Annotated in this window: 52 protein-coding genes (1 of these 52 only partly in view); 29 read left to right on the plus strand and 23 right to left on the minus strand. The window is 65.1% G+C overall.

From position 1 onward, the window contains the following. From DNJ95_RS03810 to DNJ95_RS03820, 3 genes are all read left to right on the plus strand, one after another. The coding region (locus DNJ95_RS03810) for a methyl-accepting chemotaxis protein (RefSeq protein ID WP_131183395.1) at window positions 1-1,867 on the plus strand (1,867 nt) is incomplete at its 5' end. Window positions 1,868-1,895: 28 nt separating this feature from the next. Beyond that, window positions 1,896-3,374, plus strand: a complete 1,479-nt coding sequence (locus DNJ95_RS03815; protein ID WP_131183396.1) for an aldehyde dehydrogenase family protein — start codon at window positions 1,896-1,898, stop codon at window positions 3,372-3,374. 245 nt (window positions 3,375-3,619) lie between these two features. Continuing rightward, window positions 3,620-4,141, plus strand: coding sequence for an HAD family hydrolase (locus DNJ95_RS03820; RefSeq protein ID WP_131183397.1), 522 nt, complete (start codon window positions 3,620-3,622; stop codon window positions 4,139-4,141). Between the two features lie 72 nt (window positions 4,142-4,213). Here the strand turns inward: DNJ95_RS03820 and DNJ95_RS03825 are convergent, their stop codons facing one another. From DNJ95_RS03825 to glnT, 12 genes are all read right to left on the minus strand, one after another. Then, window positions 4,214-5,890: an MFS transporter gene (locus DNJ95_RS03825; RefSeq protein ID WP_242671913.1), complete on the minus strand. Its 1,677-nt coding sequence runs from the start codon at window positions 5,888-5,890 to the stop codon at window positions 4,214-4,216. 415 nt (window positions 5,891-6,305) lie between these two features. After that, window positions 6,306-6,995 carry a type 1 glutamine amidotransferase gene (locus tag DNJ95_RS03830; RefSeq protein ID WP_131183398.1) on the minus strand — a complete coding sequence of 230 codons (690 nt, stop codon included), beginning with the start codon at window positions 6,993-6,995 and terminating at the stop codon, window positions 6,306-6,308. A 10-nt stretch (window positions 6,996-7,005) separates the two neighbouring features. Continuing rightward, window positions 7,006-7,347 carry a DMT family transporter gene (locus DNJ95_RS03835; RefSeq protein ID WP_131183399.1) on the minus strand — a complete coding sequence of 114 codons (342 nt, stop codon included), beginning with the start codon at window positions 7,345-7,347 and terminating at the stop codon, window positions 7,006-7,008. A gap of 183 nt (window positions 7,348-7,530) precedes the next feature. Then, window positions 7,531-8,661, minus strand: a complete 1,131-nt coding sequence (locus DNJ95_RS03840) for an aminomethyl transferase family protein (RefSeq protein ID WP_131183400.1) — start codon at window positions 8,659-8,661, stop codon at window positions 7,531-7,533. Window positions 8,662-8,757: 96 nt separating this feature from the next. Continuing rightward, the gene (locus DNJ95_RS03845; RefSeq protein ID WP_131183401.1) at window positions 8,758-9,786 is read right to left on the minus strand and encodes a heme-dependent oxidative N-demethylase family protein; all 1,029 of its coding nucleotides are present in this window, start codon (window positions 9,784-9,786) and stop codon (window positions 8,758-8,760) included. 12 nt (window positions 9,787-9,798) lie between these two features. Further along, on the minus strand, window positions 9,799-10,743 hold the full coding sequence (locus DNJ95_RS03850; protein WP_131183402.1) for a PDR/VanB family oxidoreductase: 945 nt from the start codon (window positions 10,741-10,743) through the stop codon (window positions 9,799-9,801). Continuing rightward, entirely contained in the window at window positions 10,740-11,282 is a 543-nt protein-coding gene (locus DNJ95_RS03855; protein WP_131183403.1) for a dimethylamine monooxygenase subunit DmmA family protein, read from the minus strand. The genes DNJ95_RS03850 and DNJ95_RS03855 overlap by 4 nt, the downstream gene beginning before the upstream one ends. A gap of 809 nt (window positions 11,283-12,091) precedes the next feature. Next, window positions 12,092-13,411, minus strand: a complete 1,320-nt coding sequence (locus tag DNJ95_RS03860) for an ammonium transporter (protein ID WP_131183404.1) — start codon at window positions 13,409-13,411, stop codon at window positions 12,092-12,094. 323 nt (window positions 13,412-13,734) lie between these two features. Beyond that, entirely contained in the window at window positions 13,735-15,057 is a 1,323-nt protein-coding gene (locus DNJ95_RS03865) for an FMN-binding glutamate synthase family protein (protein WP_131183405.1), read from the minus strand. A gap of 103 nt (window positions 15,058-15,160) precedes the next feature. Continuing rightward, complete coding sequence (locus tag DNJ95_RS03870) at window positions 15,161-15,844, minus strand: GltB/FmdC/FwdC-like GXGXG domain-containing protein (RefSeq protein ID WP_131183406.1); 684 nt, start codon at window positions 15,842-15,844, stop codon at window positions 15,161-15,163. Beyond that, window positions 15,841-16,761 carry a class II glutamine amidotransferase gene (locus DNJ95_RS03875; protein WP_131183407.1) on the minus strand — a complete coding sequence of 307 codons (921 nt, stop codon included), beginning with the start codon at window positions 16,759-16,761 and terminating at the stop codon, window positions 15,841-15,843. Before DNJ95_RS03875 ends, DNJ95_RS03870 begins: the two co-directional genes overlap by 4 nt. A gap of 123 nt (window positions 16,762-16,884) precedes the next feature. Beyond that, window positions 16,885-18,219: a type III glutamate--ammonia ligase gene (gene glnT, locus DNJ95_RS03880; protein WP_131183408.1), complete on the minus strand. Its 1,335-nt coding sequence runs from the start codon at window positions 18,217-18,219 to the stop codon at window positions 16,885-16,887. 249 nt (window positions 18,220-18,468) lie between these two features. Between glnT and DNJ95_RS03885 the strand changes: the two genes are divergently transcribed. Continuing rightward, on the plus strand, window positions 18,469-19,068 hold the full coding sequence (locus tag DNJ95_RS03885; RefSeq protein WP_131183409.1) for a helix-turn-helix domain-containing protein: 600 nt from the start codon (window positions 18,469-18,471) through the stop codon (window positions 19,066-19,068). Window positions 19,069-19,077: 9 nt separating this feature from the next. On the opposite strand, the gene DNJ95_RS03890 is transcribed toward DNJ95_RS03885, so the two are convergent. Beyond that, window positions 19,078-19,911, minus strand: coding sequence for an IclR family transcriptional regulator (locus DNJ95_RS03890; protein WP_165491585.1), 834 nt, complete (start codon window positions 19,909-19,911; stop codon window positions 19,078-19,080). Window positions 19,912-20,019: 108 nt separating this feature from the next. Between DNJ95_RS03890 and DNJ95_RS03895 the strand changes: the two genes are divergently transcribed. Further along, window positions 20,020-21,315, plus strand: coding sequence for an NAD(P)/FAD-dependent oxidoreductase (locus DNJ95_RS03895; protein ID WP_131183411.1), 1,296 nt, complete (start codon window positions 20,020-20,022; stop codon window positions 21,313-21,315). Window positions 21,316-21,336: 21 nt separating this feature from the next. On the opposite strand, the gene DNJ95_RS03900 is transcribed toward DNJ95_RS03895, so the two are convergent. Further along, the gene (locus DNJ95_RS03900; RefSeq protein WP_131183412.1) at window positions 21,337-21,972 is read right to left on the minus strand and encodes a LysE family translocator; all 636 of its coding nucleotides are present in this window, start codon (window positions 21,970-21,972) and stop codon (window positions 21,337-21,339) included. A gap of 186 nt (window positions 21,973-22,158) precedes the next feature. Here DNJ95_RS03900 and DNJ95_RS03905 point away from each other — a divergent pair, with 186 nt between their 5' ends. Beyond that, window positions 22,159-22,671, plus strand: coding sequence for a ClbS/DfsB family four-helix bundle protein (locus DNJ95_RS03905; protein WP_131183413.1), 513 nt, complete (start codon window positions 22,159-22,161; stop codon window positions 22,669-22,671). 5 nt (window positions 22,672-22,676) lie between these two features. Here the strand turns inward: DNJ95_RS03905 and DNJ95_RS03910 are convergent, their stop codons facing one another. Next, the gene (locus DNJ95_RS03910) at window positions 22,677-24,287 is read right to left on the minus strand and encodes an ATP-binding cassette domain-containing protein (protein WP_131183414.1); all 1,611 of its coding nucleotides are present in this window, start codon (window positions 24,285-24,287) and stop codon (window positions 22,677-22,679) included. A 796-nt stretch (window positions 24,288-25,083) separates the two neighbouring features. Between DNJ95_RS03910 and purU the strand changes: the two genes are divergently transcribed. The 9 genes from purU (at window position 25,084) to DNJ95_RS03955 (ending at window position 35,013) form a co-directional block, all read left to right on the plus strand. After that, window positions 25,084-25,950 (plus strand): formyltetrahydrofolate deformylase, encoded by an 867-nt coding sequence (purU, locus tag DNJ95_RS03915; RefSeq protein ID WP_131183415.1) that lies wholly within the window; start codon window positions 25,084-25,086, stop codon window positions 25,948-25,950. Further along, window positions 25,947-26,819 carry a bifunctional methylenetetrahydrofolate dehydrogenase/methenyltetrahydrofolate cyclohydrolase FolD gene (folD, locus tag DNJ95_RS03920; protein WP_131183416.1) on the plus strand — a complete coding sequence of 291 codons (873 nt, stop codon included), beginning with the start codon at window positions 25,947-25,949 and terminating at the stop codon, window positions 26,817-26,819. Before purU ends, folD begins: the two co-directional genes overlap by 4 nt. Continuing rightward, window positions 26,819-28,060, plus strand: a complete 1,242-nt coding sequence (locus DNJ95_RS03925; protein ID WP_131183417.1) for an FAD-dependent oxidoreductase — start codon at window positions 26,819-26,821, stop codon at window positions 28,058-28,060. Before folD ends, DNJ95_RS03925 begins: the two co-directional genes overlap by 1 nt. 115 nt (window positions 28,061-28,175) lie before the next feature. Beyond that, the gene (locus tag DNJ95_RS03930) at window positions 28,176-28,484 is read left to right on the plus strand and encodes a sarcosine oxidase subunit delta (RefSeq protein WP_131183418.1); all 309 of its coding nucleotides are present in this window, start codon (window positions 28,176-28,178) and stop codon (window positions 28,482-28,484) included. Next, complete coding sequence (locus tag DNJ95_RS03935) at window positions 28,481-31,393, plus strand: 2Fe-2S iron-sulfur cluster-binding protein (RefSeq protein ID WP_131183419.1); 2,913 nt, start codon at window positions 28,481-28,483, stop codon at window positions 31,391-31,393. The genes DNJ95_RS03930 and DNJ95_RS03935 overlap by 4 nt, the downstream gene beginning before the upstream one ends. A gap of 2 nt (window positions 31,394-31,395) precedes the next feature. Further along, window positions 31,396-32,073, plus strand: coding sequence for a sarcosine oxidase subunit gamma (locus tag DNJ95_RS03940; RefSeq protein WP_131183420.1), 678 nt, complete (start codon window positions 31,396-31,398; stop codon window positions 32,071-32,073). An 87-nt stretch (window positions 32,074-32,160) separates the two neighbouring features. Continuing rightward, window positions 32,161-32,952, plus strand: coding sequence for an IclR family transcriptional regulator (locus tag DNJ95_RS03945; protein ID WP_131183421.1), 792 nt, complete (start codon window positions 32,161-32,163; stop codon window positions 32,950-32,952). Continuing rightward, on the plus strand, window positions 32,949-33,398 hold the full coding sequence (locus tag DNJ95_RS03950) for a GNAT family N-acetyltransferase (RefSeq protein WP_131183422.1): 450 nt from the start codon (window positions 32,949-32,951) through the stop codon (window positions 33,396-33,398). Before DNJ95_RS03945 ends, DNJ95_RS03950 begins: the two co-directional genes overlap by 4 nt. Before the next feature lie 337 nt (window positions 33,399-33,735). Further along, on the plus strand, window positions 33,736-35,013 hold the full coding sequence (locus tag DNJ95_RS03955; RefSeq protein ID WP_131183423.1) for a bifunctional O-acetylhomoserine aminocarboxypropyltransferase/cysteine synthase: 1,278 nt from the start codon (window positions 33,736-33,738) through the stop codon (window positions 35,011-35,013). Window positions 35,014-35,283: 270 nt separating this feature from the next. Here DNJ95_RS03955 and DNJ95_RS03960 read toward each other — a convergent pair whose 3' ends face one another. Further along, window positions 35,284-36,984 carry a putative bifunctional diguanylate cyclase/phosphodiesterase gene (locus DNJ95_RS03960; RefSeq protein ID WP_131183424.1) on the minus strand — a complete coding sequence of 567 codons (1,701 nt, stop codon included), beginning with the start codon at window positions 36,982-36,984 and terminating at the stop codon, window positions 35,284-35,286. Window positions 36,985-37,006: 22 nt separating this feature from the next. After that, a complete protein-coding gene (locus tag DNJ95_RS03965) occupies window positions 37,007-38,563 on the minus strand; it encodes a methyl-accepting chemotaxis protein (RefSeq protein WP_131183425.1) in 1,557 nt (518 codons plus the stop codon). 166 nt (window positions 38,564-38,729) lie between these two features. Here DNJ95_RS03965 and DNJ95_RS03970 point away from each other — a divergent pair, with 166 nt between their 5' ends. Further along, on the plus strand, window positions 38,730-39,113 hold the full coding sequence (locus DNJ95_RS03970; RefSeq protein WP_131183426.1) for an XRE family transcriptional regulator: 384 nt from the start codon (window positions 38,730-38,732) through the stop codon (window positions 39,111-39,113). 168 nt (window positions 39,114-39,281) lie between these two features. Here the strand turns inward: DNJ95_RS03970 and DNJ95_RS03975 are convergent, their stop codons facing one another. From DNJ95_RS03975 to DNJ95_RS03985, 3 genes are all read right to left on the minus strand, one after another. Further along, entirely contained in the window at window positions 39,282-39,680 is a 399-nt protein-coding gene (locus DNJ95_RS03975; protein ID WP_131183427.1) for an NINE protein, read from the minus strand. A gap of 168 nt (window positions 39,681-39,848) precedes the next feature. Beyond that, window positions 39,849-40,988, minus strand: coding sequence for a PilT/PilU family type 4a pilus ATPase (locus DNJ95_RS03980; protein WP_131183428.1), 1,140 nt, complete (start codon window positions 40,986-40,988; stop codon window positions 39,849-39,851). A 516-nt stretch (window positions 40,989-41,504) separates the two neighbouring features. After that, window positions 41,505-42,539: a type IV pilus twitching motility protein PilT gene (locus DNJ95_RS03985; RefSeq protein ID WP_131183429.1), complete on the minus strand. Its 1,035-nt coding sequence runs from the start codon at window positions 42,537-42,539 to the stop codon at window positions 41,505-41,507. Between the two features lie 66 nt (window positions 42,540-42,605). Between DNJ95_RS03985 and DNJ95_RS03990 the strand changes: the two genes are divergently transcribed. From DNJ95_RS03990 to DNJ95_RS04035, 10 genes are all read left to right on the plus strand, one after another. Next, window positions 42,606-43,316, plus strand: a complete 711-nt coding sequence (locus DNJ95_RS03990) for a YggS family pyridoxal phosphate-dependent enzyme (protein WP_131183430.1) — start codon at window positions 42,606-42,608, stop codon at window positions 43,314-43,316. Continuing rightward, complete coding sequence (gene proC / locus DNJ95_RS03995) at window positions 43,313-44,134, plus strand: pyrroline-5-carboxylate reductase (protein ID WP_131183431.1); 822 nt, start codon at window positions 43,313-43,315, stop codon at window positions 44,132-44,134. Before DNJ95_RS03990 ends, proC begins: the two co-directional genes overlap by 4 nt. Before the next feature lie 9 nt (window positions 44,135-44,143). Continuing rightward, on the plus strand, window positions 44,144-44,737 hold the full coding sequence (locus DNJ95_RS04000) for a YggT family protein (RefSeq protein WP_131183432.1): 594 nt from the start codon (window positions 44,144-44,146) through the stop codon (window positions 44,735-44,737). A 2-nt stretch (window positions 44,738-44,739) separates the two neighbouring features. Beyond that, window positions 44,740-45,036 carry a DUF167 domain-containing protein gene (locus DNJ95_RS04005; protein ID WP_131183433.1) on the plus strand — a complete coding sequence of 99 codons (297 nt, stop codon included), beginning with the start codon at window positions 44,740-44,742 and terminating at the stop codon, window positions 45,034-45,036. Window positions 45,037-45,768: 732 nt separating this feature from the next. Further along, window positions 45,769-46,908 (plus strand): homoserine O-succinyltransferase MetX, encoded by a 1,140-nt coding sequence (gene metX, locus DNJ95_RS04010; protein WP_131183434.1) that lies wholly within the window; start codon window positions 45,769-45,771, stop codon window positions 46,906-46,908. Window positions 46,909-46,934: 26 nt separating this feature from the next. Continuing rightward, window positions 46,935-47,555 carry a methionine biosynthesis protein MetW gene (gene metW / locus DNJ95_RS04015; protein WP_131183435.1) on the plus strand — a complete coding sequence of 207 codons (621 nt, stop codon included), beginning with the start codon at window positions 46,935-46,937 and terminating at the stop codon, window positions 47,553-47,555. Window positions 47,556-47,575: 20 nt separating this feature from the next. Further along, on the plus strand, window positions 47,576-48,010 hold the full coding sequence (locus DNJ95_RS04020) for a DUF4426 domain-containing protein (RefSeq protein ID WP_131183436.1): 435 nt from the start codon (window positions 47,576-47,578) through the stop codon (window positions 48,008-48,010). 17 nt (window positions 48,011-48,027) lie between these two features. Beyond that, on the plus strand, window positions 48,028-48,618 hold the full coding sequence (rdgB, locus tag DNJ95_RS04025; protein WP_131183546.1) for an RdgB/HAM1 family non-canonical purine NTP pyrophosphatase: 591 nt from the start codon (window positions 48,028-48,030) through the stop codon (window positions 48,616-48,618). After that, entirely contained in the window at window positions 48,615-49,829 is a 1,215-nt protein-coding gene (hemW, locus tag DNJ95_RS04030) for a radical SAM family heme chaperone HemW (protein WP_131183437.1), read from the plus strand. The genes rdgB and hemW overlap by 4 nt, the downstream gene beginning before the upstream one ends. Window positions 49,830-49,837: 8 nt before the next feature. Further along, window positions 49,838-50,161, plus strand: a complete 324-nt coding sequence (locus DNJ95_RS04035) for a DUF3392 domain-containing protein (protein WP_131183438.1) — start codon at window positions 49,838-49,840, stop codon at window positions 50,159-50,161. 116 nt (window positions 50,162-50,277) lie between these two features. On the opposite strand, the gene DNJ95_RS04040 is transcribed toward DNJ95_RS04035, so the two are convergent. Continuing rightward, complete coding sequence (locus DNJ95_RS04040; RefSeq protein WP_131183439.1) at window positions 50,278-52,695, minus strand: TonB-dependent siderophore receptor; 2,418 nt, start codon at window positions 52,693-52,695, stop codon at window positions 50,278-50,280. Window positions 52,696-52,918: 223 nt separating this feature from the next. Here DNJ95_RS04040 and DNJ95_RS04045 point away from each other — a divergent pair, with 223 nt between their 5' ends. Further along, window positions 52,919-53,890, plus strand: coding sequence for a DUF4351 domain-containing protein (locus DNJ95_RS04045; RefSeq protein WP_131183440.1), 972 nt, complete (start codon window positions 52,919-52,921; stop codon window positions 53,888-53,890). Window positions 53,891-53,899: 9 nt separating this feature from the next. On the opposite strand, the gene DNJ95_RS04050 is transcribed toward DNJ95_RS04045, so the two are convergent. Together DNJ95_RS04050 and DNJ95_RS04055 are read right to left on the minus strand one after the other, a co-directional pair. Next, window positions 53,900-54,865, minus strand: a complete 966-nt coding sequence (locus DNJ95_RS04050) for a FecR domain-containing protein (RefSeq protein WP_131183441.1) — start codon at window positions 54,863-54,865, stop codon at window positions 53,900-53,902. After that, a complete protein-coding gene (locus DNJ95_RS04055; RefSeq protein ID WP_131183442.1) occupies window positions 54,855-55,358 on the minus strand; it encodes a sigma-70 family RNA polymerase sigma factor in 504 nt (167 codons plus the stop codon). Before DNJ95_RS04055 ends, DNJ95_RS04050 begins: the two co-directional genes overlap by 11 nt. A gap of 158 nt (window positions 55,359-55,516) precedes the next feature. Here DNJ95_RS04055 and rpe point away from each other — a divergent pair, with 158 nt between their 5' ends. Next, window positions 55,517-56,191, plus strand: coding sequence for a ribulose-phosphate 3-epimerase (gene rpe, locus DNJ95_RS04060; RefSeq protein WP_131183443.1), 675 nt, complete (start codon window positions 55,517-55,519; stop codon window positions 56,189-56,191). Next, window positions 56,188-56,286, plus strand: the 5' end (the start) of a protein-coding gene (locus tag DNJ95_RS04065) for a phosphoglycolate phosphatase (protein ID WP_131183444.1). 603 nt of this gene lie beyond the right edge of the window; 99 of the gene's 702 nt are visible here — the first part of the coding sequence; the start codon lies at window positions 56,188-56,190; its stop codon lies beyond the right edge, outside the window. The genes rpe and DNJ95_RS04065 overlap by 4 nt, the downstream gene beginning before the upstream one ends.

The following is a 56,286-nucleotide window of genomic DNA, read 5'->3' on the forward strand; positions in this document are numbered from 1 at the left end:
CACCCATCCCGCCCTGCCTCTGCCCAGCCACGCAGGGCGTTTCGATAAGGAGTCCGGCATGGCATGGCTATCGCCCAAGCCTCCGCGCCTGAGCGCCTGGCAGCAGGCCTTGCTGGCCGGGGATCCCGCCGAAGCCCTGCGCCTGGGCGAAGAAATGCCCGTGGCCCTGCGCGAATGCCTGGAACAGGGCCTCAGGCCCGCGCCACCACCGACTGAACGGATTCCCCTACGCCTGCTGTTCGAACGCCTGGAAGCGCTGCAACGGCATGCCCGGCAGGCCATCGACCTGACCGAGAACGGCCTGGCGGAAATCGCCGCACGCAGCGGCGAACAGCTCACCTTCCTCGACCATACCCGTGGTTTCCTGGATGACAGCAGCCGCAGCGCCGACGGCCTGCGCAGCGAGACCCAGGAGGAATTGGACGGCACCCGGCGCTTCTTCTCCGAACAATTCGACGGCCTGCTGCAGGTCATCGAAGAACGCGCCAAAGCCTCGCACAACGTGATCCAGGCGATCGACGACATCGGTCGCACGGTACAACTGCTGTCGATCAACGCCGCCATCGAAGCGGCCCATGCCGGCGATGCCGGGCGCGGTTTCTCGGTGGTCGCCACGGAAATCCGCGACCTCTCCCTGCGTACCCAGGCCAACGCCAGGCAGGCCTTCGAACAGATCGACATGAGCCATATCAGCCAACGCCTGAACGCGCTGCTGGAGGCCGCCGCCAGCCGCCTGGAACAGCTCAGCGCCCGGGTCGACGGCTCGCTCTCGACCCTCGGCGACCTGCTCGGCCAGATGAGTGCGCGCCTGGATGAAATAGAAGGCAACAACCGTATCATCGCCGCCGGCGTGCGTCTCGGGCAGAGCGCCGACCAGCAGTTGCGCGCCCATGGCAACTGGAGCAGCGCGCTGCTCAGCGACCTGGACTCGATCTATGCCAAGCCGGATGCAGAGGCTCGCAGCCACGACCTGCAACGCCTGCTGCATGAAGAACGCCTGCACGCCGACCCCGGCTACGATCGACTGGCGGACATCCGCGCACGCGGTGAACTGCGCATCGCCATCGAGCCGGCATTCAAGGGGCTGTCGTTCCGCACCGCGCCCGGCAAGCCGCTGCAAGGCCTGGATGCGGAACTGGCGCGCGCCTTCGCCCGCTCGCTGGGTGTCGAATGCCGTTTTATCGAACACCCCTGGGACCGCTGCCTGCAGTTGCTGGAAAGCGGCGCCCAGCGCCGCGACAACGAGGCCGACCTGGTCTGGAGCGCCATGCCGCCGATGCCCGGCTACGACCAGGTGGCCTTCTCCACACCCTATGTGTTCCTGCCCTACGTACTCGCCAAGCGCAGCGGCGACTTGCGTATCCAGTCCGCGCAAGACCTGCGCGGCAAGGTGCTCGGCTGCATCAACGACCCCGCGGCGATTTCCACCCTGGAGGAGCGCGGCCTGCGCTGGCAGGCCAACCGCGGCAAACCGGGCGGGAGCATCGAACTGGCCAACCTGCTGACCTACAGCGACCAGAGCCTGATCCACGACTGCCTGGCCGACGGCACCGTCGACGCCTTCGCCGTCGACCTGCCGATCTACCACTGGGCCTGCAACGGCGACGGCAGCCCCTGGCGCGGCAAACTGGAAATCCTCCCCGGCAACCTCAGCCCGCAGTTGTGGTTCTACTCGGTGGCGGTGGCCAACCAGGCCTGCAACGCCAGCCTGCTGGCGGCGTTGAACGCCTTTATCGGTAACTACCGCAACCAGCCGGCCTATCGCGAGCTGGTGCAGCGCTGGCTCGGCAAGGTCTACGATGACGCCCACTGGCAGTTCGCCACCGGCGTGCACGATGCCGACAGCCTGGCCGTGAACGAACCCTGAACACCCCTCGACGACCAAGGAGTCCGGCATGCTCGAACGCCCCAGCCTGTATATCGATGGCCAATGGTGCGCGCCGGTTGGCGGCGGCGCCTTCGAGGTATTCGACCCCAGTGACGCAAGCCTGCTGGCCCGGGTTGCCGCCGCCGGCGCCGATGATGTCGCACTGGCGGTGCAGGCGGCGCGGCGCGCCTTCGACAGCGGTCCCTGGCCGCGCCTGCCCGGCCACGAGCGCGCCGCCGTGCTGCGGCGCATCGCCGAAGGCATTCGCGCACGCCAGGAGGAACTGGCGATCCTCGAAGTCCGCGACAACGGCAAGCCGCTGCCGGAAGCGCAATGGGACATCGCCGACGCCGCCGGCTGCTTCGACTTCTATGCCGGGCTGGCCGAACGCCTGGATGGCGAAGAGCGCGAGGTGCCCCTCGGCGACGAGCGCTTCCGCGCCAGCGTGGTACGCGAACCGGTCGGCGTGGCGGCGGCGGTGATCCCCTGGAACTATCCACTGCTGATGGCCGCCTGGAAGGTCGCGCCAGCCCTGGCCGCCGGCTGCTGCATGTTGCTCAAGCCGTCGGAGCTGACACCACTGACCGCCCTCGAACTGGCGCGCATCGCCGACGCGGCGGGGCTGCCCGCGGGTGTACTCAACGTCCTGCCCGGCCTCGGCAGCGAAGCCGGCGCCGCCCTGGTCGAACACCCCGGCGTGGACAAGGTAGCCTTCACCGGCAGCGTCCCCACCGGTAGCCGGATCATGCGGGCCGCCGCCCGCGACGTGAAGAACATCAGCCTGGAACTGGGCGGCAAGTCGCCATTCCTGGTATTCGCCGACAGCGACCTGGACGCGGCGGTGGAATGGATCATGTTCGGCATCTTCTGGAACCAGGGCCAGGTCTGCTCCGCCACCTCGCGGGTGCTGGTGCAACGCTCGCTCTACCCCAGCCTGCTGGAACGGCTGGCCGAGCAGGCACGAAGGATTCGCATCGGCAACGGCCTGGAGGATGGCGTGCTGCTCGGCCCGCTGGTCAGTGCCGCACAGCACGCCAGGGTCAGCGCTGCCATCGCCCAGGGCATCGCCGACGGCGCGCGCCTGCTGTGCGGCGGCGAACCACCGGCGGATCGCCCAGCCGGCTGGTTCATGCAACCCACGGTATTCGCCGATGTACCGCTGCAAAGCGCCTTGTGGCGCGAGGAAATCTTCGGCCCGGTGGTCTGCGTCAACCCCTTCGACGACGAAACCGAAGCCGTGCGCCTGGCCAACGACAGCGAATTCGGCCTGGCCGCCGCCGTGATGTCCGCCGACCTCGAGCGCTGTGAACGGATCGCCCGCAAGCTGCAGGCCGGCATCGTCTGGATCAACTGTTCGCAACCCACCTTCAGCGAACTGCCCTGGGGCGGCGTCAAGCGCAGCGGCATCGGCCGCGAACTGGGCGAATGGGGCCTGGACAACTACCTGGAAACCAAGCAGATCACCCGTTACGAAAGCACCGAGGCATGGGGCTGGTATATGAAGTGAAGAGCGGCCACCGGGTACCTGTCTTTCCAGTAATCGCTACCGGCCTTGCAAGCCCGGGGCGCTTGGGCAAGGATCAGGTATCCCGGCGATGCGCTGTTGCGCAGGCCGCCCAGGCCGCGGCCCCAACGGCAAAGAGCCGAAAGGAGCGCTGGCGGCTGGACGCAAGAACGTGACAGCCGGTGTTCTTCACCCAGCCTCCAGGGCTTTTATCGAACAGCGGGAATCGCCCTGGCCATGGAGCCTATATGACCCTTCTCGCCCCTATCCGCGCCGTCTGCTTCGACTGGGGCGGCACCCTGATGTCGGAACAGGGCCCCGACGATATCCCCATGGCCCTCTGGCCGGCGGTCGCCCTTGTCGAAGGCGCGCTCGAATGCCTGCAGGCGCTGGATGGCCAGGTGCCGCTGGCCATCGCCAGCAATGCCTCGCTCTCGTCTCGCCCGATGGTAGAACGCGCCCTGGCGCGCGTGGGCATCGAGCGTTATTTCAGCCATATCTTCTGTTTCGTGGAGATCGGCCACAGGAAGGACCAGGCGGCCTTCTGGCAGGTCGTGGCACACGAGCTGGCAGTGCCGCTGGACAGCCTGGCCATGCTCGGCGACTCCTATGAACAGGACGCCCTCGGCCCGCGGCGCTTCGGTGTGCAGGGCGTCTGGTTCAACCCCCATGGCCGCTTGCCGAAGGGTGAAATCGCGACGCCCCAGGTGCAACGCCTGACCACCTTCTCGGCCTGGGTCACGACAGCCTTGCCGCCACCGTCCCGATAGACGAAGGCCCCGTGCGACGGGGCCTTGCCAGTGAATGCCAGCGCGCCGGGAAGCCCCCGCCCACGGCGTTGTTCAGTGCCAGTTGCGCAGGTCCCGGTCCTTGGTTTCCGGCATCAGGAACAGGCCGATGAAGAAGGTCATCACCGCCACGATGATCGGATACCAGAGGCCGTAGTAGATATCGCCGGTGGCCGCCACCATGGCGAAGGCGGTGGTCGGCAGGAAGCCGCCGAACCAGCCGTTGCCGATATGGTAGGGCAGCGACATGGCCGTGTAGCGGATGCGCGTCGGGAACAGCTCCACCAGCAGCGCCGCGATGGGGCCGTAGACCATGGTCACGAACAGCACCAGCACGGTCAGCAGCAGTACCAGCATCGGTTTGTTGATCCGTTCCGGATCGGCCTTGGCCGGGTAGCCGGCTGCACGGATGGCGTCGGTCATACTGGTGTTGAAGGCATCGGTCCGTCCCTTGAACTCTTCAGCCGACAAACCGGCCCCCGGGAAGGACGATAAGGTCCGCTCGCCGATGCGGATGCTGGCGACGGTACCGGCCGGCGCCGCTTCGTTCGAGTAGTTCACCGAGTTGCGCGCCAGGAAGCTCTTGGCGATATCGCAGGAGCTGACGAATTGCGAGGTGCCGACAGGGTTGAACTGGAACGAGCATTCGCCCGGGTCCGCCACCACGGTCACCGGCGCCGAGGCCTGCGCCTGTTCCAGCGCGGGGTTGGCGTAGTGGGTGATCAGGCTGAACAGCGGGAAGTAGGTCAGCGCCGCGACCAGGCAGCCGCCGAGGATGATCGGCTTGCGGCCGATCTTGTCGGACAGCCAGCCGAACACGATGAAGAACGGCGTACCGATCAGCAGCGAGATGGCGATCAGGATATTGGCCGTCGCCCCTTCCACCTTCAGGGTCTGGGTCAGGAAGAACAGCGCGTAGAACTGGCCGGTGTACCAGACCACCGCCTGCCCCGCCGTGCCGCCGAACAGTGCGACCAGCGCCACCTTGGCGTTTTCCCAGCGCCCGAAGGCTTCGGTGAGCGGCGCCTTGGAGGTCTTGCCTTCCTCTTTCATGCGCTTGAACACCGGGCTCTCGTTCAGGGTCAGGCGAATCCACACCGAGACGCCGAGCAGCACGATGGACAGCAGGAAGGGGATGCGCCAGCCCCAGGCGGCGAATTCTTCCTCGCCGAGCCAGGTGCGGGTGCCGAGGATGACCAGCAGCGAGAGGAACAGGCCGAGGGTCGCGGTGGTCTGGATCCACGCGGTGTAGAAGCCCCGCCGGCCATGTGGCGCATGCTCGGCGACATAGGTCGCCGCGCCGCCGTACTCGCCGCCGAGCGCCAGCCCCTGGAACAGCCGCAGGATCACCAGGATGATCGGCGCCGCCATGCCCCAGGCCGCGTAGGAAGGCAGGATGCCGACGATGAAGGTCGACAGGCCCATGATCAGGATGGTGATGAGGAAGGTGTACTTGCGTCCGACCAGGTCGCCCAGGCGGCCAAAGAAAATCGCACCGAACGGACGCACCGCGAAGCCGGCGGCGAAGGCCATGAGCGCGAAGATGAAGGCGGCCGTAGGATTGACGCCCGAGAAGAACTGCGCCGCGATGATCGCCGAGAGCGATCCGTACAGGTAGAAGTCGTACCACTCGAAAACGGTGCCGAGGGAAGAGGCGAAAATGACTTTCCGCTCCTCCGCCGTCATCGGCCTGGCCGGTTCATGTGCACCGTCTGTCGTTGCTGCGCTCATGGCTGCCTCCATGACGCCCACTCGGCCAGAGCGTGAATCGCCCTGTACCCGGACGTCTTTCTTGTGATTGTTCTGTCAGGGAGGCTAGACGGGAGAATGGCAACCAGCACTAGACATTGGTCTAGGAGCTGTTGACGTTTCGGCATGGGTGGCCGGATCGAGGCACAAGTGGACCGCCGAAAAGCGCTTGGCTGGCGGCTGAACGAGCGGCACACGGCGCCAGCTCTTTCGTCCAGCGTTCAGCCGTCAGCGCTTTTAATCGAAGGCCGAAGGCCGCTTGTGCCTCGAAGAAGCCCGTCCGGAGGGCTGAATTGGAAATATATTTCCATCCGAATCAATGAGTTAAAGCGAAACGCCAACAGCCCACAGGGTCTGTCGAGGTTCGGCACGACCGCGCCGGCACCTGTTGCAGGGATCATTTCTTCAAGAGATAGGCCAGTATCTCCGCCATCAACGACTGCCCCGCCAGGTAGCTCGCAACCGCTACCCCGGCCATTTCAGCGGGAGCCTGCACCCAGCGGGCGGGCGCGAGGTCGTCGGCGAACTCGGCCAGCAGGTCGGCGACGATTGTCTCGGTCATTTCCGGGTGGCACTGCAAACCGATCACCCGCCGCCCGAGCTGGAAGGCCTGGTGCCGGCAGGCCTCGCTGGAGGCGAGCAGCACGGCGCCCTCGGGCAGTTCGAAGGTTTCCCCGTGCCAGTGCAGCAGGGTCAGTTCGTCCGGGAAGCGGAAGCAACCTTCGGCCGCGCTGGCACGCCGCACCGGGAACCAGCCGATTTCCGCTTCGTCGTTGGGATGCACCGCCGCCCCCAGAGCGCTGGCGATCAGTTGCGCACCGAGGCAGACACCCAGGACCGCCACGTTGGCGGCGATGGCCGTACGCAGGAAACGCTTTTCCTCGACCAGCCAGGGCAGCGTCGCTTCGTCGTTGACGCTCATCGGCCCGCCCATGGCGACGATCAGGTCGAAGCCCTCCGGCGCGGGCAGGCGTGCGTCCGCTTCGTAGAAACGGGTATAGGACAATTGCGCGCCGCGATCGCGGAACCAGCCAGCCATGCTGCCGATATCCTCGAACGGGACGTGTTGCAGGACATGCACACGCATGGCTGTTTCCTCAGATGGTGTGTTCGGGTGTCGCCATCTTAAGGCCGACGATGCCGGCGACGATCATCGCCAGGCACAGGCTGCGCAGCACGCCGAGGTGCTCGCCCATGAACAGCATGCCATAGAGCACGGTGCCCAGGGTGCCTATGCCGACCCATACGGCATAGGCCAGCCCCAGCGGCAGCACGCGCACGGAAAGGCTCAGCAGGTAGATGCTCAAAGCCAGGAAAAAGGCGCAGTACAGGCTCGGCCATAACCGCGTGAAGCCTTCGGTACGGGGAATGATCGAGGCGTACAGCACTTCGCAGAAGCCTGCCAGCAACAGGAAGCCCCATCCATTCAGCCAGGCCATCTTTTGTCTCCATCCGGGTCCCGGCAAGTCGGGCCGCATCCATGTGGCCCTGTTCCCTTGCCCCAGGAACTCATTGCCTGGCGCCAGCAGGGCGCCAGTTATGACTCGTCGGTGGTCCGCAGGACGCGCCATGCTCTCCCTGCGCACGGCCCTCCCACCGGCTCCAACGCCATCGACAGTCGTTCAGCCCTTGGCGGTGCGTTTCTTTTTCTCCGGGTCATCGAACGGCAGGGTATGGGCCATGGCCTTGACCGCCAGGCTCCCCTGGACTTCAAGCGCTATGCCCTGTTCGGCATAGGCCGGGTCGAGGCGGGCGATGGCCATGGATTTACCGGTCAGCCGCGAGTACACGGCGCAGGTGATCACCCCGACCTGCTTGCCATCGGCCCACAGCGTGTCGCCGCCCTCGGCGGCCTTGTCGCCCTCCAGCAGCACGCCGAAGATCTTGAAGCGCTCCTTGCCCTTGAGGCGACGGTGCTCGGTGGCGCCACGGAAGTCGCCCTTGGTCGGCGACACGGTGAAGTCCAGCCCCAGCTCCCAGAGGGTGTCGCCGGCCGGCTGGTCGGCGAAGGGGTACATCTCCGAGTTGTCGTAGGGGAAGAACAGCAGGTAGCTCTCCACCCGCAGCCAGTCCAGCGCGGTGAAGGCGCAGGGGATGATGCCGAGGTCCTTGCCCTTTTCCAGGATGCTGTCCCAGATGAAGGGCGCGTCGGCGGCCTTGCAGAAGATTTCGTAGCCGCGCTCGCCGGTGTAGCCGGTGCGCGAGATCATCACCGGGCGCTCGAACAGCTTGGTCTGCAGGTGATGGAAGTACGGCAGCTCGCGGATGCCCGGCACGTGCTCGGCGAGGAAGTCCACCGCCAGCGGGCCTTGCAGCGACAGGTCGTGCAGGTCGTCGTCGAACAGTACCACCACCTGGCGGCCCATGGCCGAACGGACCAGCGACTCGTAGCCGCTGCCGGAACCGTGCACCACCATGAAGGCGTTGGGGCCGGTGCGGTAGATCACACAGTCGTCGATGAACTTGCCGCCCTCGTTGAGGATGGTGGCGTACACCGACTTGCCCGGGTAGACCTTGGAAATGTCGCGGCTGGTGGCGTATTCCAGCAGGCTCTCGGCATGCGGGCCGACGTAGTGGACCTTTTTCAGCCCGGATACGTCCATCAACCCGGCGCGGGTACGGATCGCCTCGTGCTCGTCGGCGAGGTCGCTGTCATAGGTCCAGGCGGTCCCCATGCCGCTCCAGTCCTCGAGGTTGGAACCCAGTGCGCGATGGCGATCGGCAAGGGCGGAAATGCGCCAGGAATTGGCCATGGTGATGCTCCTGTTCTGTTGTTCGATTCGGGCCCGCACGCAGGCAAGCGCTTCAGCGCCCCTCTCCCGTTCACGGCAGAGGGGCAGGTCTCGTATTCAGGCGGCCTTGGCCTCGGGGTCGAACTGGCGCAGCCAGTCCACCGCCATCTGCCGGTAGCGGGTCAGCCCCTTGTAGTCGGCCAGGGCCTCGGGCAGGTCGCGCAGGACGCGGTGCAGGCGGCAGGCCCAGGCCGGGTTGGTGGCCAGCTCTTCCAGGCTGACCAGGTAGGTGCGGATGCTGAACAACTCCGCATTGCTGCGCGGCAGGCGCGCCAGGAATTGCAGCTCGACACGCAGGTGCACCAGCTTCGCCACGTTCTCGGGCGTCACCAGACCACGCTCATGGCCCCATTCATGGAAAGTCTCCGAGGCGGTATCCAGGCGCGGGTTGATGGTCATGGTCCAGTTCAGGCGGCGCACCGGGTGGCCGACCTGGACGTTCAGCAGATACTTCAACGCCCGTTCGAACACCCCCATCTTGTGCGCCACGCCCGGTACCGGAGTGTGCCAGTCGAGGAAGCTCATACCGGCATCGAACTTGATCGACCAGTCGGCCGGGCCGGTGACCATGCCGGCATCCATGAACAGGTTGCCGTCGCGCTGGTCGAGCAGGGCGAAGTCGGCCTGGGCCTGACGGGTGATGTACTCCAGCGGCTCATACGGCAGGGTGCTGGCATCGCCGAAGGTGAACGCCTGCTCGATGCCCAGAGCGCGGTTGGTCCAGTGCCACTGGTCACCGTCGCGGTCCAGGCTGAAGTACTCCGGGTAGTCCACGGCCAGGTGGGTCATCAGCATTTCCAGGGTTTCCCAGGCGGCCAGGGCCATGTGCGGCATCACCAGGCAACGGTCCGGGTCCCGCTCCAGCACCCGGGCGCGCTCGGCCATCTCCGAGACATAGTGCTCATCGATATCGAACCAGTGCTCGAACACCGACCCCGGCTCGCGCGGCGTGGCCGGCTCGATATTCACCGAGTACATGTAGTTGTCTTCCGGGAAGGGGAAGGGAAAGCGCGCAATCGCCTGCGGGCTGTTGCTGAAGGTGAAATCGTCCCGGTAGGTTTCCAGCGGTTTCATCACGACGGACATGGCAGGTTTTCCTCAAAGATCGAGCAGCAGCGTGCTGGAGCAGCCGCCACGGGAAACACAAGGCATCAGCGCTTCGCCGCGCTGGGTTTCATCGAGGTAGTGATCCCGGTGCTCCACAACGCCGCCCAGGTAGCGCGTGGCGCACTGGCCGCAGACGCCGCCGCGGCACAGGTTGGGCACCTCGACGCCAACCCCCTCCAGCGCTTCCAGCAGGCTATGGTCGCCAGGCACTTCAAGACGCTGGCCGCTGCGCACCAGTTCCACGGTGAACGGCAGGCCCGGTTCGGGCGAGGCGAAGGCTTCCCAGTGCAGGCGCCCGTCCGACCAGCCAAGGGCCTGGGCCTGGGCGCGGATGGCGTCCAACAGGCTTTGCGGGCCGCACACATAGACATGGCTGGCCAGCGGTTGCCCCGACAGCAGCGCGGCGCAGTCAAGGCGCTGGCCGGCGGCCGCGTCATAGGCATGGAAGCGCTCGCCCAGGCGTTCGCTCAGTTCGCTCACATAGGCGTCGGTCAGCCCGCGGCGGAACGCATAGTGCAGTTCGAAGGAAGCTCCGGACGCCTGTAGCGCCGCGATATAGGACATGAAGGGGGTGATACCGATACCACCGGCCACCAGTACATGATGGCGGGCTTGCGAATGCATCGGGAACAGATTGCTCGGCACACCGATCGTCAGGCTGTCGCCCACCGCCACCTGCTCGTGCAGGTAACGCGAACCGCCGCGCGAATCGTCCTGCAGGCGCACAGCGATGCGGTAGCGCTGCGACTCGGCCGGATCGCCGAGCAGCGAATAGGCATTGCGCAGGGTGCGTCCCGGCAGCGGCACCTGCACTTGCACATGGCTGCCGGAGGAGAAGCCCGGCAAGCTGCCGGCAAGCGCTTCGAAGGTGAATTCACGCACCACCGGCGTCAACTGGCGTACGTTGGTGACCTTGACTTCCATCAGCGCGCTCATGCCCGTACCTCCCCGAATGGACGGTCGGGGTCGAGACAGACACCCATATAGGCGCCCAGGCGCGCGGAAAAGTGCTCGCGTACCAGCAGCTTGAGGCCGCAGCCGCTGCAGCAGGTCTCGCCCACTTCGGCGATATCCTGGAAGGTGGCGCAGTGCACGCAATAGAGACGCCGGCGCTCGCCCTGCTTGAACAGCTCGATTTCGTCACCGAGCAGGCCGGCCTGCCGGGCCAGGCGATGAACGTGCCAGAGGAAGGTTTCGTCGCCGACCACATACAGGCGGGTGCCAGCCTGTGCCTGCTCCAGCAGCAGTTGCAGGCGCAGGTAAAGGGCTTCGGGGTTCGGCAGGCATTCCTGCTCGATACCATCGGGCAGTTCGCCGCCCAGGCTGAGCAACAGTTTCGGTGCCGGCAGCGCCAACAGCGGCGCGGCGCTGGACGCGTCCTGCGCCACCAGCAGGCGGCGGCTGGCCGGGTGTGCGACGACCTCGGTGGCGTATCTTGGTTTACTGAACATGATGTCAGTGCTTTGCGCAGTCATTGGGTTCCTCTCCTGGGCGTTCGGCAGCGCCTGCGAGTGAATGGGTTCTGCCCGCAAAATTACTTATGAGAACTTTTTGTTCCTTAAGGGAAAGCATGGAGCGTGCCAGATTCGCTCAACCCGCGAGGCTTCTGGCATTCGCGGCATGAGCCTGCAAAAGAGGCTGTTTTCTTGCACAAAGCCGGTTCAAACACTGAAATTGCGCGCCCATTCGGCGCATGAAGGCTTTTTTTGAAGTACTGTTTTTACGGGTGAAAACGGGGTGTTTCACGGAAGTCGCCGCCTCGTGTCGACACGAGGCGGCGCAAGGGCCGGGCTGGATGCCGGCGCGGATATCAAGGCGGGTGGCGGCAGAAGGCGATCCACGGCCAGGCTGGATGTGAATGATTGGCAATGATATCCATGACCGCTGACGGTATTCAGGAAGAACTTGACTTTCCCAGGATTTTTTCGACGAGGCGCTGAAACCGGCAGCGCGCTTGCTTGCGCTTGAGCAATTGAAACAGCCGGGTTCCCCACGAGCATGCGAGTACAGGCTCGGCCCTGGCATCGCAGGATTGGGATTGGGATTGGGATTGGGGTCGTAGAATCGGGCTTGCCCGGCTTCGCTCGCAAGGTGCAGAGCAGGCGGGTATTCAGATCGGTGGAGTGAACATCCGCATGGCCCGGCCCTGGGACAGCGACGAAGAAGCGGAAGCTGCCGTGCGCGCCAGCAGGACGTTTGGTTGCATCGCACAGGCTTCAGGGCAAGCTTGAAGGTTCCGCTTCAAGTTTTGGCCTGCCGCCTGCGCCCGCTTTATCCGTGCCCGTCAGGGATTGTAGGCGCGCTCGTTGTGCGCGGAGATATCCAGGCCCAGTTGCTCGTCTTCCTCGCTGACCCGCAGGCCACGGGTGAACAGCGACGTGATCTTGAGCAGGATGAAAGTCACGATGATGCAGTAGGCCAGGGTGAACAGCACGCTCTTGAGCTGGATCCACAGTTGCGCGCCGATGGCGATCTCCTCGAATCCACCCAGTGAAGTGGAGGCGAACACACCGGTGAGCAGCGAACCGACGATGCCGCCGACCCCATGCAGGCCGAAGGCGTCGAGGCTATCGTCATAACCGAGCCGACGCTTGACCACGACAATGGCGTAGAAGCACACCACACCACTGACCAGGCCCATGACGATCGCCCCGATCGGCCCGACGAAACCACAGGCCGGGGTGATCGCCACCAGCCCGGCCAGCGCGCCGGAAGCCGCGCCCAGGGCAGTCGGCTTGCCGTTGCGCAGGGTTTCCGCCAGCAGCCAGCCGACGATGCCGGCGCAGGCGGCGACCTGGGTGGTGAGCATCGCCATGCCGGCGTTGCCATTGGCGGCCACCGCCGAGCCGACATTGAAGCCGAACCAGCCGACCCACAGCAGCGTCGCGCCGACCAGGGCGAACACCACGTTGTGCGGCGGCGTGGCTCCACCGCGCCGACGCCCGAGCATCAGGCAGGCCACCAGGCCGGCGACCCCGGAGTTGATATGCACCACGGTGCCGCCAGCGAACTCGAGAATGCCCCAGTCCCACAGCAGGCCGCCGTCGCCGCCCCAGGCCATGTGCGCCAGCGGCGCGTAGCAGAAGGTGAACCAGAGCACACAGAACAGCAGGATCGAGGAGAACTTCATGCGTTCGGCGAAGGAGCCGGCGATGATCATCGGCGTGATCATGGCGAAGGTCATCTGGAAGGTGGCGAACACGCTTTCCGGGATGCCTTCCACCAGCGAGTCGCGGGTCAGGTGGGTGAGCAGCGCCAGGTCGAAGCCGCCGATAAGGCTGTGCAAGTTCAGCACCCCGGCCTCCATGCCAGTGGTATCGATCACCAGGCTGTAGCCGTAGATCACCCACAGCACGCCGATCACCCCGCCGACCGCGAGGCACTGGGTGAACACCGAGAGGATGTTCTTGCTGCGCACCATGCCGCCGTAGAACAGCGCCAGGCCGGGCACCAGCATCATCAGTACGAGGACGGTGGACACCATCATCCAGGCGGTGTCGCCACTGTTCAGCACCGCCTCGTCGGCCAGCGCCAGGCCGGGCAGCAGGCCCAGTCCGACAAGCCCCATGCGCGACACTGCGGCCGCGCTCTTACCGAGTTCCATAGCATTACTCCTGAATACACGTGATTAACCTTAGAACCATGCCTTGCAACGTCTTCGTCCCGAAGTGTTCTCGTAGCCCGGGTTGAGCGCAGCGCTACCCAGGGCATGCACTCGATGGGTATCGCTGCGCTCAACCCATCCTACGAATTCGCTCAGGATTTGAGCGCACACTTGCTTCGACGGCATGAGCAACGAAGGCTGGACGAAAAGGGAGCGCCGCACTTCGTCCAGCCTCAAGCCCCCAGCGCTCTTCTCGTCTTTTCAGGCTCTATGGCCGTCATGACCCCCTACCGTCTTTTCGAAGACGTTGAACGGCATGCTGCTTAGAACTTCTGCCCGGGCACCCAACTGGTGCCGGCCAGCGGCACCCGCGCCATGGCGGCCGACTCCACGGTCAGCGCAACCAGGTCCTCGGGGTCGAGGTTGTGCAGGTGCGACTTGCCGCAGGCGCGGGCCATGGTCTGCGCCTCCAGCACCAGCACCCGCAGGTAGTTGGCCAGGCGCCGGCCGGCGGCGACCGGGTCGAGGCGCTTGGACAGCTCAGGGTCCTGGGTGGTGATGCCGGCCGGGTCGCGGCCGTTCTGCCAGTCGTCGTAGAAGCCGGCGGCGGAATCGATTTTCTTCAGTTCGTCGTCCAGGCTCGGGTGGTTGTCGCCGAGCGCGATCAGCGCCGCAGTGCCGATGGCCACCGCGTCGGCTCCCAGCGCCATGGCCTTGGCCACATCGGCGCCGGTGCGGATACCGCCGGAGACGATCAGTTGCACCTTGCGGTGCATGTCCATTTCCTGCAGCGCCTGCACCGCCTGCGGGATCGCCGAGAGGATGGGGATGCCGACGTGCTCGATGAACACTTCCTGGGTCGCCGCGGTGCCGCCCTGCATGCCGTCGAGGACGATCACGTCGGCACCGGATTTCACCGCCAGCTTGACATCGTAGTAGGGGCGGCTGGCGCCGATCTTGACGTAGATGGGTTTTTCCCAGTCAGTGATCTCGCGGATCTCGGCGATCTTGATCGCCAGGTCGTCCGGGCCGGTCCAGTCCGGGTGACGGCAGGCGCTACGCTGGTCGACGCCGACCGGCAAGGTGCGCATGCCAGCCACCCGCTCGGTGACTTTCATGCCCAGCAGCATGCCGCCGCCGCCCGGCTTGGCGCCCTGGCCGAGGACGATCTCGATGGCGTCGGCCTTGCGCAGGTCGTCCGGGTTCATGCCGTAGCGCGACGGCAGGTACTGGTAGACCAGGTGCCGGGACTGGCCGCGTTCTTCCGGGGTCATGCCGCCGTCGCCGGTGGTGGTGCTGGTGCCGGCGATGCTGGCGCCACGGCCAAGGGCTTCCTTGGCCTGGGCGGACAGCGCGCCGAAACTCATGCCGGCGATGGTCACAGGGATCTGCAGGTGGATCGGCTTCTTGGCGAAACGGTTGCCGAGTACCACGTCGGTACCGCATTTCTCGCGGTAACCTTCCAGCGGATAGCGCGACATGCTGGCGCCGAGCAGCAGCAGGTCGTCGAAGTGCGGTACGCGGCGCTTGGTGCCGCCACCACGGATGTCATAGATGCCAGTCTCGGCGGCGCGCTGGATTTCCTGGATGGTCAGGCGGTCGAAAGTGGCCGACTCGCGCAGGACCGGGGGATGTTCGTTGCTCATGGAAATGCTCCTGTAGGCTGGGTCGAGGCGCGAAGCGCCGATACCCAGCGTGACGATCGCTGGGTATCGCTACGCTCAACCCAGCCTACGAAATGAGGATCGGTCAGTACGCCGAAGCGTTGTCGACTTTGAAGTTGTAGAGCTGGCGGGCCGAGCCGTAGCGCTTGAAGCTGGCCGGGTCGGCATCGAAACCGGCCTGGTCGAGCAGTTCCCGCAGCTCCGCCAGGTGCTCGGCGCGCATTTCCTTCTCGATGCAGTCCGAGCCCAGTGACTTGACCGTGCCGCGGACGTAGATGCGCGTCTCGTACAGCGAATCGCCCAGCGCATCGCCGGCATCGCCACACACCACCAACCGGCCCGCCTGGGCCATGAAGCAGCTCATATGGCCGATGCTGCCGCCAACCACGATATCCACGCCTTTCATCGAGATGCCGCAACGCGCGCCGGCGTCGCCCTCGATCACCAGCAGCCCTCCGTGGGCGGTGGCGCCGGCCGACTGCGAGGCACTGCCCTTGACCCGCACCGAGCCGGACATCATGTTCTCGGCGACACCGACGCCGACGTTGCCATGCACGGTGATATTGGCCTTCTGGTTCATGCCGGCGCAGTAATAGCCGGCGTGGCCCTGGATATCCACGCTCAGTTCTTCGTTCAGGCCGACGGCCAGGTTGTGCTTGCCACCGCTGTGGGTGACGCGCCATTCACGCTCGTCGAGCCGCGTGGTCTGGTCGTGCAGGGCCTGGTTCAGGTCGCGCACCGAGGCGCTGGAAAGGTCGATGGTTTTCATGCGTGCGCTCCTTGGGCGGTGGCTCTTTCCCAGATATACATGGTGGCCGGTTCAGGTTCCCAGACCCTGGCCTGGTCGATGCCCGGCAGGCTGGACAGCGCCTGGTATTCCGAAGCCATGGCCACGTAGTCGTCGGTTTCGGCGAGGATCGCCGGCTTGCAGGCGATCGGGTCGCGGATCACCGCGAAGCCGTCGCGGGTGCCGATGGCGAAGGTGAAGAAACCGTCGAGGTCTTCCAGCGAATGGTCCAGCGCTTCCTTCAGCGAGTCGCCCTGGCGCAGGCGCCAGGTCAGGTAGCCGGCAGCCACCTCGGTATCGTTCTCGGTCTCGAACTCGATGCCGTGGCGGCGCAGTTCCTGGCGCAGGCGGAAGTGGTTGGACAACGAGCCGTTGTGCACCAGGCACAGGTCCTGGCCGGTGGAGAACGGATGGCTGCCCTCCATGGTCACGGCGCTCTCGGTGGCCATGCGGGTATGGCCGATGATATGGCTGCCCTTCATGCCGGCGAGGCCGAAGCGCTGGCTGATCTCTTCCGGCAGGCCCATGCCCTTGAGGATCTCGATGCTCTGGCCGACGCTCATCACCCGTACGTCCGGCGCCAGGTCGGCAAGTTCGGTGCGCACCGCCTCCTCGCTGGCGTTGGTTTTCAATACCGCGGCGCTGGCATTCTGGAACCAGTCCAGCGAGCAGCCCAGGCGGCCTTCCAGCTCGCCCATCAGGGCCTTCCAGTCGAACGACGCATCGCCCGCCTGCAGGGTCAGCTTGATCCAGCCATCCTGGACCTCATCGCCATAGATGGCGAAGCCAGCGCTGTCCGGACCACGGTCGGTCATGGCCAGCAGCATCGGTTCGAACAGCTTGCCGAGCTGGCTTTCCAGCGCGGGGTTCTTCAGATACAGACCTACGATTCCACACATAAAGGCAGTCCTCACTTCGTTCGGTAGCCGCAAGCCTCAAGCTGCAAGCTGACCGAGTTGATAGCAATGTTGTGAACACCACGAACCGCTCTGGCTTGCGGCTTGCAGCTTGCAGCTTGCAACTCAGAAAAATTCCGTATAGCGCTCGATTTCCCAGTCACTGACATGGCGGCTGTACTCCACCCACTCCATGCGCTTGAGCTTGATGAACTCGTCGACGATCTCGGCGCCAAGCACCTCGCGGAACAGCGGGTCGGCCTCCAGTGCATCGCAGGCCTCTTTCAGCGATTGCGGCAGGGTCTCGATGCCGCGGGCGGCGATCTGCTCCAGGCTGAGGTCATAGAGGTTCTCGTTGCAGGGCTTGCCCGGCTCCAGTTGCCGGTCGATACCGTCGAGGCCGGCGGCGATGATCGCGGCGCTGACCAGGTAGGGGTTGCAGCCGGCGTCCGGCAGGCGGAACTCCAGGCGGCCATAGGGGATGCGCAGCATTGCCGAGCGATTGTTGTCGCCGTAGGCGATGAACGCCGGCGCCCAGGTCGCACCGGACAGCGAACGCCCCACCACCAGGCGCTTGTAGGAGTTCACCGTCGGCGCGGCGAAGGCGCACAGCGCCGGGCCGTGGGCCAGCAGGCCGGCGGCGAAGTGATAGGCCAGTTTCGACAGGCCCATGCCGTTCGGGTCGCTGGCGTCATGGAACAGGTTCTTGCTGTCCTTGCTGGCGATCGACAGGTGGAAGTGCATGCCGTTACCCGCACGCTTGGGATCCGGCTTGGGCATGAACGAGCAGACCATGCCCAGGTCGTTGGCGATCTCGCCGGCGGCCATGCGGAAGAAGGTGAAACGGTCCGCCGACTCCAGCACATCGCTGTAGGTGTAGTTGATCTCGAACTGGCCGCAGGCGTCCTCGTGGTCGATCTGGTAGATATCGAAGCCGACCGGCTGCAGCGCCTCGGTGAGCTTCTCGAGGAAGGTGCGCGAACGCGACAGGCCCTTGTAGTCGTAGCAGGGCTTCTCCAGCTTGTCGCTGTCGTCCACCGGCTTCAGCTTGCCATCGGCGTCGCGGCGGAACAGGCTGAACTCCGGCTCCAGGCCAGTATTCAAGGTCCAGCCACGCTCCGCCAGGCGCTGCACCTGCTGCTGCAGCACATAGCGGGAGTCATAGGGGTGCGGCTGGCCATTGACGTGACCGATGCACACCACCCGGCCATAGCCGGGCTGCCAGGGTACCGGGATCAGCGTGGAAAGATCACCACGGGCCATGAAGTCCGGGCCATGCGGCTGCATGCCCATGCCCCAGATGGCGAAGCCGGCGAAACCGGCGCCGGCTTCCGCCACGGCCTCCAGCCCGGAAATCGGCACCGACTTGGTCTTGGCCGCGCCATGGATATCGACGAACTGGGCCAGCACGTACTTGATGTCGTACTGGTCGATGACTTTCTGGGTTTCACTGGGCAACATGGGTTGGCCTCCGATTGCGCCGCTATTAATTCCTGAAGGGAAATTTAATTTCCTGAAAAGAAATGCAAGCAGCTTGCCAATCTGTGTACCCGCCTCAATTTTCCCTGTATGCCCCGGTTTTCTTCTATCCACAGGGGAAAAATGCTTTCATACCGGGAAAGCCGAGCCAATCGGATGCACCAAATAGATGCCGACTGATAATTCTTGGTGCGAATATTTTATTCTAATCAAAGGAACGTGCAGGCCCGCATGAGCAAAAACCTAGACGCCCTCCCCCGCCTCAAGCTCGAGCAATACCTGGGTATGCAGATCCGTCGCCAGCGCCAGGCCCAGGAACTGAAGATCGCCGATGTCGCACGTATCGCCGGCATCAGCCAGGGCATGCTCAGCAAGATCGAGAACGCCCAGGTATCGACCAGCCTGGACACCCTGAGCCGCCTCTGCGACGTGCTCGGCATGCCCATGTCCAAGCTGTTCGGCCAGTACGACCAGCAAGGTGGCGGCGCCCTGCTGGTGCAGGCCGGCGGAGGCATGGAAGTGGTACGGCGCGGCACCGAGAAGGGCCATACCTACCACCTGCTCAACCATACCCGCGGCCCGAAGAAAAACTTCGAGGCCTATATGGTCAGCATGGATGACGCCAGCGAGGAATTCCCGACCTTCTCCCACCCCGGTACCGAGTTCCTCTACCTGATCGAGGGTGAACTGATCTACCGCCACGGCGACAAGCTCTACCCCATGCATGTCGGCGACAGCCTGACCTTCGAGGGCGAAGTGCCCCACGGCCCGGAAAAACTGGTCCAGGTACCGGTCCGCCTGCTGTCGATCATGAACTATGGCAAGGACTGAACTGCAAGCTCAATCAGGGTGGATGCTGGCGCCTGAACGTTGCCTGGATTCTTCTTTTCCGCTTTTACTTGAAGCTTGTGGCTTGCAGCTTGCCGCTGCCTCCCGCATCGCCTGGGCCAGCGCCCGGCGTCGTGCCTCGGTCATGCGCGGGCGCGCCAGGGCGCAACTGAGCGCGCCCAGCGGCGCTCCCGCGGCGTCGAGGATGGGTACCGCCAACCCGGTATAGCCGGGCAGCCGGCGGTCCGCCAGGCCACTGGCGAAACCCAGGCGGCGCACGCTGTCCAGGCTGGCGGCGAGCAGCTCGATATCCAGCCCGTACTCCAGCCGCAGCACCGCCGCGTTATGGCGCAGGATGTCCTTGCGCTCGGCGCGCGGCATATGCGCCAGCAGCACCTGCGAGGCCTGCCCCACGCCCATCGGGATACGCCCGCCGACGCTGCGGCTGTAGCTCTGCACCGGTTGCTCGCCGGCCAGCAGGTCCAGGCACAGCACGTCGTAGCCGTCGCGCACCAGCAGGAAGAAACTGTCGCCGAAGCGCTGCGCCAGCCGCAGCAGCACCGGCCGCGCCCATTCGCGCAGGGCGCTGGCATTGCCGGCCTGGGCGCCGAGGGCGAACAGCTCGTAGCCCAGCACATAGCGCCCGCGCCGCTCCGCCGGACGTACGAAGCCCTGGCGGCGCAGGGCCTGCAACAGCCGGTAGAGGGTCGGCCTGGAACAGTCGCAGCCCTCGCACAGGGTGGCCATATCGGCGCCCTGCACACCGGCGGCGGCGATCAGCCGCAACAGCAGAAAGGCGCGCTCCAGGGCCTGGGTCCCGGATGGCACGTGCGGGTGGTCCGTCATGGCCATTCTCACATGCTGATAAAGATCGACGGGGCACGCCGATGCAAGTTGCACGCCGACCGCCCCACGGCAATCTCGGCACATCCTCATCCCGGCCCGGAGCCAGCAATGTACCCGCAGATCGAAACCCTCGACGGCGACAGCCACCTGCCCGATGCAAGCGAAGTCGCCATCATCGGCGGCGGTATCATCGGCGTCAGCACCGCCTACTGGCTGGCATCCCGTGGCATCCCGGTGGTGCTGCTGGAGAAGGGCGCGATCGGCGCCGAGCAATCCTCGCGCAACTGGGGCTGGTGCCGCAGCATGGGCCGCGACCAGGCCGAAGTGCCGCTGGCGCTGGCCAGCCTGCGCCTGTGGGACGACTGGCAGGCCGGCCTCGGCGAAGACCTCGGCTTTCGCCGCAGCGGCGTGCTCTATGCCTGCGAGAACCACAGCCAGTTGCAGCAGCAGGCCGACTGGCTGGCGGCGGCCCGCGGGCATGGCGCCGAAGCGAATCTGCTGGAGCGCGGCGAACTGCAACGGCTGCTGCCCGAAGGCGTTCGCGCCGGCTGGGCCGGCGCCCTGCATTCGCCCCTCGACGGGCGCGCCGAACCGCACCTGGCCAGCGCTGTGATCGCCCGCGCCGCACAGCGCCAGGGCGCACGCCTGCTGACCCGCTGCGCGGTGCGGGGCCTGGATATCGAAGGCGGCCGAGTGGTCGGGCTGTTCAGCGAGCGCGGGCGGCTGCGCTGCAATAGCGTGGTACTGGCGGGCGGCGCCTGGTCCTCGCTGTTCTGCGCCAACCTAGGCATCCGCCTGCCGCAGCTCAAGGTGATTGCCTCGGTACTGCGCACCGCACCGATGCCAGGCGGCCCGGAACTGGCAGTGGGCGCCAGCCGCTACGCCTTTCGCAAGCGCCAGGACGGCGGCTACAGCATCGCCCAGCGCAATGGCAACCTGGCGCCGGTCACCCCGGACAGCTTCCGCTACCTGCGCGACTTCCTGCCGGCCCTGGGCAAGCAGTTCCGCGAGGTGCGCGTACGCCTGGACCGGCGCTTCCTCGACGAACTGCGCCTGCCACGGCACTGGCCGGCGGACGGCCCCAGCCCCTTCGAAGCCTGCCGGGTGCTCGACCCGCAGCCCTCGGCAAGCATCCTCGCCGAGGCGCGCCGCGAACTGGCGAAGGTGTTCCCGTTCTTCCGCGAGCTCAAGGTGGAACAAAGCTGGGCCGGGGTGATGGACGTCACCCCGGATGCCATCCCGGTGATCGGCCCGGTCGAATCACTGCCCGGCCTGTTCCTCTCCACCGGCTATTCCGGCCACGGCTTCGGCATCGCCCCCGGCGCCGGCCACCTGCTCGCCGACCTGATCGACGGCAGCGCCCCGCTGGTCGATCCCGCACCGTTCCGCTTTGCGCGGCTTTGATCGCATGGGCACACAGCCCGTTCAGCGGCGCCCCTCGACGGCCATGCGCACGGCCAGGCCGGCCAGCACCGTGCCCATCAGCCAGCGCTGCGCCACCTGCCACAGCGGCCGGCCGGCGAGAAAGGCCGCGATGGAGCCCGCCATGATGGCGATCAGGGCGTTGACGCTGATGCTTACGGCGATCTGCACGAAGCCCAGCAGCAGGGATTGCGTCAGCACGCTGCCATGATCGGCGGGGCTGATGAACTGGGGCAGCAGCGACAGGTACATGATGGCGATCTTGGGGTTCAACAGGTTGGTGACGAAGCCCATCGCGAACAGCCGGCGCGGGCCGTCCCTGGGCAGGTCGCGCACCTGGAACGCGGAACGCCCGCCGGGCCGGACCGCTTGCCAGGCCAGGTAGAGCAGATAGAGCGCCCCGGCGATGCGCAGTGCGTCATACGCGTAGGGAACCGCCATGAGCAGCGCCGTGATGCCCAGCGCGGCGCAAAGCATATAGAAGACGAAACCCAGCGCTACGCCGCCCAGGGAAATCAGCCCGGCCATCCGGCCCTGGCAGATCGACCGCGAGATGAGATAGACCATGTTCGGCCCGGGCGTGAGCACCATGCCGAGCGAGACAAGCGCGAAGGCAAGCAGGTTGGACAGTTCGGGCATGGGTGTGGCTCCTGGGCGGGCGATAAGGAATATACTGCCTGGCCCAGGCAGCATATTCCAGCCAGGCTCCAGAGTCCCGATACGCCAGCGGTTCCCGCACCCTCGATGCACTATCCAATATCCCCATGCCAGGGGAAAATGCGGGCGTCAGGTGGCCATGTGGCCGCCGCTCTGGAGCAAGCCGATATGGCCGTACCACAAAGCAAGGAGCAACTGCTGGATGCCATCCGTGGTACTTACTGGAAACTGATGGCCGACCTGGCCAGCGTGCCTGCGCAGCGTGCGCATGAAGCGACGCTGGAAGGCCACGCGCGAGGTACGCAGATAAGCGTGGCCGACCTGCTGGCCTATCTGATCGGCTGGAACCTGCTGGTGCTGAAATGGTGCGATGCCAGGGCGCACGGCCTGCCAGTGGACTTCCCGGAAACCGGCTACAAGTGGAACCAACTGGGTCGCCTGGCGCAGAAGTTCTATGCCGACCACGCCGGCGTGGACTATCCCGAACTGCTGCGGCGGTTCGCCGAGGTGCATGCCCGTATCCTGGCGCTGGTGGAGCGTGAAACCGATATCACACTGTACGGCGCGCCCTGGTACGAGCAGTACACCCAGGGCCGGATGATCCAGTTCAATACCTCGTCCCCCTATGCCAATGCACGGGCGCGGCTGCGCAAGTGGAAGAAAGCCAACGGGATTTCCTGAGGCGCTCACCAGGGCTCCATCCGCCACCCCTGCGCGGTTGCCAGCAGGCGATCCGTCAGGCCGAGATTGTCCATGAAGGCATCATCGTGCGACACCACCAGCAGCGCCCCCTGGTAACTGCGCAGCATGGCTTCCAGCGCCTGGAGCGAAGGCAGGTCGAGGTGGTTGTCGGGGTCGTCCAGCAACAGCAGCCGCGCCGGTGGGTCGGCGTAGAGCACGCAGGCCAGCGCCGCCTTCAGCCGCTCCCCGCCGCTGAGCGAGCCACTGGAAATGCTGATTTTCTGCGCATCCAGGCCCAGTTGCGCCAGGCGCATGCGCAAGACATCCTCGCCAGCGCGGGTGTTGGCCGCGCGCAATTGCTCGAGCACCGAACGGCATGGCGCCAGGTTGGCCAGGCGCTGGTCGAGGTGGGCGCTCCTTACCGCCACGTCGCAGCGTCCGGCCAGTGGCTGAAGCTGGCCGGCCAGCACCTTGAGCAGGGTGGATTTGCCACAGCCTTTGGGGCCGACCACAGCGACCCGCTGCTGGCCGTTCAGGGCCAGGTCGACAGGGCCTGCGGACGCCACGAAAGGCAGCACCAGCGCCTCCAGCTCGACCACGCCGCGTTGCCCGGCCTGGGTGACGGGCTGCGCCTGCAGGGAAATCGGGGCGTCCTCCTCCACCTGCCGCGCGGCCTCACGTACCTGCCGGGCAAGCCGTTGCCGCGTGGCCGCCTGTTGCTGTCGCAGCTTGCCGGTGCTGCCTTCGCTGCGCTCTTTCTGCCGATCCAGCAGGATCTTCGCCTGGTTGGCTTCCTGCCCATGGCGCTTGCCACGCGCCTGTCGCCGCTCCTGTCGCTCGCGCTGCTCGCGCAGCGACTGTTCCTCGCGCTTGCGTTCGAGCTTGCGTTGTTCCAACTGCTGGATGGCGCTCTGCCGCTCCCGTGCCTTGCACTGGAGATAAAAGGAATAGCCGCCGCCATAGCTGCGCAAGCCCAGCGGCGACAGCTCGACGATGCGCTCCAGCGTCTCCAGCAGCCGACGGTCATGGCTGACCACCAGCAAGCCCTTGGGCCAGCGCCGCAACTGCTCGATCAGCGCCTGGCGGCTGGCCCGGTCGAGGTGGTTGCTGGGTTCATCGAGAATCAGGAAATCCACCTCCGCGAGCACGGCGCCGATCAGCGCCACACGCATGGCCTCGCCGCCGCTGAGCGTGCTCGCCGGCGTAGCGGCATGCAGGTGGCCCAGCCCGTTGCGCTCCAGCTCATGCCGCAGGCGCTGGCGCAGGTCCCAGCGCTCGCCCACGTCGTCGAAGTCCTCGGCGGCGGCGCTGCCGGCCTCGATGCGCGCCAGCGCATCCAGCGTGGCCTGCACGCCCGCCAGGCCGGCGACGGTGGCCTGCTCCAGGCTGGCGACCTGCTGTGCCAGGTAGTGCACGCGGCCAGAGCGCAGGCAGCGCCCCGCCGAGGGTTGTATTTGCCCGGCCAGGATGCGCGCCAGCAGGGTCTTGCCGACGCCATTGCGCCCGACCAGGCCGGTGTGCCGCTGGTCGAAGCGCTCGTCGAGCGTACACCGGAGCGCCCTGCCGTCGGGCAGGACGTGGGAGACGCCTTCCAGCGCCAGATAGGGGTTCGTCATGGGTCACTCCATGGATGCCAGGGACTCCGGGGGTCGGTGGAGACTGGCCGTCACTCGGACGGCGGCATCAATGGCGCATGGGACGAATACCTCTGGGGAGGGTGGACGGAGCCGACATCATAAAGGCCCCCGGCGGCAGAGGCAAAGCAGCGCTGGGGCGGCTGCAGGGCGATTGCGCTATCGAGTGTCGTGGGACTGTTTTGCGACTGGATTGGCAATCAAGTACGCGACAGATCGTACGCCGCTAGCGGTGTTCTGCTGGCCGGGCTCGCAGCGAATACCGCAGTGACTATGGAAAGAGCTGTCGGCGCAGTCTGAATTATCCGCAGGGCCTCCGGTTTCGCAGGCTCTTTCCTACAGGCACCGCCGAAAGTGGCTGTGCGGATGCCTGGTGGCGGGATGGGGCCTTCGCCGCCAGGGATGGCGGCGAAGAGCTACAGGGATGTATTCACGCGTGCCCCGTCCCGCCACCAGGCATTCGCACAGGGACGATGATCCAGAGGTCGCGCCCTACGATCCTGAAGCCAGACACACTATTGCCAATCCGGCATCTCTTCCATATAGCGCGATTGCCCTGGGGGCGGCTGCACCCCGGCACGGGTGAGGCACCAAGCCACCCTGGCGACCTTTCTTCGCGAGATAAAAAAATTCTCACGAAGCATAGACACAAAGATTCTGTTCGCTTATAAAAAACACCAGCAAGAAAAATAGTTTCCTGATGGTTAACTTTGTTCATGAACAAACAAACCATTTACCCATGAATATTTCCTGCCACCGCCCACGCAGAGGACTCGCCATGCCAGACGCCAAGAACCAGTACGTGATCAAGATCAGTTGCCCGGCCACCTCCGGCATCGTCGCCGCGGTCACGACCTTTCTATCCGAACACGGCTGCTATATCAGCGAGATGTCGCAGTTCGACGACGAGATCAGCGGCACTTTCTTCATGCGCGCGGTGTTCCGCTTCAATACCGGTTTCGAAGGTGATATCGCGCAGGTCGAGCATGGCTTCGGCGGCGTCGCCGAGGCTTTCCGGATGAACTGGGAACTGCACAGCGCCAGCGTACCGATGCGCGTGCTGTTGATGGTCAGCCAGTACGACCATTGCCTCTCCGACCTGCTGTATCGCTATCACAAGGGCGAGATCCACATGCAGATCACCGCCATCGTCTCCAACCACCTGACCCTGCGGCCGATGGCCGAGCGCGAAGGCATCCGTTTCATCTACCTGCCGGTGACCAAGGACACCAAGGCCCAGCAGGAAGCCGAACTGATGAAGATCGTCAATGAAACCGGTACCGAACTGGTGGTGCTGGCTCGCTATATGCAAATTCTCTCCGACGACCTGTGCAAGCAGCTCTCGGGGCGCGCCATCAATATCCACCATTCGTTCCTGCCCGGTTTCAAGGGCGCCAAGCCCTATCACCAGGCCTTCGAGCGTGGTGTCAAGCTGATCGGCGCTACCGCGCACTACGTCACCTCCGATCTCGACGAAGGCCCGATCATCGAGCAGGAAGTGCAACGCGTCGACCACAACTACACCCCCGACGCTCTGGTCGCGGTGGGGCGCGATACCGAGACCGTGGCGCTGTCCAAGGCGGTCAAGTATCACCTGGAGCACCGCGTATTCCTCAACCATGACAAGACGGTGATCTTCCGATGAGCGCCCGCTTGATCGACGGCAAGGCCGCTGCCGCCCGCGTACTCACCGAGGTGGCCACGCAGGTGGAGCGGCTCAAGGCGCAGGGCATCGAGCCGGCGCTGGCGGTGGTGCTGGTCGGCGACGACCCGGCCAGCCACGTCTATGTACGCAACAAGGTGCGCAGCGCCGGTGAAACCGGCATCCGCTCGCTGGAGCGGCGGCTGCCAGCCGAAACCAGCGCCGAGGCACTGCTGGCGGTGATCGCCGAGCTGAACGCCGACCCTCTGGTCAACGGCATCCTGGTGCAGTTGCCGCTGCCGGGGCATATCGACGAGACCCGCGTATTGCAGGCGATCGACCCGCACAAGGATGTCGACGGTTTCCACAGCGAAAACGTCGGCGGCCTCAGCCAGGGCCGCCCGGTGCTGACGCCCTGCACTCCGGCCGGCTGCATGCGCCTGCTGCGCGACACCCTGGGCGACCTGTCCGGCAAGCATGCGGTGGTCATCGGTCGCTCGAACATCGTCGGTAAGCCGATGGCCGCCCTGCTGCTGGCCGCCAACTGTACGGTGAGCGTGCTGCACTCGCGCAGCCGCGATGCCCAGGCGCTGTCGCGCCAGGCCGATATCGTGGTGGCCGCCATCGGCCGCCCGAGGATGATCGGCGCCGACTGGATCAAGCCCGGCGCGGTGGTGATCGATGTCGGTATCAACCGCATCGAGGAAGACGGCAGGAACCGCCTGGTCGGTGATGTCGACTTCGACGCGGTGCTGCCGGTGGCCTCGGCCATTACCCCGGTTCCAGGGGGCGTCGGCCCGATGACCATCGCCCTGCTGATGCACAACACTGTTACCGCCGCGCGCCAGCAGCACGGCCAGGAGTCCGTCTGATGCCTTTCGCCCTGCTCAAGTATGGCCTGTCCTCGGACTACCCGGCAGAAGTCGATCTGCCAGCGCCGAAGGAACTCAAACCGTCCTACGACGTAGTCATCATCGGCGGCGGCGGCCATGGCCTGGCCACCGCCTACTACCTGGCCAAGTACCATGGCGTGACCAATGTCGCGGTGCTGGAGAAGTCCTACCTGGGCGGCGGCAACACCGCGCGCAACACCGCGGTGATCCGTTCCAACTACCTGACCAGCGAAGGCGTGCGTTTCTATGCCGAGTCGGTGAAGTTGTTCAGGAACCTCTCCAACGAGTTCGACTTCAACATCATGTACTCCGAGCGCGGCCAGCTCACCCTGGCGCACACCGACTCCACGGTGCGCGCCTTCCGCCAGCGCGCCGAGGTCAACCGGCATTTCGGCGGCCGCACCGAGATGATCGACCGCCAGCAGATCCGCGAACTGGTGCCGGCACTGAACCTCGACCCCGGCCATCTGCCGGTGCTCGCCGGCCTCTGGCACATCGACGGTGCCACCGCCCGGCATGACGCGGTGGCCTGGGGCTACGCCAAGGAAGCCGCCAAGCGCGGAGTGGAAATCCACCAGCTCACCGAAGTACAGGATTTCGTGGTGGAGAACGGTCGCGTCACGGCGCTGAAGACCAATCGTGGCACGGTACAGTGCGGCTGCGCGGTACAGGCCATCGCCGGCTACAGCTCGCTGCTGATGAACAAACTGGGTATCCGCGCGCCGATCCACAGCTACCCGCTGCAAGCCATGGTGACCCAGCCGTTCAAGCCGTTCCTCGACCCGCTGGTCAGCTCCTCCGCGCTGCATTGCTACGTGCAGCAGACCGGCCGTGGCGAAGTGGTGATCGGCGGCGGCTCCGACCCCTACCCGCTGTACAACACCCGCTCGACCCTGGACCTCAAGGAAGGCTTGCTGGCCCACGCCATCGAGATGTTCCCCTTCCTCGCCAACGCCAAGCTGATGCGCCAGTGGGCGGGAATCACCGACATGACCCCTGACTACAGCCCGATCATGGGGCGCTCGCCACTGGCCAACTATTACCTGGACGCCGGCTGGGGCACCTGGGGCTTCAAGGCCACGCCGATCTGCGGCTGGACCATGGCCGAGCTGGTGGCCAACGGCGGGCGTACGCCGGCGCTGATCGAACCCTTCGCCCTGGAGCGCTTCTCGACCTTCCGGCAGGTCAACGAAATGGGCGCCACGGCGGCCAGTCACTGATGAACAGGATCAACGACGACCGCCAGTCGGTCGCTGCAGGAGCGGGCCATGCCCGCCGCTTCGCGGCCATCGGCCGCTCCTGTGGGAAAACGCTCGTAACACTTGAGGCGAAACCATGAAGATCATGCCTTGCCCACTCAACGGGCCACGCAATATCAGCGAATTCACCTACGGCGGCGAACTCAAGTCGATGCCCGACCCCGCCACCTGCAGCGACGGCGAATGGGCCGACTACGTGTTCAACAGCGAGAACCGCGCCGGCATCGTCATCGAATGGTGGATGCACAACGCCTCCAGCTACTGGTTCCTCGCCGAGCGCCACACCGTCAGCGACGAAATCCTGCGCACCTTCGATCCGAAGGAAATCTTCAACCGCCGCGTCGACTTCGCCGCCCCGGCGCCCGCCAAGGAGGTGAGCGCATGAGCGCCGCCAACCGCCTGCCGGCCCCCCTGGGCCTGCTGATCGACCGCAATCGGCCACTGAGTTTCGACTTCGACGGCAAGCCCTACCAGGGCCTGGCCGGCGACAGCATCGCCAGCGCGCTGCTGGCCAACGGCCGCTGGCTGTTGTCGCGTTCGTTCAAGTACCACCGCCCGCGCGGCCCGCTGAGCATGGCCGGGCAGGATGCCAACAGCCTGGTGCAGTTGCCCGACGAGCCCAATGTGCTGGCCGACATGCAGCCACTGGCGGCGGGCATCACCGTGGCCGGGCAGAACTACGCCGGTAGCCTGGACAAGGACCGCGACGCGCTGCTCGGGCACTTCTCCAGGTTCATGCCGGTGGGCTTCTACTACCGCTCGTTCTACAAGCCGAAAGGCATGTGGAAGGTCTGGGAGCCGATCATCCGCAAAAAGGCCGGCCTCGGCGTACTCAACCTGGACTTCCAGCCGCAGTACCACGACAAGGCCTTCCTGTTCACCGACCTCGCCGTGATCGGCGCCGGTCCGGCCGGCCTCTGCGCGGCGCTGGCCGCCGCCAATGCCGGCGCCAAGGTACTGCTGATAGAACAGCAGTCCTATCTCGGCGGGTCGCTGGCCTGGGCGCGCTTCGACATCGACGGGCAGCGTGCGACGAAGCTGCGCGACGAACTGCTGGCGGCGGTGCAGGGCCATGCCAATATCCACATTCTCAAGGACGCGGTGTGCAACGCCTGGTTCACCGACCACTTCCTGCCGGTGATCCACGGCAACCGCCTGTACAAGGTGCGCGCCCGGCAGTGCATCGTCGCCTCCGGCGCCTTCGACCAACCGGTGGTGTTCCGCAACAACGACCTGCCAGGCGTCATGCTGACCAGCGCCGCCCAGCGGCTGATCAAGCTCTACGCGGTGAAACCCGGCCAGCGTGCGGTGCTGCTGACCGGCAACGATGACGGCTACCTGGCCGCCCTCGACCTGTTCGATGCCGGCGTGGAAGTCGCCGCGCTGATCGATATGCGCGCGCAGCCCGACAACGGCAGCCTGGTCACCGCGCTGCAGACCCGGGGCATTCCCTGCCACGCCAGCAGCACCGTATACGAGGCCATCGGCGAGCAGCACCTGCAGGCGGTGGAACTACGCCGTATCGTCGGCGAGGGCGAAGTCTCCGCCGAGGGCATGCGGGTCGACTGCGACTTGCTGTGTATGTCCGCCGGCTACATGCCGGTCTACCAATTGCTGTGCCAGGCAGGCGGCAAGCTCGCCTACGATGACGACAGCGCCGCCTTCAGCCTTGGCGGGCTGCCCGGCGGGCTGCAGGTGGCCGGCTCGGTGAATGGCCGCCACGCCCTCGACAATGTCCTGTGTGACGGCGCGCGCGCCGCCGCTGCCGCCGTCGCGGCGCTGGGCCTGGAGGCCGGCGCCGAGGCCGGCGAGTTCGTCGCCGAAGCACCGGTGAATTTCCCCTGGCCGATCTTCCCGCATCCCAAGGGCAAGGATTTCGTCGACTTCGACGAGGACCTGCAGGTACGCGATATCGTCAACGCCACCCGCCACGGCTACCGCGACGTGCAACTGGTCAAGCGCTTCTCCACCGTCGGCATGGGCCCGTCCCAGGGCCGCCATTCGGCGCTGCCCACGGCGCGGCTGGTGGCCAGAGCCACCGGGCGCAACGTCAGCGAGACCGGGGTGACCACCGCCCGCCCGCCGTTCGTCGCGGAGAAGCTGGCGCACGTCGCCGGGCGCGGCTTCGACCCCTACCGGCAGACCGCCATGCACCGGCGCCACCTGGAACTGGGCGCGAAAATGATGCCGGCCGGCATCTGGCAGCGCCCGGCCTACTACGGCAAGCCCGAGGCGCGCGAAGCCTGCATGCAGGCCGAGGCGCGCCACGTGCGCGAGAAGGTCGGCCTGATCGACGTGTCCACCCTCGGCGGCCTCGACGTGCGCGGCCCGGACGCTGCCGAACTGCTCAACCGCCTCTACACCTTCGCCTTCGCCAAGCAACCGGTGGGCCGTTCGCGCTATGCGCTGATGACCAACGAACACGGCGTGGTGATCGACGACGGCGTCTGTGCGCGCTTCGCTGACGAGCATTTCTACGTCACCGCCACCACCAGCGGCGTCGACCGTATCTACCAGCAGATGCTCAAGTGGAATGCGCAATGGCGCCTGAACGTCGACATCACCAACGTCACCGCCGCGCTGGCGGCGGTCAACCTGGCCGGGCCGGACTCGCGCAAGGTGCTGGAGACACTGTGCAGCGATGTCGAGCTGTCCGCCGAAGCCTTCCCCTATCTCGGTGTGCGTAGCGGTACACTTACCAGCCTCTCTGGGGCCGGCATCCCGGCGCGCTTGCTGCGGGTCGGCTTCGTCGGTGAGCTGGGCTACGAGATCCACGTCCCGGCGCGCTACGGCGAAGCCCTGTGGGACGCACTGATGGAAGCCGGCAAGGCCTTCGCTATCCGCCCCTTCGGCGTCGAGACCCAGCGCCTGCTGCGCCTGGAAAAGGGCCATGTGATCATCAGCCAGGACACCGACGGCATGACCAGCCCGGCGGAAATCGACATGACCTGGGCCATCGCCCGCGGCAAGCCGTTCTTCGTCGGCAAGCGCTCGGTGGAAATCCTCGAGGCCCAGCCGCTCACCCGCAAGCTGGTCGGCTTCAGCCTGCCCCAGGGCAGCCGCCAGCCGCTGGAAGGCCACCTGGTGCTCAAGGGCGACGCCATCAGCGGCAACGTCACCTCCTGCGAGTATTCGCAGACCCTCGGGCAGATCATCGGCCTGGCCTATTGTGCCGTCGACCAGGCCAGCCCCGGCCAGCGCATCCCGATCCGTGTCGAAGGCGGCGAAGTGGTGCAGGCCACGGTGGTGAAACTACCGTTCTTCGATCCCGACAACCAACGCCAGGAGCTGTAAGCATGACCACTCAAGCCGAACACTTCAGCGAACGCAGCCCGCTGCACAGCCTGCACAGCGGCGCCCGCCTGGGCAAACTCGGTGACTGCAGCATCGTCACCAGCTACGGTGGCAGCGACGAAGCCGCGACGGCGGCACGTTGCGCGCTGCTCGACTTCAGCAACCTGGCACGCGTCGGTTTCCGTGGCGAGGCGGCGGCGAGCTATCTCGGCGCACGAGGCTACGAGCTGCCGGACGCCCCCAACCAGGCGCTGAGCCAGAACGATGGCGGCCAGGTATTGCGCCTGTCGCAGAATGAATACCTGCTGCTCGGCAGCCTGCTCGACGCCGGTAGCCGCATCCGCCAGGAAGAACGCGAGTGGCAGTACGATGGCCGTGCCAACTACCTGCTGCCGCGCCAGGACAGCCATGCCTGGCTGCTGCTGAGCGGCCAGTACGGCAGCCAGGTGATGGCCAAGCTGTGCGGTGTCGACCTGGGCGCCGAAGCCTTCGGCCCTGGCAGCGTGGCGCAGACCTCGGCGGCGCGCATCAACGTGATCGTCGCCAACCTGCCATTGGGCGAACTGCCCTGCCTGCATATCCTCTGCGACCGCGCTTCGGCCCACTATCTATGGGGCGCGCTGCTGGATGCCATGCAGGAGTTCGATGGGCAGCCGGTGGGTATCGATGCCTTGCCTTGAGCTGCAAGCTGCAAGAAAGAGCATGGGCCGCTTTGACTTGCAGCTTGAAGCTTGAAACCTGCTGCTGCCTTTCCCCGGAGAACTGCGATGACCCTGCACGATGAACCCACGGAGCGCGACACCGACTATCGGGTGCCCGCCCTGCAGCGCGGCCTGAGCATCGTGCAGATGTTCAGCGCTGCGGAGCGCAGCCTGAGCGCCAACGAAATCGCCGAACGCCTCGGTGTCAGCCTCTCGGCGATCTACCGTATCGTCTTTACCCTGACCGAGATGGGCTACCTGCGCAAACTCGGCAAGAACAGCTACGAACTCGGCCCGCAGGTACTCTGCGACGGCTTCGCCTACCTGGCCAGCCGCGACCTGGCGGACATCGCCATGGCGCACCTCAACGCGCTGCGCGACCGCACCTCGCTGTCCTGCCACCTGTCGATCCGCGAACAGACCGACAGCCTCTACATCTACCGCGCCTTCGCCGCACAGCGGCTGTCGGTGAACATCCCGATCGGCACGCGCATCCCCTGCCACTGCACGGCCATGGGCCGCATGCTGCTCAGCGGCCTGTCGCCGATGGAACTGGACCGGCTGTACCAGCATGTGCGCCTGGACGACTACCCGCCACCGGCGCCGAAGACCCTGCCGGAACTGCACCAGTTGCTCGAACGCGACCGCGAGCGTGGCTGGGTACTGCACCGCTCCGACTACTCCACCGCCATCGCCAGCGCCATACACGACCACCGGGGCGACGTGGTGGCGGCGATCAACCTGTCCGGCCCGGAGGCGGTGATGGACAGCCCGGTGGCCCGCGAACGCTATCGTGAAAGCCTGCAACAATGCGCCCAGGCGATATCCCGCGAACTCGGCGCACGGCAGCCGGCATGAGCATCCGTCTCGCCACCCCCGGCGACATCCCCGCCCTGTGCCGCCTGCTCGACCAGTTGTTCGCCCAGGAAACCGAATTCACCCCGGACCACGCCGCGCAGACACGCGGGCTGCGGATGATCGTCGAACACCCCGAAGTCGGCGAAATCCTGGTGGCCGAGCAGGATGGCGGTATCGTCGCCATGGTCAGCCTGCTCTACAGCGTCTCCACCGCCCTCGGCGCCCCGGTGGCGCTGCTGGAAGACATGGTGGTGGACGCCGCCAACCGCGCCAGCGGCTTCGGTAGCCAGTTGCTGGATGCCGCCATCGCCCACGCCCGCCAGCGTGGCTGCCGCCGCATCACCCTGCTGACCGACAGCGACAACCATGCCGCGCAACGCTTCTACGCGCGCCAGGGCTTTCAGCCATCGAGCATGCTGCCCATGCGCCTGCTGCCGGGCCAGTGACGGGGTTCGAGCGGGCAACCGGTGCCCGCCCCGACGGCCTTCATCGACCGGCCCGGTCGCCACGGGCCTGGATGCCCTGGCTGCCCACGTCGCGCCAGGCCACGGCGGCGCGGCGTGCCCGACAGCCCGGACGGTGACCGCTTGCCGGCCCCCGCAACGGACTCCAGCCTGAAGCTCGCGGCTACCCCTTGGCCGATTACCGCCAGCCCACCTTCATGACATATGATCAGAACACTTCGATCTAAATACACCGCCCGCTTATTGCTCTGTGTCATTGACCCACAGCCAGGGCTTTTCCATCCTGCGCCTTTTCCAACCGTTCGCAGGAACAACAACAATGAAACCGGAAACACTCGCCATCCACGCCGGCTACAGCCCCGACCCGACCACCCGCGCAGTCGCCGTGCCGATCTACCAGACCAGCTCCTACGCCTTCGACAGCACCCAGCATGGTGCCGACCTGTTCGACCTGAAAGTGCCGGGCAACATCTACACGCGCATCATGAACCCGACCAACGATGTGCTGGAGCAACGCCTGGCCGCGCTGGAAGGCGGCGTGGGGGCGCTGGCGGTGGCCTCCGGCGCGGCGGCGATCACCTATGCGGTACAGACCCTGGCCGAAGCGGGCGACAACATCGTCTCGGTGGCCAAGCTTTATGGCGGCACCTACAACCTGTTCGCCCACACCCTGCCGCGCTTCGGCATCCAGGTACGCTTCGCCCCGCACGACGATATCGCCGCCCTGGAAGCGCTGATCGATGACAAGACCAAGGCGGTCTTCTGTGAATCCATCGGCAACCCCGCCGGCAATATCGTCGACCTGCAGGCGCTGGCCGAAGCCGCGCACCGCCATGGCGTACCGCTGATCGTCGACAACACCGTGGCCACGCCGATCCTCACCCGCCCCTTCGACCATGGCGCTGATATCGTCGTGCACTCGCTGACCAAGTACATCGGTGGCCACGGCAACAGCATCGGCGGCATCGTCGTCGATTCCGGCAAATTCCCCTGGGCCGAGCACAAGGAACGTTTCCCGCTGCTCAACACCCCGGACCCGTCCTACCATGGGGTGGTCTATACCGAAGCCTTCGGCCCCGCCGCCTTTATCGGCCGCTGCCGCGTGGTGCCGCTGCGCAATACCGGCGCGGCGCTGTCGCCCTTCAACGCCTTCCTGATCCTGCAGGGCCTGGAAACCCTGGCACTGCGCATGGAGCGTCATACCTGGAACGCGCTGAAAGTCGCCGAATACCTGCGCGATCACCCGCAGGTGACCTGGGTCAAATACGCCGGCCTGCCCGACCATCCCGAACATGCGCTGGCACAGCGCTATACCGGCGGCAAACCGGCAAGCATCCTGTCCTTCGGCATCCAGGGCGGCCAGGAAGCGGGCGCGCGTTTTATCGACGCCCTGCAACTGATCACCCGCCTGGTCAATATCGGCGATGCCAAATCACTGGCGTGCCACCCGGCGACCACCACCCATCGCCAGCTCGACGACGACGAACTGGAAAAGGCCGGTGTGCCACGCGACATGGTGCGCCTGTCGATCGGTATCGAGCATATCGACGATATCCTCGAAGACATCGCCCAGGCGCTGGAAGCCTCCAGAAGTTGAGTGTGGGACGGGCCTGCGTGACAGCCGCCGCGCTGTCGCGCAGAACCTGTTCACGATCTCGCGGGCCGGGGCCTGCTGCCGTTTCGGCGCGACCGCGCCGGAGCCTGTTTTTACACAGCAGGGGCGACGCGCCGCAGATCCGGCACAGGCCCCGATAGGAGCGGGAGCGGGCTTGCCCGCGATACTTTTGCGGCCAGCGTCATTCGCGGCCAAGGCCGCTCCAGCGGCTGAATGGATGGCTTGTCATTTCTTGTCTGACGAGCGAGGCCCCTACGCCGACAGGACAAGGTGCCGGCGCAACACCTGCAACGGCATCGGCCGCGCGAACCAGAACCCCTGGCCATACGCGCAACCGCAGCGGCGCAGGTAGTCCAGTTGCTCCGCGGTTTCCACGCCTTCGGCAATCACCTCCAGCTCCAGGCTGGCGGCGATGGCCAGCGCGGCCTGGACGATCGCCTGGTCGCTGGCGGACGGCAGCGCCCGGACGAACGAACGGTCGATCTTCAGGCGGTCGAAAGCCAGCCGGCGCAGGCGTAGCAGCGACGAGAAGCCCGTTCCGAAATCATCCATGGCGATGCTCACACCCAGCCGCTTCAGGAGCCGGATATTCTCCGTGACCACCTGCGCATCCTGTACCGCGCCGGTTTCAGTCACCTCCAGTTCCAGGCGCTGCCCCGGCAGGCCCACTTCGGAGAGGATGTCCCGCACCCGCTCGGCGAAATCCGGCTGCTGGAACAACTGGCTGCCGATGTTCACCGCCATGGGCACGTCCAGGCACTCGCTGTCGATCAGCAGCCGGTTATCCATGCAGGCCCGGCGCAGCACCCACAGGTCGATGGCCGGCATCAGGCCATATTCGATGGCCACCGGAATGAACTCGTCCGGGGCCAGCCTGCCCAGTTCCTCGTCCTGCCAACGCAGCAAGGCTTCAAGGCCGGAGATGTGCAGATCATCCAGGGCGAACTGCAACTGGTAATGCAACTCGAAGCGCCCCTGCGCCAGCGCCCGCTGCAAGCGCTCGAGCATCAGTACCTTGCGCTCGGTGTGCTGCCGCATCTCGGGCTGGAAGAAACGGACACAGCCACCGCCCTCGCTCTTTGCCTGGTACATCGCCAGGTCGGCATCGTGAATCAGTTGCTCCGCCATACCGCCCTCCCCCGTATGGAGGCTGACACCGATACTGGCATTCACATTCAGCGACAGGCCTTCGACCCAGAAACCCTTGGCAAAGCTGTCCAGCAGCCGTCGGCAGACAGCCTGCGCCACCTGCGTGGCATCGTTATCCGCCGGCAAGCCCACCAGCGCCACGAACTCATCGCCCCCCACCCGCGCCAGCAAGTCCTCAGGGCGCAGTTGCCGCTGCAGGCGCTCGGCGACCAGCCCCAGCAGGCGATCGCCAATGCGGTGGCCCTGTCGATCGTTGACCTGCTTGAAGCCGTCCAGGTCGATGAACACCACTGCCCGCCATTCGCCACTGGCAGGCTCGGCGAGCATCCGTTGCAGGCATACCAGCAACTGATGCCGGTTGAGGCAGCCGGTCAGGCTGTCGTGACTGGCCAGGTGACTGATGTCGTCGATCATCCGCCGCCGTTCGCTGATGTCATGGCAGATGCCGACGAACATCCGGCGCGGCCCGATGTTCAACTCGGCGATGCTCAGGTGCAGAGGGAATTGCGTACCATCCTTGCGCCGGCCGGTCACTTCGCGGCCGATGCCAATGATCCTGCGCTGGCCGCTCTGCCGGTAATCGTGCATGTAGCCGTCATGCGCCCGGGCCTCGCCAGGCGGCATCAGCAGGGAAACATTGCCGCCCAGCAGTTCGTCCGCCAGGTAGCCGAAGGTCTTCGTCGCGGCCCGGTTCAGGGCGCGGATGACGCCCACCTCATCGATGACCACCATGCTGTCGACAGAAGCCTCGAAAATGGCAGAGCCCAGGCTTCCCAGCTCCAGTTCGGCAGATTGACTGTCCATGCACGCCTTCTTCTATTCCTTGTCACCCATTGAACCGCTCCACCAGCGCATGCAGGGAGCACGCCGTCTGGGAAAGCTCCCCGCCGATCGTCGATGATTGCTCGCACAGCAGGGTATTGCGCTCGCAGGTGCCGGCAATACGGCTGACCTGCCGGGCGATTTCCTCGCAGACATGGGCTTGCTGCTCGGCCGCCGATGCCATCTGCCGGGTCATGTCATGGATATGCTCGACCGCTTCGTCGATCCCGGCCAGTGCACGCTCGGTGGCGATCACCTGGACCAGCCCGGATGCCGACTCCTCACTGCCGGAACGGGCCACCGACACCGCCTGCCCGGCACGCTCACGCAACGACTGGATGATCCGCTCGATGGCCCCGGTCGACTCCTGGGTCTTGCGCGCCAGCGCCCGTACCTCGTCGGCCACCACGGCGAAACCACGCCCCTGCTCACCGGCGCGAGCCGCTTCGATAGCGGCGTTGAGCGCCAGCAGGTTGGTCTGTTCGGCCACCGCGCGGATCATGTTGGCCGCCTGCTGGATCGACTGGGTTTCCTCCGCCAGCGCTTCGACACTGGCGCTGATCTCCAGCACCCGCGTCTTCAGCCGCTCGATGACCGCCCGTGTCTGCAGCGCATCCCCGCTGCCATCGCCGGACAGTTGCGCCACCTGCCGGGCCTGCTCCGCCGTGCGCTGGACATGGCTGGCCACCTCGGTGACGGAAACGGTCATCTGCTGCATGGCCGTGGCGACCATATCCGCCTCGACCCGCAACGCCTGCTGCGACGCTTCCGACTCACGGCTCAAGCGATCGCTCTGCGCGGCCAGCCCGGTGGTCTGCCGCGCATAGTCCCCCAGGCGGCTGAGCGCCGTGCGCGTCTTCGCCCGCTCGAAGATCAGCAGCATTTGCAACTGCGCCGGCAGCCCGTGCAGGTCCGTGTAGGTGCGTACAGCCACATCGCTGGCCGGCGCTTCGTCACCGCGCACCCGCCGCAGAACACGCTGTTGCAGTCGCATGGAAAGTAGCGGCATTGCCAGCAGGCCAAGCAGCGCCAGCAGAAGCCCCAGCTCGACCGATACCCGTGCATGCACCAGCCACACCAGCAGGCATGCTGGCAGGCCCCAGGCAAGCGGCAGCAACCCCAGCAGCCGTTCCCGGACCGGCGCCACGGCCCGTTGCGCGGACAGCCGGGCATACACGCGCTCCGCCCGGGATACCTGCCCGGCATCGGCCCGCACCCGCACCGACTCGTAACCGACTATCCGGCCATTCTCGGTAACCGGTGTCACATAGGCGTTGACCCAGTAGAATTCCCCACCCTTGCAGCGATTCTTGACGATCCCCATCCAGCAACGCCCGGCTTTCAGGCTTTCCCACATCTGCTGGAAAACCACGGCGGGCATCTCCGGGTGACGCACGATGTTGTGCGCGCTGCCAAGCAGCTCCTGCCGTGGAAAACCGCTTATCTCGACGAATGCCTCATTGCAATAAGTGATGTTGCCGTGCAGATCGGTGGTGGTGATCAGATGCTTGTCAGCCGGGACAGGTCGCTCCTGCCGGCTCTTCGGGAGGTTGACTTTCATCCTGAATTCCACTGGCGCTTCCGGCGCCCCTGGCTCCTGAAATGGTAGGTGGCTAATGGCCAGAAGCTTAACAGATAGTCAACAAACTTACTTAACAAATGTCAGGGATACAGTTACGCCAGGTATAGGCACACACCCGTAGTGTTTGCCAATGGAAAACATACGAATGAAGTTCGCCGAGCGGCTGCACGCAGCCCTGATAAATGCAGGCTACGAGCCCAGGCCATCGGTTCTGGAGCGCGAATTCAACCTGCGCTACTGGGGCAAGCCCTTGACGCTGCATGCAGTGCGCCGCTGGTTGCGCGGAGAAGCCCTGCCAACCGAGGACAAGATGCTGGTATTGGCACAATGGTTGAGAATAGACCCACAGACATTGCGCTTCGGTGATGAGGTGCCGGAGCGCATAGGCCGGGAAATCGACCAGTTGTCCGCGCTGGCGCACCATGAACGGGAAACCCTGGAGGCCTTCCTCAAGCTGTCCCAGCCCCGCCGCCGGCTGGTGAGCGAAATCATCCTGACCTTCGTCCAGGCCGAAGCCTCGCAATCCTGAGCGCGCGGCGACTGCGCAGAGTCGTCCGCCCGCCTTTCAAGCAAGAACTATCTCATTGCCTGACCAGGCTACCTCCCCAACCGCGGGAGCGGCCTTGGCCGCGAGGCCTTTGCAGCCAGCGGCCCTCGCAGCAGCGGCGCACCCCACGCAAACACCCGAACCCGGCGCTCAGCCGCGCTCGGCGTTACGCACGGAAATCTGCGTATTCAGCGTCCAGAAGTCGTAGAGGACACCCAGGCCGAAAAGCCCCAGGGTGAATAGATAGAGGATGCCGGTGATCCACTTGCCCTGGTACATGCGATGCACACCGAAGGCGCCGAGGAAGGTCAGCAGCAACCAGGCGATGTTGTAGTCGATATCGCCGCCATGGAAGCGCAGGCTGGCCTCGCGGTCCATCGACGGGATCAGGAACAGGTCGATGATCCAGCCGACGAAGAACAGGCCAAGGGTGAAGAACCAGATGGTACCTGTCACCGGGCGGCCATAGTAGAAGCGGTGGGAACCCAGGAATCCGAAGATCCACAACAGGTAGCCGATGATCTTGCTGTGGGTATCGCGTATCTGCATGAAGTGCCGCTCCGATATGGATGGTAGTTGCCAACCGTGCCACTCAGCGCCACGTCTTTCAAGGAGAAGCGGCTGGCCATGCGCCGGCAAGCGATGCCATATCACCCCGGCGCGCATGGCAACCCCTGCGGGAATTCCACGTCCAGCCCTCGGCGGCGTCCCCGATGCTCAGCGCAGGCGCGGTTCGTCCTCGCTGATCTGCAGGCTCAGATGTGTCGCGGCGATGCCCGCGGCCCCGCTCTCCCCGCCGTTTTCCAGCTTGATCATCAGGCGCAGGTCATTGGCCGAGTCGGCATGCAGCAAGGCGTCCTCATAAGTGATCGCCCCGTGTCGATAGAGTTCGAGCAAGGCCTGGTCGAAAGTTCGCATGCCCTGCTCGCCGGAGCGCCTCATCAGGTCCTTCAGTTGGTGCACCTCGCCCTTGCGGATCAGGTCGGCCGCCAGCGGCGTATTGAGCAGCACCTCGATGGCCGCACAGCGGCCCTTGCCGGCGGCCGTGGGAATCAGTTGCTGGGCGACGATGGCCTTGAGGTTCAGCGAAAGGTCCATCCAGACCTGGGCATGCCGGTCCGCCGGGAAGAAGTTGATGATACGGTCCAGCGCCTGGTTGGCATTGTTGGCATGCAGAGTGGCCAGGCACAGGTGCCCGGTCTCGGCGAAGGCCACCGCATGCTCCATGGTTTCCCTGGAGCGGATCTCGCCGATCAGGATCACATCCGGGGCCTGGCGCAGGGTGTTCTTCAACGCCACCTCGAAGGAATCGGTGTCGATCCCCACCTCGCGCTGGGTGACGATGCAGCCCTGATGCGGGTGCAGGAACTCGATGGGGTCCTCGATGGTGATGATGTGCCCGCTGGCATTGCGGTTGCGGTGCCCGATCATCGCCGCCAGCGAGGTGGACTTGCCGGTACCGGTGCCGCCGACGAACAGCACCAGGCCACGGCGGGCCATCGCCAACTGCGCGAGGGTGTCCGGCAGTTGCAGCTCCTCGATGCTCGGGATACGGGTTTCGATACGGCGCAGCACCATTCCCGACTGGTTGCGCTGGGAAAAGGCACTGACACGAAAGCGGCCGATACCGCTGGCATCTATGGCGAAATTGCACTCATGGTGCTCGGCGAACTCGCGACGTTGCCGCTCGTCCATCCGCGCATGCACCATGTCACGCACCTGCTCGGCCGACAGCGGCTCCGCACCTACCGGCTCGATCCGCCCAGCGACCTTCATCGAAGGCGCCACTCCCACCGTGACGAACAGGTCGGAACCGCCCCGCTCCACCATCAGTTGCAACAGTTGTTCGAATTCCATCATCGACTCGCAAAGTAAGGGGGTGGGTCGGGAGCCACCGCAAGGGTGCGCCATGCGCACCTGAACAATCGGCGCCGCTATTCCGCTGGTGCGCACGGCGCACCCGCCCTGCCGACATTCAATTCGTGCCGCAACACTAGGCCTGTTGACGTTTCGTCGCGACCGCGCCGGAGCCTGTTTTTGCACCCGGCAAGGCATGAGATGCGAAGTTTGTTCAGCGCGTCCATGCGCTTCACCCCTTCGGGGCTTACGCCCAAAAAACGCTCCTGGCGTTTTTGTAGTGGGCGAAATGAGCCATCAAGTAACGCAGCCTCCTGCAAAAACAGGCCCGGCCCTCCGGGTTGTGCGAGAAATCGCCCCCGCTGTCGTTGCAGGTCTTGACAAGGGAGTGGCCATTGCCTGCGTCCTGCGCAATCTCCAGGGATGGAGCGAATGCCGCAAGCCCGTCAGGAACGGGCGCGGCCTAATCGGGGGCGATTTCTCACGACAACGCGGCTCGCGACGAAACGTCAACACCTAGAAACCTTCCGGCGACTTGGCCTTTTCCCGCGCGCTGTCGCGACTGATGATCCCCTTGGCGACCAGCGCCTTGAGCGACGAGTCCAGTGTCTGCATGCCCAGCGAACCGCCGGTCTGGATCGCCGAATACATCTGCGCCACCTTGTCCTCGCGGATCAGGTTACGGATCGCCGGGGTGCCGATCATGATCTCGTGGGCCGCTACCCGGCCCCCGCCGATCTTCTTCAGCAGCGCCTGGGAGATCACCGACTGCAAGGATTCCGAGAGCATCGAACGCACCATGCTCTTCTCTTCCGCCGGGAACACGTCCACCACCCGGTCGATGGTCTTGGCCGCCGAGGTGGTGTGCAGGGTGCCGAACACCAGGTGCCCGGTTTCCGCCGCGGTCAGCGCCAGGCGGATGGTCTCCAGGTCGCGCATCTCGCCGACCAGGATGATGTCCGGGTCTTCGCGCAGCGCCGAGCGCAGGGCATCGGAGAAGCTGCGGGTATCGCGGTGCACCTCGCGCTGGTTGACCAGGCACTTCTTCGACTCGTGGACGAATTCGATCGGGTCCTCGATGGTGAGGATGTGCTGGTAGCGGCTCTCGTTGAGGTAGTCGAGCATCGCCGCCAGGGTGGTGGACTTGCCCGAGCCGGTCGGCCCGGTCACCAGCACCAGCCCGCGCGGCACGTCGGCGATCCTGCGGAACACTTCGCCCATGCCGAGGTCGTCGAGGGTCAGCACCCGCGACGGAATGGTGCGGAACACCGCGCCGGCGCCACGGTTCTGGTTGAAGGCATTGACCCGGAAGCGCGCCAGGCCGGGCACCTCGAAGGAGAAATCGGTTTCCAGCCGCTCTTCGAAATCCTTGCGTTGCCGGTCGTTCATTATGTCGTAGATCAGCGTATGCACCTGCTTGTGGTCCTGCGGCGGCAGGTTGATGCGGCGCACGTCGCCATCGACGCGAATCATCGGCGGCAGGCCGGCGGAAAGGTGCAGGTCGGACGCGCCCTGCTTGACGCCGAACGCCAGCAGCTCAGTGATATCCATGGGACTCCCCAATTACATTCAAGCAGGTAGAATGCCGCGCAGACCCCGGCTGTACGGCGCAAAACAATGTCCACGATAGCGAAGAATATTGCAAAGGTCGTTTCACGCATCCGTGACGCAGCGCACGCTTGCGGTCGCGATCCCGCCTCGGTGGGGCTGCTCGCCGTGAGCAAGACGCAGCCGCCGCAGGCCGTACGCGAAGCCCATGGCGCGGGCCTGAACGATTTCGGCGAGAACTACCTGCAAGAAGCGCTGGATAAGCAGCAACAGCTCAGCGACCTGCCACTGACCTGGCATTTCATCGGGCCGATCCAGTCCAACAAGACCCGCGCCATCGCCGAGCACTTCGACTGGGTGCACTCGGTGGACCGGCTGAAGATCGCCCAGCGCCTGTCGGACCAGCGGCCCGCGCACCTGCCGCCACTGAATATCTGCCTGCAGGTCAACGTCAGCGGCGAAGCCAGCAAGTCCGGCTGCGCCCCCGTGGAGGTGGCCACGCTGGCCGCCGCCGTGGCGCAGTTGCCAAACCTGCGGCTACGCGGTCTGATGGCCATTCCCGCACCCACCGACGACGCGGATGAACAACGCGCCGCCTTCGCCCGCTTGCGCCACCTGCTGGAGCGCGAGGACGGACTGGAGACATTGTCCATGGGCATGAGCCAGGACCTGGAAACCGCCATCGCCGAAGGCGCCACCTGGGTGCGTATCGGCACGGCGCTGTTCGGCGCCCGCGACTACTCCGGCAAGCCCGACACGAATCAAGGAACCCCCGTATGAGCACTCCCCGCATCACTTTCATCGGCGCCGGCAACATGGCCGCCAGCCTGATCGGCGGGCTGCGCGCCCAGGGCATCGCGGCAGAGCGCATCCGCGCCAGCGACCCTTCGCCGCAACAGCGCGAAGCCATCGCCGCCCAGCACGGCATCGAAACCCTGGAAGACAACGCCCAGGCACTCGCCGACGCGGATATCGTGGTTCTCGCCATCAAGCCACAGGTAATGCAGGCGGTCTGCCGCGACCTCGCCCCGCACCTGCCCGAGCAGGCGCTGGTGGTGTCGATCGCCGCCGGCATCGCCTGCGACAGCCTGCAACGCTGGCTCGGGCGCGAATTGCCGCTGGTGCGCTGCATGCCCAACACCCCGGCCCTGCTCGGCCTCGGTGCCAGCGGCCTGTACGCCAACGCCCAGGTCTCGGCGGCCCAGCGCCAGCAGGCGGAACGCCTGCTCGGCGCGGTCGGTATCAGCGTCTGGCTGGAGGAGGAGCGGCTGATCGACGCGGTCACCGCCGTCTCCGGCAGCGGCCCGGCCTATTTCTTCCTGCTGATAGAAGCCATGAGCAGCGCCGGCCAGCAGCTCGGCCTGCCACGGGAAACCGCCATCGAACTGGTCCTGCAAACGGCGCTGGGCGCGGCGCGCATGGCTAGGGAAAGCGATGTCGACGCCAGCGAGCTGCGACGCCGCGTCACTTCGCCGAACGGAACCACCGAAGCCGCGATCAAAGCCTTCCAGGCTGGCGGTTTCGAAGCGCTGGTCGGGCAGGCGCTGAACGCCGCCGCCCATCGCTCCACCGAACTCGCCGAACAACTGGGCAAATAAGGAGACAGCATGTCCGGACTCATCGAAGCCCTTGTATACATCATCCAGACCCTCGGCAGCCTGTACCTGCTGATCGTACTGCTGCGCTTCATCCTGCAACTGGTGCGCGCCGACTTCTACAACCCGCTCAGCCAGTTCATCGTCAAGGCCACGCACCCGTTGCTGCGCCCGCTGCGCAAGCTGATTCCCAGCATCGGCGGCCTCGACCTGGCCTCGCTGGTGCTCGCCCTGCTGGTGCAACTGCTGCTGATGCTGGTGACCCTGGCGCTGATCGGCTACAACGCCCTGGGCCTGATCCCGCAATTGCTGGTGTGGTCGGTGATCGGCGTGACCTCGCTGTTCCTCAAGGTGTTCTTCTTCGCCCTGATCATCAGCGTGATCCTCTCCTGGGTCGCGCCCGGCAGCCACAACCCCGGCGCACAATTGGTCAACCAGATCTGCGAACCCTTCCTGGCGCCCTTCCGCAGGCTGTTGCCGAACCTCGGCGGCCTGGATATCTCGCCGATCTTCGCCTTTATCGCGATCAACCTGGCGGACCGCTTCATCATCGGCAAGCTGGCCGCCTATACCGGCCTGCCGCCGATGCTCAGCCCGTTCCTCTGAACGTGGGTTTCTTCCGCTGGGACGGCGAAGACCTGATCCTCGACTGCCACCTGCAGCCCAAGGCGAGCAAGGACGAGTTTGCCGGGCTGCATGGCGAACGCCTGAAGATCCGCCTCACCGCCCCGCCCGTCGATGGCAAGGCCAACGCCCATCTGCTGGCATTCCTGGCCAAGGCCTTCGGCGTGGCGAAGAGCCAGGTGAGCCTGGAGTGCGGCGACTCGAACCGGCAGAAGCGCCTGCGCATCCACGCCCCACGACAGTTGCCGGACCTGCCGGGCCTGGTGCACCCGGAGAGCTGACCCACCGACCGGGCCATTCAAAGAGTGGCCTGTCATAGCCGTGCCATACATGCCGGGATTCCCGTATAGGCAGGCATCCCGGCAATACACTCACACCACTCACCTGTGCCCCCGCCTGCGCGGGGACGACGGATACTGCGCCCAGGCAAACATTTCTGCCCCCGGGTTCAGCCCGTACCCTGCCGCTGACCCTTTTTCCAGAGCCTGTATCAGGCCATTTAAAATCAATAACTTACAGACAGACCAGAAAAATGGGTAAACACAGTAAAACAAGGCATGGCGCTTTCCCAATCAAGCAGTTAGCGTAGCGATGCTCTAGTTCACTGCCGTGTAGGCAGCTCAGAAATTACCAGTCAGCGTCGCTGCCAGTGGCGTGATGTTCACTGCCGTGTAGGCAGCTCAGAAAAAGCGCACTCCTTGGGCCGGAACAATGGCCAAGTTCACTGCCGTGTAGGCAGCTCAGAAAAGGCCGTCGCTGTGCCGCCAGGCGACGTCCAGGTTCACTGCCGTGTAGGCAGCTCAGAAATGAAGGCGCGACGCTACATGCCGAAGCGGTAGGTTCATTGCCGTATAGACAGCTCAGAAAAGCCACCCTCGAAGTCCATGTTGCAGGCGTTGGCTCACTGCCGCACAGGCAGCCTGGAAAGCCGCGTCCTTTCCGTCCCGTGCTTGCTGCTGGGGGCATCGCTCTTTAGACTTGCGCCCTTCCTCCGATTCAATAGCAGGGTCGCAATGCCCACTGCCTTTCCCGAAGACTCCATCGGCCTGGTCCAACCCCAGGTATTGCACTTCAGCGAGCCGCTGGCGCTGGCCTGTGGCCGCAACCTGAACGAATACGATCTGATCGTCGAAACCTACGGCGAGCTGAACGCCGCGCGCAGCAATGCCGTACTGATCTGCCACGCCCTTTCCGGCCACCACCACGCCGCCGGCTACCATAACGCGGAAGACCGCAAGCCGGGCTGGTGGGACACCTGCATCGGCCCCGGCAAGGCCATCGACACCAACCGCTTCTTCGTCGTCAGCCTGAACAACCTCGGCGGCTGCAACGGCTCCACCGGCCCGAGCAGCGTCAACCCCGCCACTGGCAGGCCCTATGGCGCGGACTTCCCGGTGGTCACCGTGGAAGACTGGGTACACAGCCAGGCACGCCTGGCCGATGTGCTGGGCATCCGCCAATGGGCCGCGGTGGTCGGCGGCAGCCTGGGCGGCATGCAGGCGCTGCAATGGTCGATCAGCTACCCCGAGCGCCTGCGCCATTGCGTGGCCATCGCCTCGGCGCCGCGCCTGTCGGCACAGAACATCGCCTTCAACGAAGTGGCGCGGCAGGCGATCCTCTCCGACCCCGAGTTCCATGGCGGGCACTTCCAGGAACAGGGGGTGATCCCCCGGCGCGGGCTGATGCTGGCGCGCATGGTCGGGCATATCACCTACCTGTCCGACGATGCCATGGGCACCAAGTTCGGTCGCGGGTTGAAGAGCGAAAAACTCAACTACGACTTCAACAGCGTGGAATTCCAGGTCGAGAGCTACCTGCGCTACCAGGGCGAGGAGTTCTCCAGCCGTTTCGACGCCAATACCTACCTGCTGATGACCAAGGCGCTGGACTACTTCGACCCGGCGGCGGCCCACGGCGACAACCTGGCGGCGACCTTCGCCCCGGCCATGGCGGATTTCTACCTGATCTCCTTCACCACCGACTGGCGCTTCTCGCCGGAACGCTCGCGGGAGATCGTCGATGCCCTGATGGCCGCGCGCAAGAACGTCAGCTACCTGGAAATCGACGCACCACAGGGGCACGACGCCTTCCTGATACCGATTCCCCGCTACCTGCAAGCCTTCAGCGGTTACATGAACCGCATCGCCATCTAAGCCGTAACCAGGAGTAAGGAGCGAACATGCGTGCCGATCTGGACATCATCCAGGAGTGGATTCCCGCCGGTAGCCGGGTACTCGACCTGGGCTGCGGCAACGGCGAACTGCTGGCCTGGCTGCGCGACCACAAGCAGGTCAGCGGCTACGGCCTGGAAATCGACCCCGGGAACATCGCCGCCTGCATCGACAAGGGCATCAACGTCATCGAGCAGGACCTGGACAAGGGCCTGGGCAACTTCACCAACGACAGCTTCGACGTGGTGGTGATGACCCAGTCGCTGCAGGCCATGCACTACCCCGACCGGATCCTCGAGGAAATGCTGCGGGTCGGCCGCCAGTGCATCATCACCTTCCCCAACTTCGGCCACTGGCGCTGCCGCTGGTACCTGAGCACCAAGGGCCGCATGCCGGTGTCGGACTTCCTGCCCTACACGTGGTACAACACGCCGAACATCCACTTCTGCACCTTCGAGGACTTCGAACGCCTGTGCAAGGAGCGCGACGCGCGGGTGCTCGAACGCCTGGCGGTGGACCGTGAGCACCGCCATGGCCTGGGCAGCCGCCTGTGGCCCAACCTGCTGGGCGAGATCGGCATCTACCGCGTCACCGGGCCGACCGCCCGCGACGTGCGAATCGCCACCTGAGCCAACGAGGAGAGCCCCCTATGCCACGCATCGGCACCCTGTTCATCGCCCTCTGCATGACCCTTGGCCTGAGCCTGCCGGCCGCCGCCGAGCGCAAGCACAGCGTCGGCGAGTACGACATCCACTACATCGCCTTCAACTCCGGCTTCCTGCAACCGGATATCGCCGCCGCCGCAGGACTGGTGCGCAGCAAGCGGCAGGGCGTGGTCAATGTCTCGGTGCTCAAGGCCGGCAAACCGGTGCCGGCACTGGTCGGCGGCAGCGTGAAGAACCTGCTCGGCCAGGAACGCCCGCTGGCCTTCAAGCAGCTCAAGGAAGGCGAGGACGCCATCTACTACCTGGCGCAGTTCCCCTTCGACTCCCGCGAAACCCTGCGTTTCACCCTCAACGTGCAGCCCATCGGCGCCGAGCCGATCAGCTTCGGTTTCAACCAGGAAGTGTTTCCGGACGAATGACCATGCCCAGCAACGCTATGCCCTTCAAGGAGCTGGTACTGGCCAGCCATAACGCCGGCAAGCTCAAGGAGCTGCAGGCCATGCTCGGCGACAGCGTGCGCCTGCGCTCCATCGGCGAATTCAGCCAAGTCGAGCCGGAGGAAACCGGCCTGTCCTTCGTCGAGAACGCTATCCTCAAGGCGCGCAACGCGGCGCGGCTTTCCGGCCTGCCGGCGCTGGCCGACGACTCCGGCCTGGCGGTGGACTTCCTCGGCGGCGCGCCGGGCATCTACTCGGCCCGCTACGCCGACGGCCAGGGCGACGCGGCGAACAACGCCAAGCTGCTGGATGCGCTGAAAGACGTGCCGGATGCCCAGCGCGGCGCCCAGTTCGTCTGCGTGCTGGCGCTGCTGCGCCACGCCGACGACCCGCTGCCGATCCTCTGCGAAGGCCTCTGGCACGGCCGCATCCTGCACGCACCCAGCGGCGAACAGGGCTTCGGCTACGACCCGCTGTTCTGGGCACCCGAGAGCGCCTGCTCCAGCGCCGAACTGCCCCCTGCCGAGAAAAACCGCCTGAGCCACCGGGCACGGGCGATGGCGTTGTTGAAACAGCGGTTGGGGCGATGAATACAGCCACAAGCTGCAAGCTGCAAGCTGCAAGCGAAGAGGACGAGACCGGCTTGCCGCTTGTGGCTTGCCGCTTCGAGCTGCCGCCCCTGGCGGCCTACGTGCATATCCCCTGGTGCGTGCGCAAATGCCCGTACTGTGATTTCAATTCCCATACCAGCGGGCCGCGGTTGCCCGAGGACGATTACGTCGCCGCCTTGCTGGCCGACCTGGACGGCGACCTCGGCCAGGTCCAGGGCCGTGAACTGCGTTCGATCTTCTTCGGTGGCGGCACGCCGAGCCTGTTCAGTGCCGATGCGCTGGGGCGCATCCTCGACGGCATACAGCGGCGCGTGCCGTTCGCGGCGGATATCGAGATCACCCTGGAGGCCAACCCCGGCACCTTCGAGCAGGCCAAGTTCCGCGATTACCGCGCGCTCGGCATCAACCGCCTGTCCATCGGCGTACAGAGCTTCCAGGCCGCCAAACTCAAGGCACTGGGGCGCATCCACGATGGCAACGAGGCCATACGGGCGGCCGACATGGCGCGGACGGCGGGCTTCGACAACTTCAATCTCGACCTGATGCACGGCCTGCCCGAACAGTCGCTGGAAGATGCGCTGTACGACCTGCGCACCGCCATCGCCCAGCAGCCGACGCATATTTCCTGGTACCAATTGACCCTGGAACCCAACACGGTGTTCTGGAACAAGCCGCCGCGACTGCCCGAGGACGACACCCTCTGGGATATCCAGGAGGCCGGCCAGCGCCTGCTCGCCGAGCACGGCTACGCGCAGTACGAAACCTCGGCCTATGCCCAGCCAGGGCGGCAGGCGCGGCACAACCTCAACTACTGGACCTTCGGCGACTTCCTCGGCATCGGCGCGGGCGCCCACGCCAAGCTGAGCCAGCCCGACGGTCGCATCCTGCGCAGTTGGAAAACCCGCCTGCCGAAGGACTACCTCGATCCGGGCAAACGTTTCCTGGCCGGCAGCAAAGCCCTGGACATCGACGAGTTGCCCTTCGAATTCCTGATGAATGCCCTGCGCCTGACCGAAGGCGTGCCTGCCGAACTGTTCAGCCAACGCACCGGCCTGCCGCTGGCAAGCCTTGCCAAGGCCCGCCAGGCGGCACAGGCCAGGGGCCTGCTGGCCAGCTCGCCGGAACGCCTGGTGGCCACACCGCAAGGGCAGCTTTTCCTGAACGACCTGCTACAGCTTTTTCTCGACTGAGGACACCCATGGATATCCTGCTCGACCTGATCGCCAGCCTCTCGCGCTGGAGCCGCGGCCATCTCTACGACATTTCCCTGGCCTTTATGGCGACCCTGTTCGTGCTGTTCGGCCCGGCGCTCAATGCCTGGGTACAGCGCAATATCGGCGGCCTCAACTTCCTGCTGCGCACCCTGCTGTTCGTGGTCTTCTGCGCCCTGGTCTACGGCCTCGGCATCGTCTACCTGACACCCTGGCTGAGCAAGGGCCTGGCGCAGTTGAACAACTTCACGCTGTCGCCGGTGCTGCTGCTGATGTTCCTGATCGTCGGGGTGATCGCGGACCGGAATTGAAGTCGGAGATAACCCGCCACAGCGCTGGGAAAGCCCCGGAGAACGGGGCGAGAAGAGTACTGACAATACCCTCCAGCAGCTCCTGGGATGGGTATCGCTACACGTGCTTCTAACGCTTAGAAGTCATACTTCATCGTGAGCATGAGATTCTGCGGATTGCCGTATAGCCCTAGCGCCTGGGAAGTAGAGGTGCTTAAGGTCTGATAGTACTTTTTATCGAATGCGTTGTTCAGGTTGAGCTGGACATCGAGTTTTTCCGTGGGCATGAAACCGAGACTCAGATCCACGAGTGTGTAGCCGTCTTGCTCGATATGGTAGGCCGTGGTGCCGTTACCCCCCTTGCTGTATATGGCGTTCTGCCGATACAGGGCACCGCCCACCCGCCAGCGCTGCCATTCTCCCGGCAGGTGGTAGATCGTTGACATCTTGAACAGGTGGCGCGGCAAGTGGCTAGAGAACAGCCGCCCCTGGTTTTCCGGGTCAGCATCCTTGCGATACTTGGCTTCAGTGAAGGTGTAGCCGGCCGCTAGCTGCCAGTTGGGGGTGATGGCGCCCTGGAGCTCCAGATCGACACCTTCGCTGCGCACCTTGCCGGCAGCCTCGTAGCAGGTGATGAAATCGGCATAGCCGGGGCATTGGCTCTGGTCGTCGAGTTCCTTGGAGCGGTTTTCCTGATCGATCCGGAATACCGCGGCAGAGGCGTTCAGAGCGCCGCCGAAGTATTCACCCTTGATGCCGACCTCGTAGTTCTTGCCTTCGATCGGCTTGAGCAGACGGTTGCCACTGTCGAACGCATTCTGCGGTTTGAAGATATCGGTGTAACTGACATAGAGCGAATGCCGCTCGTTGAGGTCGTAGATCAGTCCTGCGTATTTGGTGACCTGGCGGGTCACCTTGTACTGGTCTTCAGACCAGACGCTTGCACTCTCGTAGTCGTACCAGTCCAAGCGTCCGCCCACGATGGCTTTGAGCGAATCGACGAGACTGAACCGAACGGTAGTGTAGATGCCTTGCTGCGTCTCGTCGCTCTTCTGCAGCCAGGTTTCGCCAACGTTGGGCTTGGGCACCACGCCCGTGTTCCAGTTGTCGAGATCCATGCCGATGTGGGTGTAGGCCCCGCCGCCATGGCCATCGAAGATTTCCTCGCGATAGTTGGCCCCGACGACCAGTTCGTGCTGGCGATCGAACAACTGGAATGGGCCGCTCGCATGGAAGTCATAGCTGCTCTGATCATCGACATAGCTGTAGTCGCCGACGCCCTGGTCATAGCTGCCGCTGCGCAGATAGACCTTGGAGGCAAGAAGGTTCACGCGTGCCCAGATCTTGTTGGCTGTCAGGTTCACCTTCCAACCGTTGCCGAAGCGGTGCTCCAGCCCGGCGAAGGCAAACGTGCTGTTCTGATCCCAGTAGTCCCAGGTGTTGCCCAGGTAGGTGGAACGCGACAGATTCAGATCACCGCCATCGGCGGCAACGGGAATGCCACCCCAGCCATTGGTATTGTTGTCGTTCTGCATCGAGGCGCCCACGGTGAGCGTGGTGCTGTCCGCCAGATCCGCTTCGAGGGTGCCATAGATGACACTGCGCTCGTTGCCCACGACATCCTGGAAGCTGTTGTTGTTCTCGTAGGCGGTGACGATCCGCCCGCGCAACGTGCCGCTGCGGTTCAGGCCGCTGGAGGCATCCACCTCCATACGGTAGCGATCCCAACTGCCAGCACTACCGGTTACCTTGACGCGTGTTTCCTCGGTAGGGCGTTTGCGCACCAGGTTGATCGCCGCCGCTGGGTTGCCTGCGCCTTGCATCAGGCCGGTGGCGCCACGGACGATTTCGACCCGGTCGTAGATCGCCAGGTCGGCCGAGGCGATGGTGTCCTGGGTGAACCCGCCAATGATGCTGGTAGGCAGGCCGTCGTACATGATGTTGTCGACTTCGAAACCACGGGCATAGAAGCCCGGACGCACTGGGCCGGATTTGGCCACGGTGAGGCCGGGAGTGTTCTGCACCACGTCATCGAGGTTGTTCATTGCCTGGTCATCCATTCTCTGCCGGGTGATGACCGTTACCGACTGTGGGGTTTCGCGAATGGAAAGGGGCAGTTTGGTCGCCGTCTGCATCGCATGACTGGTGTAGGAACCGCTACCCTCGGTCACCGCCCGTCCAACCAGCGCACGACTGGATATCTGTGTCGCATCCAGGCTCAAGGCCTCCACCAGGGCAACCGCATAACCGCCATTCGCCTGCCGCACCGCCTGCAGCCCCGTGCCGGCCAACAGCCGCACCAGGCCCTCGTCGACACCGTACTGCCCTTGCAGCCCTGGGCTGCGCCGCCCATCGGTCAACGACGCGGGATAGGACAGCAGGATGCCGGCCTGCTGGCCAAAGCGATTGAGCGCCTCGCCCAGCGCGCCAGCCTGGATATCGAAGCGCTGCTGGCTTTGCGCTTGTGCCTGCACTGGCGCCAGCACGGTGGGCAAGGCAATGGTGGCGATGGCCAGGGCCAGCGCGTTGCGTGCGAAGAATGTACGGGGTTTCATCGGTGTGGCCATCTGCGTCTATCCCTCCCGAGCCTGGAAAAAATGTGGCTCTACCGTCCAAGTCTCGCGAGCGGGTGAAAAGGACCAGCCTTTGGGAAAAATATTCGTATTTACCTTTTCCCCATGGGTGACGGCCTGCATTACACGAAAATGCGAACCACCGCACGTTCTCCAAACGCCATCAAGGGCATGCTGCTCCCGAGCGCCAGGCCAGGGGATCGTCATGCCACGGAAGAACAGCCACGACCAGAACTTCAAGAACCTGATCCTCGATTACCCACACCAGGCCCTGGCATTCTTCGCCCCCACCGAAGCCCGGGAAATCGACGACTCGGCCAGGATCACGCCGTTGCGCCAGGAGCAGTTGAAGGATCGCCTCGGTGACCGTTTCCGCGAGCTGGATGTACCGCTGCTGGTGGAGTGGCCGGATGGGCGGCGCGAAGCCCTGTTATTCATGCTGGAGGAGGAAAGCGATCCAGGCCGTTTTTCCATCCACCGGTTGATTCATTACTGCACCGACCTGTCGGAGCTTCTGGATACCCGGCGAGTAGTGCCGGTGGTGATCTTCCTGCGCAGTGATGCGCGAATCCCGAGCCAGTTGAGCCTGGGCAGTGAACGCCACAGCTATCTCGACTTCAACTACCTCGCTTGCCACCTGCAAAGGCTTCCCTGGCTCGATCATCGCGACAGCGACAACCTGGTCGCCCGCCTCAACCTGCCGAACATGCTGTGGCGCGCCGACGAGAAAATCGAGGTCTACGCCCGCGCCATCCAGGGACTGCTGGCATTGGAACCCAGCATGGAAAAGCGGCTGAAATACATTGACTTCATCGACATCTATACGGACCTTGACGATAATCAACGACAACTCTACCGGTCGCGCTATCCACGGGAGGACAACACCATGACCACACTGACCGAGCGCCTGCTGGACGAAGGTATCCGAAAAGGTGTCGAGAAAGGCGTACGACTTGGCATAGAACAGGGTATAGAGAAAGGTATAGAACAAGGCATAGAGAAAGGCATAGAACAGGGCTCCCAGGCCATGCTGCTGAAACTGCTCACCCGCCGTTTCGGACCATTGGATGCGGCGACACTGCAACGCCTGCAATCCGCCCATGGCGAAGAGCTGGATCGCTGGGCCGGAAACCTGCTGGATGCCCGAAGCCTGCAAGAGGTTTTCGAGCGGCACTGACATAGCGCGTCAGGCATTGGGCTCCAGGCTGACCCAGTAGCGTGTGAAATAGCGCGGGCGCAGGCCAAGCGTGCTGGCCAGGGTCTCGATCGCCCGGTCCGTGTCTTCCAGTGGATAGGTGCCGGAAACCCGCAGGTCGGCGACCGCCTCCGCACAGGTCAGCCGCCCCGGCCGGTGCCGCTGCAATTCGACCAGCAGGTCGGCCAGACGCATGCCATCGGCGACCAGCATGCCCTGAAGCCAGGCCAGGTCCGCAGGTCGCACGGCGGCCAGTTCTCCCCAGCCCTCACGATCGAAACGCAACTGCTCGCCGCTGCTCACTCTTCGCGCGGCCTGCTGTAGCGCCGGATGCACCGCCACCGCCCCCTGATACACCGCCAGCAGGCTGTCGTCCGGCCACAGGCGCAGGCTGAAGCGCGTCCCCAGTGCCTGTGCCCAACCGTCGCGACACTGCACCAGGAAAGGTCGCTCCGCCGCATCGGGCGCAGTCTCGACCAGGATTTCACCTTCATGCAGAAAGAGGCAGCGCTGCGTGAGGTCATAGCGCACATCCACGGCGGAGCCGCTGTTGAGTTGCAAGACACTGCCGTCGGCCAGCACCGTGCGCCGACGTTCCCCCGTACCGGTGCGCAGATCGGCAGTCCAGGACGGCCAAGGCGTATGCTCGCGCAGGCTCCAGGCCGTGCCGCTGGCGAACAGCAAGACCGCCAGCGTCCTGATCGCCTGGCGCCGTGCAGGGCTGTGTGCCGGTGCCTGGGCCGCCACGCTGAGGGTCTGACGCGTCGGCGAGTCAAGGCTGGCGAAGCGCCCATGGAAAGCTTCGATACGCTGCCAGGCCCGCTCATGCTCGGGATCAGACTCGCGCCAGAGGCGCAGGGCCTGATGCGTGCTCTCGTCGACCGAGCTGCCCTGCAACTCGACCAGCCACTCGACCGCCCGCTGGGCGATCTCGGGGGCGATGGGTTCAGCCTTCATCGGCGAAGAAACACTGTTGGCCGGCCTTGACGATATAGCGCTTGACGGTGGTCAGCGACACACCCAGTTGCCGGGCGATGCGCTCCTGGGTCCAGCCTTCCAGTTGCGACCAGAGGAATGCCTTCCTGACCGGCAGCGGCAGGCCGTCCAGCAGCCGGTCCAGCGCCACCAGGGTCTCCATCAGGATGGCGCGCTCTTCCAGCGAGGGTGCATAGGCTTCCGGCACCTGGGCCAGGGCTTGCAGGTAGGCCTGTTCCAGTTTCTTGCGCCGCAGATGGTTATAGAGCACGTTCTGCGCCACGCTGGCCAGGTAGGCGCGTGGCTGGCGCAGGGACTCCAGCTCATCCCGCTCCAGCAGGCGCATGAAGGTGTCCTGCGCCAGGTCGGCGGCATGCTCGGAGTCGCCCAGGCGCTTGCGCAGCCAGCCCTGAAGCCACGCATGGTGAGCCTGGTAGAGCGTGGACAACTGATGATGAGGTGGATCGACGGACATGGCAGGACGGCCTGAAATAGCGCGGATGGGAATCGTTCGCCGATTATTGGTGACAGCCCAAGCCACTGGCAAGCCAAAGCCACCGGCAGGCCGTCCTTGGGCCGGGTTCCTCGGGTACAATGCACGGCATCCGTGATCAAGCCCCCCAGAGGTGCGCCATGCAGCCGTTCGCTATTGCCCCGTCGATCCTGTCCGCCGATTTCGCCCGCCTGGGCGAGGAAGTCGACAAGGTGCTCGCCGCCGGTGCCGATATCGTCCACTTCGACGTGATGGACAACCATTACGTACCCAACCTGACCATCGGCCCGATGGTCTGCGCGGCGTTGCGCAAGTACGGCATCACGGCGCCCATCGACGTGCACCTGATGGTCAGTCCGGTGGACCGCATCATCGGCGACTTCCTCGAAGCCGGCGCCAGCTACATCACCTTCCACCCCGAAGCCACCCAGCACATCGACCGTTCCCTGCAACTGATCAAGGCCGGCGGTGCCAAGGCCGGACTGGTGTTCAATCCGGCGACCTCGCTGGACGCGCTCAAGTACGTCATGGACAAGATCGACATGGTGCTGCTGATGAGCGTCAACCCCGGCTTCGGCGGACAGAAATTCATTCCGGGCACCCTGGACAAGCTGCGCGAGGCACGGGCACTGATCGACGCCAGCGGCCGTGATATCCGCCTGGAGATCGACGGTGGTGTGAATGTGAAGAATATCCGCGCCATCGCCGAAGCCGGTGCCGACACCTTCGTCGCCGGGTCGGCGATCTTCAACCAGCCCGATTACAAGGCGGTGATCGACGCCATGCGCGCCGAACTCGCCCTGGCCCTCCCATGACCCTCCTACATACGCTGTTCGATGGCGAGCTGCCGCGCCTGGTGATGTTCGACCTGGACGGCACCCTGCTGGACTCGGTGCCCGACCTGGCCGCC

Source organism: Stutzerimonas kirkiae (genome assembly GCF_004327335.1).
Taxonomy (GTDB): Bacteria; Pseudomonadota; Gammaproteobacteria; order Pseudomonadales; family Pseudomonadaceae; genus Stutzerimonas; species Stutzerimonas kirkiae.

Coding starts and splice junctions, on each gene's coding strand:
- DNJ95_RS03975 (WP_131183427.1), bottom strand. CDS start 39,680: ATGCAGATACGCGATACCCACAGCAAGATCATCGGCTACCTGTTGTGG.
- DNJ95_RS03815 (WP_131183396.1), top strand. CDS start 1,896: ATGCTCGAACGCCCCAGCCTGTATATCGATGGCCAATGGTGCGCGCCG.
- DNJ95_RS04040 (WP_131183439.1), bottom strand. CDS start 52,695: ATGAAACCCCGTACATTCTTCGCACGCAACGCGCTGGCCCTGGCCATC.
- DNJ95_RS03960 (WP_131183424.1), bottom strand. CDS start 36,984: ATGGACAGTCAATCTGCCGAACTGGAGCTGGGAAGCCTGGGCTCTGCC.
- DNJ95_RS03925 (WP_131183417.1), top strand. CDS start 26,819: ATGCCTTTCGCCCTGCTCAAGTATGGCCTGTCCTCGGACTACCCGGCA.
- DNJ95_RS03835 (WP_131183399.1), bottom strand. CDS start 7,347: ATGGCCTGGCTGAATGGATGGGGCTTCCTGTTGCTGGCAGGCTTCTGC.
- metX (WP_131183434.1), top strand. CDS start 45,769: ATGCCCACTGCCTTTCCCGAAGACTCCATCGGCCTGGTCCAACCCCAG.
- DNJ95_RS04050 (WP_131183441.1), bottom strand. CDS start 54,865: ATGAAGGCTGAACCCATCGCCCCCGAGATCGCCCAGCGGGCGGTCGAG.
- DNJ95_RS03895 (WP_131183411.1), top strand. CDS start 20,020: ATGTACCCGCAGATCGAAACCCTCGACGGCGACAGCCACCTGCCCGAT.
- DNJ95_RS03990 (WP_131183430.1), top strand. CDS start 42,606: ATGTCCACGATAGCGAAGAATATTGCAAAGGTCGTTTCACGCATCCGT.
- DNJ95_RS03905 (WP_131183413.1), top strand. CDS start 22,159: ATGGCCGTACCACAAAGCAAGGAGCAACTGCTGGATGCCATCCGTGGT.
- DNJ95_RS04055 (WP_131183442.1), bottom strand. CDS start 55,358: ATGTCCGTCGATCCACCTCATCATCAGTTGTCCACGCTCTACCAGGCT.
- metW (WP_131183435.1), top strand. CDS start 46,935: ATGCGTGCCGATCTGGACATCATCCAGGAGTGGATTCCCGCCGGTAGC.
- purU (WP_131183415.1), top strand. CDS start 25,084: ATGCCAGACGCCAAGAACCAGTACGTGATCAAGATCAGTTGCCCGGCC.
- DNJ95_RS03935 (WP_131183419.1), top strand. CDS start 28,481: ATGAGCGCCGCCAACCGCCTGCCGGCCCCCCTGGGCCTGCTGATCGAC.
- DNJ95_RS03845 (WP_131183401.1), bottom strand. CDS start 9,786: ATGTCCGTCGTGATGAAACCGCTGGAAACCTACCGGGACGATTTCACC.
- DNJ95_RS04020 (WP_131183436.1), top strand. CDS start 47,576: ATGCCACGCATCGGCACCCTGTTCATCGCCCTCTGCATGACCCTTGGC.
- DNJ95_RS03875 (WP_131183407.1), bottom strand. CDS start 16,761: ATGTGTGGAATCGTAGGTCTGTATCTGAAGAACCCCGCGCTGGAAAGC.
- DNJ95_RS03950 (WP_131183422.1), top strand. CDS start 32,949: ATGAGCATCCGTCTCGCCACCCCCGGCGACATCCCCGCCCTGTGCCGC.
- DNJ95_RS03955 (WP_131183423.1), top strand. CDS start 33,736: ATGAAACCGGAAACACTCGCCATCCACGCCGGCTACAGCCCCGACCCG.
- DNJ95_RS03850 (WP_131183402.1), bottom strand. CDS start 10,743: ATGAGCGCGCTGATGGAAGTCAAGGTCACCAACGTACGCCAGTTGACG.
- DNJ95_RS03855 (WP_131183403.1), bottom strand. CDS start 11,282: ATGACTGCGCAAAGCACTGACATCATGTTCAGTAAACCAAGATACGCC.
- folD (WP_131183416.1), top strand. CDS start 25,947: ATGAGCGCCCGCTTGATCGACGGCAAGGCCGCTGCCGCCCGCGTACTC.
- DNJ95_RS03930 (WP_131183418.1), top strand. CDS start 28,176: ATGAAGATCATGCCTTGCCCACTCAACGGGCCACGCAATATCAGCGAA.
- glnT (WP_131183408.1), bottom strand. CDS start 18,219: ATGTTGCCCAGTGAAACCCAGAAAGTCATCGACCAGTACGACATCAAG.
- DNJ95_RS03890 (WP_165491585.1), bottom strand. CDS start 19,911: ATGACGGACCACCCGCACGTGCCATCCGGGACCCAGGCCCTGGAGCGC.
- DNJ95_RS03945 (WP_131183421.1), top strand. CDS start 32,161: ATGACCCTGCACGATGAACCCACGGAGCGCGACACCGACTATCGGGTG.
- DNJ95_RS03965 (WP_131183425.1), bottom strand. CDS start 38,563: ATGAAAGTCAACCTCCCGAAGAGCCGGCAGGAGCGACCTGTCCCGGCT.
- DNJ95_RS03830 (WP_131183398.1), bottom strand. CDS start 6,995: ATGCGTGTGCATGTCCTGCAACACGTCCCGTTCGAGGATATCGGCAGC.
- DNJ95_RS03825 (WP_242671913.1), bottom strand. CDS start 5,890: ATGAGCGCAGCAACGACAGACGGTGCACATGAACCGGCCAGGCCGATG.
- DNJ95_RS03940 (WP_131183420.1), top strand. CDS start 31,396: ATGACCACTCAAGCCGAACACTTCAGCGAACGCAGCCCGCTGCACAGC.
- DNJ95_RS04045 (WP_131183440.1), top strand. CDS start 52,919: ATGCCACGGAAGAACAGCCACGACCAGAACTTCAAGAACCTGATCCTC.
- DNJ95_RS03970 (WP_131183426.1), top strand. CDS start 38,730: ATGAAGTTCGCCGAGCGGCTGCACGCAGCCCTGATAAATGCAGGCTAC.
- DNJ95_RS03900 (WP_131183412.1), bottom strand. CDS start 21,972: ATGCCCGAACTGTCCAACCTGCTTGCCTTCGCGCTTGTCTCGCTCGGC.
- DNJ95_RS04000 (WP_131183432.1), top strand. CDS start 44,144: ATGTCCGGACTCATCGAAGCCCTTGTATACATCATCCAGACCCTCGGC.
- DNJ95_RS03985 (WP_131183429.1), bottom strand. CDS start 42,539: ATGGATATCACTGAGCTGCTGGCGTTCGGCGTCAAGCAGGGCGCGTCC.
- DNJ95_RS03980 (WP_131183428.1), bottom strand. CDS start 40,988: ATGGAATTCGAACAACTGTTGCAACTGATGGTGGAGCGGGGCGGTTCC.
- DNJ95_RS03910 (WP_131183414.1), bottom strand. CDS start 24,287: ATGACGAACCCCTATCTGGCGCTGGAAGGCGTCTCCCACGTCCTGCCC.
- DNJ95_RS03840 (WP_131183400.1), bottom strand. CDS start 8,661: ATGGCCAATTCCTGGCGCATTTCCGCCCTTGCCGATCGCCATCGCGCA.
- proC (WP_131183431.1), top strand. CDS start 43,313: ATGAGCACTCCCCGCATCACTTTCATCGGCGCCGGCAACATGGCCGCC.
- DNJ95_RS03885 (WP_131183409.1), top strand. CDS start 18,469: ATGAGCAAAAACCTAGACGCCCTCCCCCGCCTCAAGCTCGAGCAATAC.
- DNJ95_RS03820 (WP_131183397.1), top strand. CDS start 3,620: ATGACCCTTCTCGCCCCTATCCGCGCCGTCTGCTTCGACTGGGGCGGC.
- DNJ95_RS04035 (WP_131183438.1), top strand. CDS start 49,838: ATGGATATCCTGCTCGACCTGATCGCCAGCCTCTCGCGCTGGAGCCGC.
- rpe (WP_131183443.1), top strand. CDS start 55,517: ATGCAGCCGTTCGCTATTGCCCCGTCGATCCTGTCCGCCGATTTCGCC.
- hemW (WP_131183437.1), top strand. CDS start 48,615: ATGAATACAGCCACAAGCTGCAAGCTGCAAGCTGCAAGCGAAGAGGAC.
- DNJ95_RS03865 (WP_131183405.1), bottom strand. CDS start 15,057: ATGAGCAACGAACATCCCCCGGTCCTGCGCGAGTCGGCCACTTTCGAC.
- DNJ95_RS03860 (WP_131183404.1), bottom strand. CDS start 13,411: ATGGAACTCGGTAAGAGCGCGGCCGCAGTGTCGCGCATGGGGCTTGTC.
- DNJ95_RS03870 (WP_131183406.1), bottom strand. CDS start 15,844: ATGAAAACCATCGACCTTTCCAGCGCCTCGGTGCGCGACCTGAACCAG.
- rdgB (WP_131183546.1), top strand. CDS start 48,028: ATGCCCTTCAAGGAGCTGGTACTGGCCAGCCATAACGCCGGCAAGCTC.